Source organism: Flavobacterium sp. PLA-DH12 (assembly GCF_059511845.1).
Genome location: NZ_JCAMPD010000011.1, coordinates 115,343 through 172,241 on the forward strand (window position 1 = coordinate 115,343; position 56,899 = coordinate 172,241).

61 protein-coding genes and 2 tRNA genes (2 of these 63 cut by a window edge) are annotated in these 56,899 nt (G+C 33.4%); 32 read left to right on the forward strand and 31 right to left on the reverse strand.

Translation table 11 applies throughout. The features are described from left to right. The 3 genes from pyrH to AC5ZCW_RS19420 all read left to right on the forward strand — a co-directional run. On the forward strand, window positions 1–255 hold the 3' end of the coding sequence (gene pyrH, locus AC5ZCW_RS19410; protein WP_111425130.1) for a UMP kinase. 453 nt of this gene lie to the left of the window's left edge; only the last 255 of its 708 coding nucleotides appear in the window; its start codon lies off the left edge, out of view; the stop codon is at window positions 253–255. 75 nt (window positions 256–330) lie between these two features. Next, the gene (gene frr, locus AC5ZCW_RS19415) at window positions 331–894 is read left to right on the forward strand and encodes a ribosome recycling factor (RefSeq protein ID WP_111425131.1); all 564 of its coding nucleotides are present in this window, start codon (window positions 331–333) and stop codon (window positions 892–894) included. 119 nt (window positions 895–1,013) lie between these two features. Continuing rightward, window positions 1,014–3,509: a DUF5686 family protein gene (locus AC5ZCW_RS19420; RefSeq protein ID WP_343545020.1), complete on the forward strand. Its 2,496-nt coding sequence runs from the start codon at window positions 1,014–1,016 to the stop codon at window positions 3,507–3,509. A 228-nt stretch (window positions 3,510–3,737) separates the two neighbouring features. Here AC5ZCW_RS19420 and AC5ZCW_RS19425 read toward each other — a convergent pair whose 3' ends face one another. From AC5ZCW_RS19425 to AC5ZCW_RS19435, 3 genes are all read right to left on the reverse strand, one after another. Next, the gene (locus AC5ZCW_RS19425; protein WP_496121324.1) at window positions 3,738–6,008 is read right to left on the reverse strand and encodes a cation:proton antiporter; all 2,271 of its coding nucleotides are present in this window, start codon (window positions 6,006–6,008) and stop codon (window positions 3,738–3,740) included. Between the two features lie 113 nt (window positions 6,009–6,121). Continuing rightward, window positions 6,122–6,841 (reverse strand): LytR/AlgR family response regulator transcription factor, encoded by a 720-nt coding sequence (locus AC5ZCW_RS19430; RefSeq protein WP_177211867.1) that lies wholly within the window; start codon window positions 6,839–6,841, stop codon window positions 6,122–6,124. Further along, entirely contained in the window at window positions 6,804–7,565 is a 762-nt protein-coding gene (locus AC5ZCW_RS19435) for a sensor histidine kinase (RefSeq protein WP_177211866.1), read from the reverse strand. The genes AC5ZCW_RS19430 and AC5ZCW_RS19435 overlap by 38 nt, the downstream gene beginning before the upstream one ends. 288 nt (window positions 7,566–7,853) lie before the next feature. On the opposite strand from AC5ZCW_RS19435, the gene AC5ZCW_RS19440 reads away from it, so the two are divergent. From AC5ZCW_RS19440 to AC5ZCW_RS19460, 5 genes are all read left to right on the forward strand, one after another. Next, window positions 7,854–10,220, forward strand: a complete 2,367-nt coding sequence (locus tag AC5ZCW_RS19440) for an efflux RND transporter permease subunit (RefSeq protein WP_343545018.1) — start codon at window positions 7,854–7,856, stop codon at window positions 10,218–10,220. Window positions 10,221–10,457: 237 nt separating this feature from the next. Next, window positions 10,458–10,649: a hypothetical protein gene (locus AC5ZCW_RS19445; RefSeq protein ID WP_343545017.1), complete on the forward strand. Its 192-nt coding sequence runs from the start codon at window positions 10,458–10,460 to the stop codon at window positions 10,647–10,649. A 175-nt stretch (window positions 10,650–10,824) separates the two neighbouring features. Continuing rightward, window positions 10,825–12,270: an asparagine--tRNA ligase gene (asnS, locus tag AC5ZCW_RS19450; RefSeq protein WP_177211863.1), complete on the forward strand. Its 1,446-nt coding sequence runs from the start codon at window positions 10,825–10,827 to the stop codon at window positions 12,268–12,270. A gap of 135 nt (window positions 12,271–12,405) precedes the next feature. Then, a complete protein-coding gene (rpoN, locus tag AC5ZCW_RS19455; RefSeq protein WP_177211862.1) occupies window positions 12,406–13,866 on the forward strand; it encodes an RNA polymerase factor sigma-54 in 1,461 nt (486 codons plus the stop codon). A 240-nt stretch (window positions 13,867–14,106) separates the two neighbouring features. Next, entirely contained in the window at window positions 14,107–14,391 is a 285-nt protein-coding gene (locus AC5ZCW_RS19460) for a hypothetical protein (RefSeq protein ID WP_281634068.1), read from the forward strand. 90 nt (window positions 14,392–14,481) lie between these two features. On the opposite strand, the gene AC5ZCW_RS19465 is transcribed toward AC5ZCW_RS19460, so the two are convergent. After that, window positions 14,482–14,919, reverse strand: coding sequence for a DUF8479 domain-containing protein (locus AC5ZCW_RS19465; protein WP_343545015.1), 438 nt, complete (start codon window positions 14,917–14,919; stop codon window positions 14,482–14,484). Window positions 14,920–14,948: 29 nt separating this feature from the next. Then, a complete protein-coding gene (locus AC5ZCW_RS19470; RefSeq protein WP_177212547.1) occupies window positions 14,949–15,539 on the reverse strand; it encodes a thymidine kinase in 591 nt (196 codons plus the stop codon). Between the two features lie 235 nt (window positions 15,540–15,774). Here AC5ZCW_RS19470 and AC5ZCW_RS19475 point away from each other — a divergent pair, with 235 nt between their 5' ends. From AC5ZCW_RS19475 to AC5ZCW_RS19515, 9 genes are all read left to right on the forward strand, one after another. After that, a complete protein-coding gene (locus AC5ZCW_RS19475) occupies window positions 15,775–16,830 on the forward strand; it encodes a DUF8457 domain-containing protein (protein WP_496121326.1) in 1,056 nt (351 codons plus the stop codon). Window positions 16,831–16,875: 45 nt separating this feature from the next. Further along, window positions 16,876–17,592, forward strand: a complete 717-nt coding sequence (gene rsmI, locus AC5ZCW_RS19480; protein ID WP_496121328.1) for a 16S rRNA (cytidine(1402)-2'-O)-methyltransferase — start codon at window positions 16,876–16,878, stop codon at window positions 17,590–17,592. Between the two features lie 87 nt (window positions 17,593–17,679). Beyond that, the gene (locus AC5ZCW_RS19485; protein WP_496121330.1) at window positions 17,680–18,024 is read left to right on the forward strand and encodes a HopJ type III effector protein; all 345 of its coding nucleotides are present in this window, start codon (window positions 17,680–17,682) and stop codon (window positions 18,022–18,024) included. 250 nt (window positions 18,025–18,274) lie between these two features. Next, the gene (gene recJ, locus AC5ZCW_RS19490) at window positions 18,275–19,978 is read left to right on the forward strand and encodes a single-stranded-DNA-specific exonuclease RecJ (RefSeq protein WP_496121331.1); all 1,704 of its coding nucleotides are present in this window, start codon (window positions 18,275–18,277) and stop codon (window positions 19,976–19,978) included. After that, the gene (locus AC5ZCW_RS19495; protein ID WP_496121332.1) at window positions 19,965–21,248 is read left to right on the forward strand and encodes an MFS transporter; all 1,284 of its coding nucleotides are present in this window, start codon (window positions 19,965–19,967) and stop codon (window positions 21,246–21,248) included. Before recJ ends, AC5ZCW_RS19495 begins: the two co-directional genes overlap by 14 nt. Beyond that, entirely contained in the window at window positions 21,249–22,163 is a 915-nt protein-coding gene (locus tag AC5ZCW_RS19500) for an alpha/beta fold hydrolase (protein ID WP_343545009.1), read from the forward strand. Between the two features lie 160 nt (window positions 22,164–22,323). Beyond that, window positions 22,324–22,680: a hypothetical protein gene (locus AC5ZCW_RS19505; RefSeq protein WP_343545008.1), complete on the forward strand. Its 357-nt coding sequence runs from the start codon at window positions 22,324–22,326 to the stop codon at window positions 22,678–22,680. Window positions 22,681–22,776: 96 nt separating this feature from the next. After that, a complete protein-coding gene (locus AC5ZCW_RS19510; protein ID WP_111425144.1) occupies window positions 22,777–23,133 on the forward strand; it encodes a hypothetical protein in 357 nt (118 codons plus the stop codon). 83 nt (window positions 23,134–23,216) lie between these two features. Continuing rightward, window positions 23,217–24,428: a cytochrome c3 family protein gene (locus tag AC5ZCW_RS19515; RefSeq protein ID WP_496121334.1), complete on the forward strand. Its 1,212-nt coding sequence runs from the start codon at window positions 23,217–23,219 to the stop codon at window positions 24,426–24,428. A gap of 101 nt (window positions 24,429–24,529) precedes the next feature. On the opposite strand, the gene AC5ZCW_RS19520 is transcribed toward AC5ZCW_RS19515, so the two are convergent. The 4 genes from AC5ZCW_RS19520 to AC5ZCW_RS19535 form a co-directional block, all read right to left on the reverse strand. Then, window positions 24,530–25,273, reverse strand: coding sequence for a UDP-2,3-diacylglucosamine diphosphatase (locus tag AC5ZCW_RS19520; protein ID WP_095928326.1), 744 nt, complete (start codon window positions 25,271–25,273; stop codon window positions 24,530–24,532). A gap of 80 nt (window positions 25,274–25,353) precedes the next feature. After that, the gene (locus AC5ZCW_RS19525; protein WP_095953962.1) at window positions 25,354–25,806 is read right to left on the reverse strand and encodes a 6-pyruvoyl trahydropterin synthase family protein; all 453 of its coding nucleotides are present in this window, start codon (window positions 25,804–25,806) and stop codon (window positions 25,354–25,356) included. Window positions 25,807–25,839: 33 nt separating this feature from the next. Next, window positions 25,840–26,016, reverse strand: a complete 177-nt coding sequence (locus AC5ZCW_RS19530; protein ID WP_286970596.1) for a hypothetical protein — start codon at window positions 26,014–26,016, stop codon at window positions 25,840–25,842. A 182-nt stretch (window positions 26,017–26,198) separates the two neighbouring features. After that, window positions 26,199–26,963 carry an enoyl-CoA hydratase/isomerase family protein gene (locus AC5ZCW_RS19535; protein ID WP_496121337.1) on the reverse strand — a complete coding sequence of 255 codons (765 nt, stop codon included), beginning with the start codon at window positions 26,961–26,963 and terminating at the stop codon, window positions 26,199–26,201. A 342-nt stretch (window positions 26,964–27,305) separates the two neighbouring features. Between AC5ZCW_RS19535 and AC5ZCW_RS19540 the strand changes: the two genes are divergently transcribed. Beyond that, window positions 27,306–27,379: transfer RNA gene (locus tag AC5ZCW_RS19540), tRNA-Ala, on the forward strand. A 66-nt stretch (window positions 27,380–27,445) separates the two neighbouring features. Then, a complete protein-coding gene (locus tag AC5ZCW_RS19545) occupies window positions 27,446–27,694 on the forward strand; it encodes a GIY-YIG nuclease family protein (RefSeq protein ID WP_343541144.1) in 249 nt (82 codons plus the stop codon). 163 nt (window positions 27,695–27,857) lie between these two features. Here the strand turns inward: AC5ZCW_RS19545 and AC5ZCW_RS19550 are convergent, their stop codons facing one another. Beyond that, entirely contained in the window at window positions 27,858–28,079 is a 222-nt protein-coding gene (locus AC5ZCW_RS19550; protein WP_496121339.1) for a hypothetical protein, read from the reverse strand. A 156-nt stretch (window positions 28,080–28,235) separates the two neighbouring features. On the opposite strand from AC5ZCW_RS19550, the gene AC5ZCW_RS19555 reads away from it, so the two are divergent. From AC5ZCW_RS19555 to tnpA, 6 genes are all read left to right on the forward strand, one after another. After that, complete coding sequence (locus tag AC5ZCW_RS19555) at window positions 28,236–28,679, forward strand: hypothetical protein (protein ID WP_496121340.1); 444 nt, start codon at window positions 28,236–28,238, stop codon at window positions 28,677–28,679. Next, the gene (locus tag AC5ZCW_RS19560) at window positions 28,676–29,266 is read left to right on the forward strand and encodes a hypothetical protein (RefSeq protein WP_496121342.1); all 591 of its coding nucleotides are present in this window, start codon (window positions 28,676–28,678) and stop codon (window positions 29,264–29,266) included. The genes AC5ZCW_RS19555 and AC5ZCW_RS19560 overlap by 4 nt, the downstream gene beginning before the upstream one ends. A 27-nt stretch (window positions 29,267–29,293) precedes the next feature. Beyond that, window positions 29,294–29,560, forward strand: a complete 267-nt coding sequence (locus tag AC5ZCW_RS19565) for a Cif family virulence factor (RefSeq protein WP_496121344.1) — start codon at window positions 29,294–29,296, stop codon at window positions 29,558–29,560. Then, window positions 29,548–29,724: a hypothetical protein gene (locus AC5ZCW_RS19570; RefSeq protein WP_496121346.1), complete on the forward strand. Its 177-nt coding sequence runs from the start codon at window positions 29,548–29,550 to the stop codon at window positions 29,722–29,724. The genes AC5ZCW_RS19565 and AC5ZCW_RS19570 overlap by 13 nt, the downstream gene beginning before the upstream one ends. 115 nt (window positions 29,725–29,839) lie before the next feature. Beyond that, the gene (locus AC5ZCW_RS19575) at window positions 29,840–30,235 is read left to right on the forward strand and encodes a helix-turn-helix domain-containing protein (RefSeq protein WP_496121348.1); all 396 of its coding nucleotides are present in this window, start codon (window positions 29,840–29,842) and stop codon (window positions 30,233–30,235) included. Window positions 30,236–30,446: 211 nt separating this feature from the next. Next, a complete protein-coding gene (gene tnpA, locus AC5ZCW_RS19580) occupies window positions 30,447–30,899 on the forward strand; it encodes an IS200/IS605 family transposase (protein ID WP_496121350.1) in 453 nt (150 codons plus the stop codon). A gap of 211 nt (window positions 30,900–31,110) precedes the next feature. Here tnpA and AC5ZCW_RS19585 read toward each other — a convergent pair whose 3' ends face one another. From AC5ZCW_RS19585 to AC5ZCW_RS19595, 3 genes are read right to left on the reverse strand one after another with little or no spacing between them, the layout of a single operon-like run. Further along, window positions 31,111–32,082 carry a lipid A deacylase LpxR family protein gene (locus AC5ZCW_RS19585; protein WP_496121387.1) on the reverse strand — a complete coding sequence of 324 codons (972 nt, stop codon included), beginning with the start codon at window positions 32,080–32,082 and terminating at the stop codon, window positions 31,111–31,113. After that, on the reverse strand, window positions 32,057–32,848 hold the full coding sequence (mtgA, locus tag AC5ZCW_RS19590; RefSeq protein WP_343541137.1) for a monofunctional biosynthetic peptidoglycan transglycosylase: 792 nt from the start codon (window positions 32,846–32,848) through the stop codon (window positions 32,057–32,059). The genes AC5ZCW_RS19585 and mtgA overlap by 26 nt, the downstream gene beginning before the upstream one ends. Next, window positions 32,848–33,960, reverse strand: a complete 1,113-nt coding sequence (locus AC5ZCW_RS19595; RefSeq protein ID WP_343541136.1) for an NAD(P)/FAD-dependent oxidoreductase — start codon at window positions 33,958–33,960, stop codon at window positions 32,848–32,850. The genes mtgA and AC5ZCW_RS19595 overlap by 1 nt, the downstream gene beginning before the upstream one ends. A gap of 195 nt (window positions 33,961–34,155) precedes the next feature. Between AC5ZCW_RS19595 and AC5ZCW_RS19600 the strand changes: the two genes are divergently transcribed. After that, the gene (locus tag AC5ZCW_RS19600; protein WP_496121352.1) at window positions 34,156–36,057 is read left to right on the forward strand and encodes a S9 family peptidase; all 1,902 of its coding nucleotides are present in this window, start codon (window positions 34,156–34,158) and stop codon (window positions 36,055–36,057) included. 174 nt (window positions 36,058–36,231) lie between these two features. Continuing rightward, window positions 36,232–38,673, forward strand: coding sequence for a hybrid sensor histidine kinase/response regulator (locus AC5ZCW_RS19605; protein WP_496121354.1), 2,442 nt, complete (start codon window positions 36,232–36,234; stop codon window positions 38,671–38,673). A gap of 27 nt (window positions 38,674–38,700) precedes the next feature. Here AC5ZCW_RS19605 and AC5ZCW_RS19610 read toward each other — a convergent pair whose 3' ends face one another. The 12 genes from AC5ZCW_RS19610 to pdxA form a co-directional block, all read right to left on the reverse strand. Then, the gene (locus tag AC5ZCW_RS19610) at window positions 38,701–40,059 is read right to left on the reverse strand and encodes a sigma-54-dependent transcriptional regulator (protein ID WP_496121356.1); all 1,359 of its coding nucleotides are present in this window, start codon (window positions 40,057–40,059) and stop codon (window positions 38,701–38,703) included. A 138-nt stretch (window positions 40,060–40,197) separates the two neighbouring features. Then, window positions 40,198–40,494: a PepSY-like domain-containing protein gene (locus tag AC5ZCW_RS19615; protein ID WP_343541131.1), complete on the reverse strand. Its 297-nt coding sequence runs from the start codon at window positions 40,492–40,494 to the stop codon at window positions 40,198–40,200. Between the two features lie 14 nt (window positions 40,495–40,508). Then, window positions 40,509–40,802 carry a PepSY-like domain-containing protein gene (locus AC5ZCW_RS19620; RefSeq protein WP_343541130.1) on the reverse strand — a complete coding sequence of 98 codons (294 nt, stop codon included), beginning with the start codon at window positions 40,800–40,802 and terminating at the stop codon, window positions 40,509–40,511. A gap of 17 nt (window positions 40,803–40,819) precedes the next feature. After that, the gene (locus tag AC5ZCW_RS19625) at window positions 40,820–41,110 is read right to left on the reverse strand and encodes a hypothetical protein (RefSeq protein ID WP_129746601.1); all 291 of its coding nucleotides are present in this window, start codon (window positions 41,108–41,110) and stop codon (window positions 40,820–40,822) included. Window positions 41,111–41,136: 26 nt separating this feature from the next. Beyond that, a complete protein-coding gene (locus tag AC5ZCW_RS19630; RefSeq protein ID WP_111365738.1) occupies window positions 41,137–41,433 on the reverse strand; it encodes a hypothetical protein in 297 nt (98 codons plus the stop codon). A gap of 75 nt (window positions 41,434–41,508) precedes the next feature. Then, window positions 41,509–41,805, reverse strand: coding sequence for a hypothetical protein (locus AC5ZCW_RS19635; protein ID WP_281634093.1), 297 nt, complete (start codon window positions 41,803–41,805; stop codon window positions 41,509–41,511). A gap of 358 nt (window positions 41,806–42,163) precedes the next feature. Further along, window positions 42,164–43,510 (reverse strand): acetyl-CoA carboxylase biotin carboxylase subunit, encoded by a 1,347-nt coding sequence (accC, locus tag AC5ZCW_RS19640; protein WP_343541126.1) that lies wholly within the window; start codon window positions 43,508–43,510, stop codon window positions 42,164–42,166. 108 nt (window positions 43,511–43,618) lie between these two features. Continuing rightward, entirely contained in the window at window positions 43,619–44,104 is a 486-nt protein-coding gene (gene accB / locus AC5ZCW_RS19645; protein WP_095928350.1) for an acetyl-CoA carboxylase biotin carboxyl carrier protein, read from the reverse strand. Between the two features lie 23 nt (window positions 44,105–44,127). Beyond that, window positions 44,128–45,126, reverse strand: coding sequence for a beta-ketoacyl-ACP synthase III (locus AC5ZCW_RS19650; protein WP_177211833.1), 999 nt, complete (start codon window positions 45,124–45,126; stop codon window positions 44,128–44,130). 175 nt (window positions 45,127–45,301) lie between these two features. Continuing rightward, entirely contained in the window at window positions 45,302–45,496 is a 195-nt protein-coding gene (gene rpmF / locus AC5ZCW_RS19655) for a 50S ribosomal protein L32 (protein WP_008465217.1), read from the reverse strand. Between the two features lie 9 nt (window positions 45,497–45,505). Further along, complete coding sequence (locus tag AC5ZCW_RS19660) at window positions 45,506–46,048, reverse strand: YceD family protein (RefSeq protein ID WP_496121361.1); 543 nt, start codon at window positions 46,046–46,048, stop codon at window positions 45,506–45,508. Between the two features lie 105 nt (window positions 46,049–46,153). Continuing rightward, window positions 46,154–47,203: a 4-hydroxythreonine-4-phosphate dehydrogenase PdxA gene (gene pdxA, locus AC5ZCW_RS19665; RefSeq protein WP_496121363.1), complete on the reverse strand. Its 1,050-nt coding sequence runs from the start codon at window positions 47,201–47,203 to the stop codon at window positions 46,154–46,156. 57 nt (window positions 47,204–47,260) lie between these two features. Here pdxA and AC5ZCW_RS19670 point away from each other — a divergent pair, with 57 nt between their 5' ends. Further along, window positions 47,261–47,851, forward strand: a complete 591-nt coding sequence (locus AC5ZCW_RS19670) for a riboflavin synthase (RefSeq protein ID WP_281634096.1) — start codon at window positions 47,261–47,263, stop codon at window positions 47,849–47,851. A 33-nt stretch (window positions 47,852–47,884) separates the two neighbouring features. On the opposite strand, the gene AC5ZCW_RS19675 is transcribed toward AC5ZCW_RS19670, so the two are convergent. Further along, on the reverse strand, window positions 47,885–48,136 hold the full coding sequence (locus AC5ZCW_RS19675; RefSeq protein WP_343541118.1) for a hypothetical protein: 252 nt from the start codon (window positions 48,134–48,136) through the stop codon (window positions 47,885–47,887). A 469-nt stretch (window positions 48,137–48,605) separates the two neighbouring features. Here AC5ZCW_RS19675 and dcm point away from each other — a divergent pair, with 469 nt between their 5' ends. Beyond that, window positions 48,606–49,592, forward strand: coding sequence for a DNA (cytosine-5-)-methyltransferase (dcm, locus tag AC5ZCW_RS19680; RefSeq protein ID WP_281634098.1), 987 nt, complete (start codon window positions 48,606–48,608; stop codon window positions 49,590–49,592). On the opposite strand, the gene AC5ZCW_RS19685 is transcribed toward dcm, so the two are convergent. Beyond that, window positions 49,589–50,008 (reverse strand): very short patch repair endonuclease, encoded by a 420-nt coding sequence (locus AC5ZCW_RS19685; RefSeq protein ID WP_281634099.1) that lies wholly within the window; start codon window positions 50,006–50,008, stop codon window positions 49,589–49,591. The two genes, dcm and AC5ZCW_RS19685, sit on opposite strands and share 4 nt — an antisense overlap. Window positions 50,009–50,527: 519 nt before the next feature. Between AC5ZCW_RS19685 and AC5ZCW_RS19690 the strand changes: the two genes are divergently transcribed. From AC5ZCW_RS19690 to AC5ZCW_RS19700, 3 genes are all read left to right on the forward strand, one after another. Further along, on the forward strand, window positions 50,528–50,812 hold the full coding sequence (locus tag AC5ZCW_RS19690) for a hypothetical protein (RefSeq protein ID WP_496121366.1): 285 nt from the start codon (window positions 50,528–50,530) through the stop codon (window positions 50,810–50,812). Between the two features lie 149 nt (window positions 50,813–50,961). Further along, window positions 50,962–52,191, forward strand: a complete 1,230-nt coding sequence (locus AC5ZCW_RS19695; protein WP_496121368.1) for an AAA family ATPase — start codon at window positions 50,962–50,964, stop codon at window positions 52,189–52,191. A gap of 3 nt (window positions 52,192–52,194) precedes the next feature. Continuing rightward, the gene (locus AC5ZCW_RS19700; protein WP_496121370.1) at window positions 52,195–52,995 is read left to right on the forward strand and encodes a retron system putative HNH endonuclease; all 801 of its coding nucleotides are present in this window, start codon (window positions 52,195–52,197) and stop codon (window positions 52,993–52,995) included. 100 nt (window positions 52,996–53,095) lie between these two features. On the opposite strand, the gene AC5ZCW_RS19705 is transcribed toward AC5ZCW_RS19700, so the two are convergent. The 4 genes from AC5ZCW_RS19705 to AC5ZCW_RS19720 all read right to left on the reverse strand — a co-directional run. Next, a tRNA-Ile gene (locus AC5ZCW_RS19705) sits at window positions 53,096–53,169 on the reverse strand. A 146-nt stretch (window positions 53,170–53,315) separates the two neighbouring features. Next, on the reverse strand, window positions 53,316–53,720 hold the full coding sequence (mce, locus tag AC5ZCW_RS19710; protein WP_496121372.1) for a methylmalonyl-CoA epimerase: 405 nt from the start codon (window positions 53,718–53,720) through the stop codon (window positions 53,316–53,318). Between the two features lie 10 nt (window positions 53,721–53,730). Then, entirely contained in the window at window positions 53,731–56,091 is a 2,361-nt protein-coding gene (locus AC5ZCW_RS19715; protein ID WP_496121374.1) for a hypothetical protein, read from the reverse strand. Then, window positions 56,051–56,899, reverse strand: partial view of a hypothetical protein gene (locus tag AC5ZCW_RS19720; protein WP_496121376.1) — the 3' portion only. 117 nt of this gene lie beyond the right edge of the window; the window shows 849 of its 966 coding nt (coding positions 118–966); the start codon falls outside the window, past its right edge; the stop codon is at window positions 56,051–56,053. Before AC5ZCW_RS19720 ends, AC5ZCW_RS19715 begins: the two co-directional genes overlap by 41 nt.

Consider the following 56,899-nt stretch of genomic DNA (forward strand, 5'->3'; position numbering starts at 1 on the left):
GCTGATGTTATCTTAAAAGGAACTCGCGTTGATGGTGTTTATGACTCTGATCCAGAAAAAAATGCTTCTGCTGTAAAATTTGATTTTATCTCATTTGACGACGTACTTAAAAAAGGATTAAATGTAATGGACACTACTGCATTTACCTTAAGCCAAGAAAATAAATTGCCAATCGTTGTTTTTGATATGAATAAAATCGGAAACCTTTTGAAAATCTGCGAAGGCGAAAATATCGGAACTGTAGTAAATATATAGTCATCAGTAACAGTTTTACAGTCGCGCAAGACTTTAACTGAAAACTGAGAATGAAAACTGAAAACTAAAGAAAAAATGACTGAAGAAATAGACTTTATTTTAGAAAGTACTGAGGAATCAATGAATGGTACTATTGCACACTTAGAGAAAGAATTTCTTAATATTCGTGCAGGAAAAGCTTCTCCAGCTATGCTTGGAGGTGTTTTTGTAGATTATTACGGATCTGCAACTCCGCTTTCTCAAGTATCTAAAATTAGTGTTCCAGATGCTAGAACAATTACATTACAGCCATTTGAAAAAAATATGCTGCAAGCAATTGAAAAAGCAATCTTAATCGCTAACATTGGTTTCAACCCAATGAATAATGGAGATATGGTAATCATTAGCGTACCACCATTAACAGAAGAGCGTCGTCGTGATTTAGCTAAACAAGCAAAATCTGAAGCTGAAGATGCTAAAATTGGTATTCGTAATTCTCGTAAAGATGCTAATACTGATATCAAAAAATTAGAAAAAGAAGGAACTTCAGAAGACATCTGTAAATCAGCAGAAGAAGAAGTTCAGAACTTAACAAACGCTTACATTAAAAAAATTGATGAGTTATTGGCTGCAAAAGAAGCCGAAATCATGAAAGTATAAGTAAGATTTGGTTATAAAATAAAAATCCGTTTGGTTTATTGTACCAGACGGATTTTTTTATTGCTATTTTTGCATACGAAAATTCAATTCTTTTCGTTTTTGAAACTATATCATTCTGTATGAAGCTATTTTGTTTTTTGACTTTGTTTTTTACGCTTACCCTTCAGGCGCAAATTCAAATAAACGGAATCGTAACCGATTCAAACAACAAACCACTTCCGTTTGCCACCATTACCACTTCAGAAAACAATAACACAATTACAGATGTTGACGGTAAGTTTATTTTCAAAATTAGTAACTCAGCCACATCACTTACTGTTTCTTATATAGGTTTTAAGTCAAAAACCATTGCTTTAATCAACAGCAAAACTTTTTATTCAATCTCACTTTTACAACAAACCGATGATTTAAAAGAAGTTGTTGTTTCTAATGAAAACCCGGCTCTAACGATAATAAAAAAAGTTATTGCCAATAAAGCTACAAACGATCCTCAGAAAAAGCTCAATAATTTTGAATATAAAACCTATAACAAACTTATTGTAACGGCAAATCCCGATTCGATTGACGGCCGTATTGATACTTCGGCGGCGTACAAAGATTTAAATAAAAAAATCATCAATATCGATTCTTCCGATTATAAATTTAAAGAAATTGTAAGCAAGCAGCATTTGTTTCAGACGGAGAAAGTTTCGCAATATCAATTCGGAAATAACAAATTGAAAGAAACCGTTCTAGGAACAAAAATTGCTGGTTTCAAACAGCCTATTTATGAAGTTCTTGCTTTCAACCTTCAATCTATTTCAATTTATGATTCGAAATACGAATTATTTGAAACTAAATACGAAAATCCGATTTCGAAAAATGCTACTTCAAGTTACAACTACAAACTGCTAGACACTGTAAGTATTCGCGGCCGCGATACATACATGATTTATTTCAAAAACAAATCAAAACACAGAGCTTCAGGACTAGAAGGGGTTTTATATATTGATAAAGAAAATTACGCTGTCGCGAAAGCGGTAATGCGTGTTAAAGGCGTTTTAGACATTAGCGGCATTCATGAATTTGAATATATTCCGAAAGAGAAAATCTGGTTTCAGAGCAATACCACTTTTAAAATCGTAAAAGGAAAAAATGATGACGATATTCGAATTTTAGGCGGTACGATTCAATTTGACGGAGATGTTGAAGAAAATTTAGAACGCAGAAAAAAAGTGGCTTCCGATTTTACCTATCTGCTTTCAGAAAGTAATAGTTTTGATATTCGCGTGAATACCGACGCTCCAATAAAAAACCCTTCACTTTACATCGAAATAAAAGACGATGCGGCCAAAAAGCCAGAAAGCTTCTGGGAAGCATACCGAAAAGAGAATCTCGACTTAAAAAGCCAGAAAACCTACCTATTACTCGACAGCCTTTCTGTTCGAAATAGAATTGAAAAACGTTTAGGGATTGGACGAAAAATCATTAACGGTTTTTACCCAATTGGCCCAGTCGATTTAGATTTAAAAAAGATTATAAGCTACAACAATTATGAAGGTTTTCGTCTTGGTATAGGTGGGATTACAAATGACCGTTTGTCTAAATATTTCCGTGTTGAAGGCTATGGTGCTTACGGAACGAAAGATGGTGTTTTTAAATACAGCGTCGGTGGTGGCGTTTTGTTAGACAAACACACCAACACTTGGCTTAATGGTTATTATGCTGACGATGTTCGAGAGATAGCAAGTACCGTTTTTAGCGTTGATAAACGCGTTTTTAAAATTTACGATCCGCGTCCAATCAACATTAGTACTTTTTACGAATATGTGGGATGGCGCGCAAATGTTCAAACCAAATTTATTCCGAAAACAGAGGCTGTTTTAGAACTTTCGCGAAATTATATTGAACCAAAATTTGACTATCTGTATAACCTAAACGGAAAACTGTATTCTAATTATATTATGACCACAGCAATGCTTTCTATTGTCTGGGCACCTTTTAGTAATTATATGCAAACTCCGACGGGAAGAAACGAAAGCGATAAAAAATTTCCGAGGTTTACTTTTCAATATACTCAATCTTTGCCAAATGTTTTTGAAAATGATTTTACTTTTAGCAAAATAGATTTTAAAGCCGAATACGAAAAACAATACTTAAACCGCCAGAAAACAGGTTTGCTTTTACAAGCTGGTTTGGCAATGGGAGATGTTCCTATAACGCATTTGTACAACACTGCTCCGAATAACTTAACTAAAGAAACTGTTGTTCAGCGTATCACTTTTGCAGGACGAAATGCTTTTGAAACCATGTATTTTAATGAATTCTTTTCAAGCCAATATCTAATGTTTCAAATTAAACATGGTTTTGACCGACTTACAATTTTGAGAAAAGTAAGACCATCTCTAGTTTTAGTTACAAGAATGGCTTGGGGAAGTATGGAAAAACCTGAACAGCATGTTGGTCCAGCTTACAAAACTTTGGATAAAGGTTATTTTGAATCAGGAATCGAATTGAACAAAATCTTTAAAGGTTTCGGTCTTGGAGGATTCTATAGATATGGACCAAATCAGTTAATGAGATTTGAAGACAATATCGCGGTTAAGATTTCTTATGTTCTTGATTTGGGGCTTTAATTTTTAAATTCATTTTTTCGCCACGAATTCACAAATTTATGTACTTAAATTTTGCAAAAACTTTACGACTGAATTTCACGAATTTCAGCTAGTAATTGGTGCAATTTATCGACAAGTACAGCGTAAAGAAATTCATTAAAATTCGTGAATTCGTGGCTAAAAAAAATCCCAAACCCCAATAAGTAAAATTGGAATTTGGGATTTTAAAATTTTGGAATTTCAAAAAATTTACGGTTTCAGAATCAAAACTGATGGAGAATTATTTAGCCAAATACTTTGAGATTCTATTAGTTTTTTCCAGCTTTCCAGACTGATAATCATCAAATCTTGGCTTTCTAAAAACTCTTTTTTCAAGGTTCTGTCATTCATAATCATGATGTGATTTGGGGCAATCTGTTCAATGGAACGAATGGTTTCTTGAATTTCTCTAGTATTTTTCACTTCTCCACCAGCATCTAAAACTGTAATTTGAGAACCGTTATTATTGATTAATTTTTTAGCATATTCAATCAAAAAGGAATCTTCTTTACTAAAAACAGGCATCAGAACCTGATTCACTTCTTCTAGGTCTTTGTCAATAAAAATTCCGACCGGCATTTTAGACTTTGCAATAATATGACGCGTTCTTTCATCAAAAGGAGAATTCTCAAACAATCCTTCTTTTCCTGTAAACTTATCAATCAAACGATCTGGATTTACAATTCGAGTAGTAAAGCCAAGTATTTTTCCGAGTAAAGTTCCGTCAAAAATAGATTGCCCTAAACCAACCAACAATAAATCATATTCGCCTTGATTAGCCGTATCAATAATATCTGAATCAATATCATTAGAAACTTTAAACAAACTCACCACATTCTGATTCAGACGATTTGATTCTTCGATAATCGGAACCAGCATTTTGCGTTCGTGTTCTTTAACATCAAAAGAATGCACTTCGGTACTTAAAGACACATGCATCGCGGCTACAACAGAATTATCTCCTTGTTTTTTAACTAAACTATTAGCAATCTGAAGTAACTTTTTACCTCTTTCTGGAGTAGCAAATGAAAGCAGGATTTTATATTTACTCTTAGTTCCGATTTCTTCTGGAACAGCTGTAATTTTATCTTTAAAAATAAACTCGATAAGATCTAATGCTGGACCGGTCATAAAAGTAGTCAGCAACGCCATAATTACCATCATGGTAAAAATTTCTGCAGACAACACACCAAGGTCGTAACCGATATTTAAAACTACCAGTTCCATTAAACCTCTTGTATTCATCAAAGCACCTATTGCTAAACTGTCTTTCCAGTTTTGTCCCATAAATTTTGCCGCCAAAGCACTTCCGAAGAATTTACCAACTACAGCAACCAAAATAATCAAACCTGTAATTTTCCATAATTCAGGATCATTCAATAATCCGATTTGTGTACGCAAACCTGTAAACACAAAAAACAAAGGCAATAAAACAATGATCGAAACATCTTCGACTTTTTCAATAAATATATTTCTGAATTTATTGTTTTCTGGCATAATTGCTCCCGCCAAGAAAGCACCAAACAAAGCATGGATACCGATTAATTCTGAAGCATAAGCCGAAATTAAAAGTGTGATAAAGAAAATAGCAACAACTGGTTTATTTAAACTTTCACGCGTTGCATTTAAATCCCCTACTCTTTTTAAGAACGGACGAACAATTTTTAGCATGATGATCACATATAAAATTGCCATTCCGATTACATATAACGAACTTGAAAGCGAACCTGCTTTTACAATTGCAATAACAACTGCCAAAATACACCAAGCTGTAATATCGTCTGCAGCCGCACAAGTGATCGCAATGGTTCCTAATTTGGTTTTCTGCATGCCGCGTTCTTGAACTATTCTAGCCAAAACAGGAAAAGCCGTAATACTCATCGCGATACCCATAAACAATCCAAAAGATGAAAATTCAACTCCCTGAGGCGCAAAAGTTTCATATATAAAATAGGCCAATGACAATCCTAAAGCAAACGGAATAACAATACTAGCGTGACTGATAACAACAGCATCGTGCGCTTTATTTTTCAGTACTTTCAGATCCAATTCCATTCCGATAACAAACATGAAAAGAATTAAACCGATTTGGCTTAAAAACTGTAAATTTCCTAAAGACTCTTTTGGAAATAAAGCGGCCGAAAACTCCGGAAAATACATTCCGACCAAAGAGGGGCCTAAAACAATTCCAGCAATCATTTCGCCAATTACAGAAGGTTGTCCAATTTTTCTAAAAAACCAGCCAAATAAACGTGCCACTAAAATTATAGTAATGATTTGTGCCAATAAGATGGCCAAAGGATGCTGTAAATTATCGACCATCGAATGCAGAAAATCTTTCCAATGATTACTTTCGACACTTTTCTTTACAATATGACGCCCTGCTTCTAATGAGACGCCTTTTGAAATTACCCAATATATTAGGGCGGTAAAACCACCAATAATTGTTACGTAGAATAGAGAGTTCTTAATCTTATTCATAACTCGTTCTTTAAATTTATTGCAGCAAATATCAGAACTGAGTTTTAAGTGAAAAAGCAAATTTCCTGCTAATTTTCAATGTATGTAACAAGTCGGAAAAACTTTGTAATAAGTTATAACTTTACTTTTTTCAAAAAATCAGAACGATAGGTTTCACTTAAAATTAAGGCTGTATTTTTATTGTTTTCTTCCAAATGATGAAGCACAATTTCATTATGATTAAAGAATTTGATGGCTTTTACAGCTACAATTTCTTTTTTATTGATTCGGCAGAAATCGGCATCTGGCAATTCATTTAAAAGCGTATCGAATTTCACATTTTTCAAATTCAGAAAACTTCCATCAGCAAGCAGAACCGTTTTGTCTCGGCTATCGCTCAAAGCGGTTTTTATATATTGAATTTTATTAAAATACAGCAGCGTTTTTCCTTTGTCGGTATTAAGCTGAATAAACTTTTTTGAATTATCTGATTTATCGAAACGTTCCAGCGCTTTCGAAACTGCTTTTTGAAGCCGTTCTAATTTCACAGGTTTTGTGATATAATCTACAGCATCAATATTAAAAGCATCGGCTGCATATTCTTTATACGCGGTACAAAAAATGACCAATTTATGATCTAGCAGTTCAGCCAAATGAAGACCGTCCATTCCTGGCATTTCGATATCAGAAATCAAAAGATCAAAATCCAGTTCTGGAATATCAGATAATAGTTTTTGCGGATTATTAAATGTTTTTACAATTTCCAATTCTGGAATTTGCTCGCAAAGCATTTTCAAATAAGTCAATCCTGGAATCTCATCGTCCAGAAGCAAGCATTTCAGTTTTGTATTCAAGTAAATCTATTTTTAGATGAGCAATGTAGACATCATTTTCTACAAACTTATCGAGTTTGAAATTATTCTTATAAATAATGCGAAGGCGGTGTTCTAGAGTCGCATGGCCAAAACCGCTTCGTTCTTTTTTCAGTACTTTTTTATCGGAGATTTTATTGGAAACCGTCATAAAAAAAGCATTGTTTTTAAATTCAAAAACTACCGAAATAAAAGCATCTGCACTTTGAAGATCGGCGTGTTTAAATGCATTTTCAATTAAATCAATCGAAATTAAAGGCGCCAGTAAAGGCTGATCGTACAATTTATCTTCCTCATTAATGTTGGTTTTAACCTTAAGTTCAAAAAGCGGACTGATTTTAATTTTATTGATTTCGATTAAATTCAAAGCAAAATCAATTTCCTCTTTGGCCGTTACAAACTTCTTTTTGCTTTCGTACAAAATATAATCCAAAACATTGGCCAGTTTATCCAGAGCAAAATAAGTCTGATACGCATGCGATTGAATCGAATTCAGGATATTCTTAAACAAATGCGGATTCAGTTTCGATTCTAAATTTTCCAATTGTAAATCGTTCACCTTTACTTCCAATGCATAAAAACTTTTTTCGGCATCTTCTTTTGCTTTTTTGGCCTGCATCAATTGATAGACCATAAAACAAATAATGACGATCAAAAGCAATAGAATTGCCAGAAAAATAAAAGTTGTTGTATTGTTTTGCTGCATTTGCTTCTTTTTATATTTATGACAAATTCAAGAATAAAATTACTGAATCTGCTCCAATCTGTTAAGGCATTGTGAGACCTTTTTCATTAGGAAAACCATCCGATTCAAATCTTCTCGAAATAGAAATTATATGCAAATATGAGAAAACCTAATGGTTTAGAAGTAAAAACGGACAGATTATCACAATAATGACACTTTCAAATTTGTGTTAACGTTAAGTAAAATAGAACGGAATATTTATGATTTCGAGCACTTTTCACTACATTTGCATCCATTTTTAAAGATTTTATGAAAAACACTGTCCAAGTTGGATTTTGGGAAAAACTTGCCCGAATCATACTTAAAAACCGAATTACTATTCTGGTTATACTTTCTGCTTTAACTATTTTCTTTGGTTATCAGTGGAAGAATCTTTCTATGACTTACACCGAAGCAAACCTGCTTCCGAAAGATCATGTTGCAAATAAAGATTATCAAAAATTCTTAGACAAATTTGGCGAAGAAGGAAACTTAATTGTTATTGGTTTTAAAGATCCTAAATTCTTTACACCAAAAAATTATGCAGCTTGGACCGAATTGATGAACGGTTTGAAAAAAGCCAAAGAAGTTGATTTGGTAATTTCTTTGAATGATTTAAAGAAACTTGAAAAAGATACGGTAAACCAAAAGTTTGTTCTAGCACCGTTTATTGATGAAAGCAAAGTACTTGACGCCAATTATTTAAAAAGCGTCCAATACGATTTGTTTCACAATCTTCCTTTTTACGAAGGATTGCTGTTTAACAAAGAAAGCGGAAGCGTTCGATCTGCGATTTACATGAACAAAGCGTTGGTAAATACGGCAGAAAGAAAGACTTTTATCTTAAATGATTTAGTTCCTAAAATCGATAAATTTGAAAAAACAACTGGAATCGATCTTAAAGTTTCTGGAATGCCATACATCAGAACGATTAACGCGGACAACATGAAAGGCGAAATCGGATTATTTATTGGAGCGTCTTTATTGACCGTTTCTTTGATTTTCTTTTTCTTCTTCCGTTCGTTCAGAGCTACGTTTATTTCAATCTGTATTTTAATTGTCGGAGTAACTTGGTCGTTTGGAACGCTTGGATTATTTGGTTATAAAATCACGATTTTAACAGCAATTATTCCGCCGCTGATTATTGTAATCGGAATTACAAACTGTATTTTCCTGATCAACAAATATCAGCAGGAAATCAAAATACACAACAATCAGGCAAAAGCTTTACAGCGTGTTATTTCAAAAATTGGGCATTCGACTTTTATGACCAACTTAACGGCTGCAATTGGTTTTGCAACCTTAATGATTACAGGAAACGAACTGCTTTTTGAGTTTGGATTGGTAACTTCTATCAACGTGATTTCTGTTTATACTTTGACACTTTTTATCGTGCCAATTATTTACAGTTTTATGCCATTGCCAAAAGAAAAACATTTATATCACTTAGACAAAACTTACATTTCGACACTTTTAAATACAGTTACAACTATCGTTAAAGGCAAAAAGACAATTGTTTATTGCATTTACGCTGTTCTGTTTCTTGTGAGTTTGAATGGAGTTAGACAAATGAAAGTTTCAGGAAGTTTGATTGGCGAAATGCCGAAAAGCGCTTCTTTCTTTAAGGATATTTTATTTTACGAAAAAGAGTTCAACGGTGTAATGCCACTTGAAATTATGATTGACACCAAAAAGAAAAAAGGTGTTATGAAGCCATCGACAATTCGCAAAATGGACGAATTGCAAAATACCATTTCTGAAATTCCAGAATTGGCAAAACCAGTTTCTGTTGTAAACTTGGTTAAATATGCAAAACAGGCTTTCTACAACGGAAACCCTGAATATTACCAATTGCCAACTTCTCAGGAGCAGACTTTTATTTTGGGTTATGCTAAAAATGCAACCAAAAACAGTAAAGAAAACTTAATGAAAGCGTATGTTGATTCGACTGGACAATATGCCCGAATCACGACTTTTATGAAAGATATTGGTACGGATGAAATGGCAAAAGTAGAAGGAAAACTTCGCAAGAAAATTGACGAAATTTTCCCGAAAGACCGTTACGAAGTTACGATTACAGGAAAAGCATTGGTTTTCCAGAAAGGAACAACTTATTTGGCGCATAACTTAATTGAATCATTATTGTTTGCAATTTTAACTATTGCAATCTTAATGCTGTATTTATTCCGTTCGTTCAAAATGGTAGCAGCTTCTTTGATTACGAATATTTTACCGCTTTGCATCACTTCGGGATTAATGGGTTATTTCGGAATTCCGTTAAAACCTTCGACGATTTTGGTATTCAGTATCGCTTTCGGAATCTCGGTTGATAATGCCATTCAGTTCATGGCGAAATACAAAGATGAATTGACTCAAAACAAAGGAAAAGTAAAAAAATCTGTTTTCAGCGCTTTAAGAGAAACTGGAGTAAGTACATTCTACACTTCTATAGTTTTGATCTTAGGTTTTGCAACTTTTACTTTATCAAGCTTCAGCGGAACAATTGCTTTAGGAGGATTAATTTCTTGCACTTTGGTTTTTGCAATGTTTGCTAATTTGGTTGTTTTACCATCGCTAGTTTTGACTTTCGAGAAAAAGAAAACAAGGAAAGAGGAATTGGAGAATTTGGAGAAGTAAGAAATGGGCTTCGTTCTTAAAATTTTATATTTAACATATTTTATTTCATTAAATTATACTATTTATAAGTTTTTGAATGTAAGTTTTATGGGTAACAGAAAGCAAATATTATACTTTGCAGGAAGCTTTATTCCTTTAATTCTAATCCATAAATATCTTTACATTAAAGAAATGATGAATCTGTTTTGCTTTTTTTTATTAATCTTTTTTAGTTTATCTCCAATCATAATGCATTTTATGAACAAAGATATAATGAAATCGATTACTAAAATGGTTGAAAAAAATCCAGATTTAAAGGATTCTAAAATGCATTATGCCTTTAACAAATCTGTTGTATTTCAACAAAAGGTAGTCATGCCGATCATGCTGACCCTATTTCAAATTATGATGATTATGAGTCCGGCATTACAAAAAGCAATTGCAAAGTAATATCCTATCTGTCTTTCTAAAAAGTCTTCTTTACTGTTATCATAAAAACATAAAGATATACTGATAGATAAACAGCTTCAAAAATTAATTATTATCGTTTATATTTGCAATTCGATATAAAAAACACTGGTTTTATTTTGATGTAAAATCAGCAATCTATAAATCTAAAATTAAAATGAGACACACAAAGGTTAAAGACTTATTAAACAGTACGACGACGCTACAGGAAGTGAATGCAAAAGGATGGGTGAGAACTTTTAGAAATAATCAGTTCATCGCGCTAAATGACGGTTCTACAATTAATAATATTCAATGTGTTGTTGACTTTGAAAATACTCCAGAAGAGACTTTAAAAAGAATCACGACTGGAGCTGCGGTTTCTGTAATTGGAACTTTGGTTGAAAGTAAAGGTGCGGGTCAGAAATACGAAATTCAAGTAAACAAACTTGAAATCCTTGGAGATTCTGATGCAGAGAAATTTCCAATGCAGCCTAAAAAACACTCTTTAGAATTTTTACGTGAAAACGCTCACTTGCGTGTACGTACAAATGCTTTTGGTGCGATTATGCGTGTGCGTTCGGTTTTATCTTATGCGGTTCACAGCTATTTTCAGCAAAAAGGTTTCGTATATGTAAACACGCCAATTATTACTGGAGCTGACGCTGAAGGTGCTGGAGAAATGTTCCAAGTTACTTCTTTACCATTGGATAATCTTCCAAAAAATGAAGAAGGAAATATTGATTTCAAAAAAGATTTCTTTGGAAAGCATACCAACTTGACCGTTTCTGGACAATTAGAAGGTGAAACTTTCGCAATGGCTTTGGGGCAAATTTATACTTTTGGACCAACGTTTAGAGCTGAAAACTCAAACACTTCTCGTCACTTGGCAGAATTCTGGATGATCGAGCCTGAAGTTGCTTTCAACGATCTCGATGACAACATGGATTTGGCTGAAGATTTTATTCAGTACGTAATTAAATATGCTTTAGACAACTGTAAAGACGATTTAGCATTCTTAGAAGGAAGACTTCTTGAAGAAGAAAAATCAAAACCACAGGCTGAGAGAAGCGAAATGGCTTTGTTAGAGAAATTAAACTTCGTATTGGAAAACAACTTCAAACGTGTTTCTTATACAGAAGCAATTGATATTTTAAGAGATTCAACTCCAAATAAAAAGAAGAAATTCCAATATTTAATCAACGAATGGGGAGCTGATTTACAGTCAGAACACGAACGTTTCTTGGTTGAAAAACACTTTAAATGTCCAGTAATTTTATACGATTACCCAGCAAACATCAAAGCGTTTTACATGCGTTTGAACGACAACACAGAGCCAGGAAGAGAAACTGTTCGTGCAATGGATATCCTTTTCCCTGGAATTGGAGAAATCGTTGGTGGTTCTGAAAGAGAAGAGCGTTACGACGTTCTAGTTGAGAAAATGGAAAAACTAGGAATTGATAAAGAAGAATTATACTGGTACTTAGACACTAGAAGATTTGGATCGGCAACTCACGCAGGTTTCGGTTTAGGATTTGAGCGTTTAGTATTGTTTGTAACTGGAATGACAAACATTAGAGACGTAATTCCTTTCCCAAGAACTCCTGGAAGTGCTGAGTTTTAATCTAAGCTTCTAAGATGCTAAGACACTAAGATTCTAAGTTTTTTAAAATATAAATAAAATAATTTTACGCGAATTCAATTCGTCAACATAAGATACTTAGCCTCTCAGGAGCTTAGTATCTTAGCAACTTTTTTTATGCTAAAGCAATTTTTAAATTTAAAATTATCCCAAAAATTATCTCCACAGCAAATTCAGCTGATGAAGTTAATTCAATTGCCTACGCAAGCTTTTGAACAGCGTTTATTAGAAGAAATGAACGAAAATCCGGCTCTTGAAGCTGGAAAAGAAGATGATTACGAAGCTGATGAATACGCTAATGAAGACTACGACGATTATGATGATGCAGAATCTGACAGAATCGAAGCAGACGACATTAATATTGACGAATATCTAAGCGACGATGATACGCCTGATTACAAAACTCAGGTAAACAATTACAGCGACGACGAGGAACGTGAAACGCCATTTGCGGCTCCGATAAGTTTTCATCAGGACTTAATCAATCAGCTGAATACTTTTATTTTGAACGATGAAGAGCGCGAAATCGCTGAATTCCTTGTTGGAAGTATTGATGATATGGGTTATATCCGAAGAAGTATTCCGGACATTGTAGACGACATGGCTTTCACTCAGGGAATTTATACTGACGAAGCAATGGTTGAAAAAATGTTGACGGTAATTCATGAATTGGAACCTTCGGGAGTCGGCGCACGTGATTTACAAGAATGTTTACTGCTTCAACTAAAACATAAAACACCAACTGAATATGTTGATTTAGCCATTGACATTATCGAAAATCAGTTTGATGCTTTTACAAAGAAACATTACGATAAGCTTTTACAGAAATACAGCGTTTCTAACGAACAGCTTAAAAAAGCAATTCATGAAATTGAAAGATTAAATCCAAAACCGGGTGGTTCTTTTGCAGGAAACAATAAAGTTACAGAAAATATTGTTCCAGATTTTGCCATCAGAATTGTTGACGGTGAACTGGAACTAACTTTAAACGGAAGAAATGCTCCTTCCCTACACGTTTCTAAGGATTATCAGGAAATGATGCAGACGTACAAAGAATCTCGTGATAAATCGAGTGCGCAGAAAGATGCCGTTCAGTTCATCAAACAAAAACTAGATTCTGCTAAATGGTTTATTGATGCGATTAGACAACGTCAGGAAACACTTTTTGTAACGATGAATGCAATTATGCATTATCAGGAAGAATATTTCTTAGATGGTGATGAAACCAAACTAAAACCAATGATCTTAAAAGATATTGCTGATATGGTTGGTTTGGATATTTCGACGATTTCACGTGTGGCAAACAGCAAATATGTAGAAACACCATACGGAACTAAATTGATTAAAGAATTCTTCTCTGAAGCCATGAAAAATGATCAGGGAGAAGACGTTTCGACTTTAGAAATAAAAAAGATTCTTCAAAATACGATTGAAGAAGAAGATAAGAGAAAGCCGCTTCCAGACGATCAATTGGCTGAAATCTTAAAAGAGAAAGGATATCCTATCGCAAGAAGAACTATTGCAAAATATCGTGAACAATTAGATATTCCGGTTGCGAGAATGAGAAAGAAGATTTAAGATTTCTTTTAATTCTTATAAGAAAAAATATAAGTTCATTTAAATAGTAAACCCGACAGGTTTTAAAACCTGTCGGGTTTTGTTTTATAAAAATTTCAATAATTTCAGATACTAATCTTTTTTATGATTCAGCGAAATCATAATCTGATTAACATAAATAATTTTCAACTTTGATTATCCTCGTACTTACTTCAAAAACAACAAACTGATTTTTATTATATTGCAATTAAAAAACAGAAAATGAAAATTTCAAAAAAAGTCAATTCATATCTATTACATTTACTCTACTTGTTCATGTACTTTGCAGTTTGTTTATGCATTACTATTATTTTTGACCTATATTCATCAAATACAAAAAGAATTGAAATTACGCCCGGTTATTTATTAGGATGCACACCTCTTCCAATTATCTATTGGATTATTTATACAGCATCAGGAACATTATCCAAAAAATTCAATTTGATTTATGATAAAAATGAAGAAGAAAAATTACTAAAAAACAATTCAACAACAACTGTTGAATAAAATACTCAAACAACTCTTTCTTCAATTCTTATAAAAAAACAAACCCGACAGGCTCCAAAAACCTGTCGGGTTTACAACATATAAGTTTAATTATTTATACTGATCAGGCAGTATTTTTATCGTAAATAAATACACTTTCTTTTTATCACTATAACTATAATTCAGTGTATAATCGTTTTCTCTAAAAACCTGCAGTCCAGGATTTGCCTTTGCTGTGCTTAAAAGACTTTTTCTAATTTCTTCCTGAATTACACTAATCTCCGCAGTTTCTTTAGCCACTTTCATCAAGGTTAAATTATACTGAACAGTTCTTTCCTGTGGCAAAGTGACACTATCTAAACGAATTCCTTCCTGAATATTTAACGGACAGCTTTTATTATATTTTTCAACTAATTCTGTTATTTCGGTACTAACCTCATCCGCTTTTTCCGAAAGGAAAAACTGAAAATATGCCGCAACAGCCAAAGCAATTCCAATAATAACTAATAATAAAATGTTCTGTTTTTTTGTCTTTTGTTTTTCTTGCATCGCTTTTAATAATTGAAATAAAAATAAGATTATTTTTCCTCGTTTTTCTTCATTGCATTAAAATACGCTGCACGGCTAAGTGGTTCGTATTCTTCTGTTTCCCCAAGCATCACCAATTTATCGTTATCGGTTTTTCTAAAACTATAATTTGCTAAATTTCCAGTTCTGGTGCAAACTGCATGAACTTTAGTAACATATTCTGCTGTTGCCATCAAGCCTGGCATTGGCCCAAACGGATTTCCTTTAAAATCCATATCTAATCCTGCCACAATCACACGAATTCCCTGATTGGCCAAATCGTTGCAAACTGTGATAATTTCATCATCAAAAAACTGAGCTTCATCAATACCAATCACATCACAGCCTTGCGCCAAAATCAGAATATTGGCAGCGGCAGGCACTGGAGTTGAGCGTATTTCGTTGGCATCATGAGACACAACCATTTCGTCATGATAACGAGTATCAATAGCGGGTTTAAAGATTTCGACTCTTTGTTTGGCAAATTGGGCGCGTTTTAATCTTCGGATTAACTCTTCGGTTTTACCCGAAAACATTGATCCACAAATAACTTCAATCCAACCAAATTGTTCTTTGTGATTTACTGTATTTTCGAGAAACATTTTGTATTTTTCTACCTTTAAAAATGAATAGTTTTTATTACTTTGTACTGGCAATAAATTAATGTAAAAATGTACTGTTTTACATTTTTTCAAAAGTAGAAAATTTTTACCAAACCTTAGATTCGCGAAAGCGTATTAACAGAAATTAAAAATTATCTCTTGAATTTCCTTGAGAATAGAGACATTCAAACATTAAATACACAAAAATACCATATTCACTATAATTTCAACAGTTATGAAAAAAAAATTGGAAGCTGATTTAATCAGCATTGCGCATCGAATTTTAAAACTTAAAAACAAATCCGATATCAATCAATTGTATCTTGAAACTCAGAAATTATATGAGAAATTAGCGGTATTAAAATTTGTCGAAGAGAATTTCGACGCTGCAAAACCAACAATTGGACAAAATGATATTGTTTCTGAATTGGAAACGATTTTTGAAAAAGAAGATGCAATTCCAGCTATAATTGAACTTGAAGCTCCTGCTGAAGAAAAAGTTATTGCACTTGAAGAATCTTACGAGCCTGAAATTTCAGAAGAAAAACCAGCAGAAGTTGTTGAAACTGCTGAACCAATTACTGAAGTTGAAGAATCAGTAATCGAAGAAACTGTTGAGCCAATCGTTGCTGAAGTTGAAGAACCAATTATTGAAGAAACTGTAGAACCAGTTGCTGAGAAAATAATTGAATCTGAAAAGGAAATAAAAAACCCTGCTGAAGAACTTTCTTTTACAACTATAAATGAATCAAAACCAATTCCAGATTTCAAACCTGCTTTTGAATTAGAAACAGAACCAATAAAAGAAGAAATCAAGGAGGAAATTAAAGAAGAGCCAAAAGCTGCGAGTTCTACACAACCAACAATTTTATTTGAAGATTTTGGAATAAATTACGCCGATGCGCAATTTGTAAAAGTAGAAAGTTTTGAAGCTGTTCCGCCAGTAAAAGCTCCTTCTATTAGTGATTTTAAGGAAGAAAAAAAGGAAGAGAAAAAAGTGGAAACTGCTGTTCTTGATACTCCGGTTCAGCAAAAAGCAGTTAGCTTAAACGAAAAACTGGCAAGAGGTTTTCATATCGATTTAAACGACAGAATTGCCTTCACCAAAAATCTTTTTGGAAACAGCACAGAAGATTATAGCCGTGTTTTAAACCAATTAATGACTTTTGATTCTTATAGTGAAGCAAAAGATTTTATCGAAGACATGGTAAAACCAGACTATAATAATTGGGAAGGAAAAGACGATTACGCGGAACGCTTTATGGGAATTATCGAGAAAAAATTCTCATAAAGTCATTTTCACATCTCATATTTTACATTTCACGAATAAACAACTATGTCAAAATTATATATCGTTCCAACGCCAATTGGCAATCTTGAAGACATGACTTTTAGAGCCATTCGGGTTTTGAAAGAAGTCGATTTGATTTTGGCGGAAGATACGCGCACAAGCGGAAAACTGCTGAAGCATTTTGAGATTAGCACGCACATGCATAGCCATCATATGCATAACGAGCACAAAACTACCGAAAATTTAATTGCACGTTTGAAAGCTGGCGAAACTATCGCTTTGATTTCAGATGCTGGAACTCCCGCAATTTCAGATCCAGGGTTTTTATTAACTCGGGCTTGTGTAGAAAATAAAATCGAAGTAGAATGTCTTCCTGGTGCAACAGCTTTTGTTCCAGCATTGGTAAACAGCGGACTTCCAAATGATAAATTTGTTTTTGAAGGTTTCCTGCCTGATAAAAAAGGACGTCAGACCAGATTTTTGGTTTTAGCTGAAGAAACCCGAACAATGATTTTATACGTTTCTCCGCATAAACTCGTTAAAACTTTAGCAGAATTCGTGCAATATTTTGGAGAAGACAGACAAGTTTGCGTTTCGAGAGAATTATCAAAATTACATGAAGAAAATGTACGCGGAACTGCAAAAGAAGTTTTAGCACATTTCGAAAAAACAGCACCGCGAGGCGAAATCGTAGTTGTCGTTGCCGGAAAAACAATAACCAAAGAACCTAAGAAAAGTAAGTTTTCGAAGGACGAAGAATAAATATTCGCCACGAATTACACAAATTAGCACGAATTAAATTAGTGGAAATTCGTGAAATTCGTGGCAAAAAAAAATCAAATCATAATCATGAGCATTCAAGCCTTTTTAGAAAAAGTAAAACAAACTCCAACACAAATCACATTTCCCGAAACTATTGCAGTAATCGAGGAAAATTACAACTTTACACCAACCACTTTTCAAAACGGAACACAACATAATGCTGCAGGCGAAAACTCAGGTTCTTGCAAATTATTTTCTTTCGCAAAACTGCAAAACTTAAGCAAGGAAGAAACATTAGCGTGTTTTGGAGCTTTTTATTTTGAAGAAGTTTTAGGAGATCCAAACGGAACAAATCACCAAAACATTAGAAATTTCATCAACTTAGGTTGGGACGGAATTAAGTTCGAAGGAAATGCTTTAGAAGCGAAATAAAACAAAATATATTTCTGCCACAGATTAAATAGATTAACACAGATTAATATGAAAGTTGCCACGACCCGAGCGATAGCGAATAGGCGAAGCAATTACTCAAATTAGCACGAATTAAATTAGTGGAAATTCGAGTAATTCGTGGCAAAAAAATAATCTTTTAAATCCTTTTAATCTGTGGCAAAAAAAATACCAATCAGATTAAACGATTTCACAAATCTGAAGTCTAAAATCTAAAATCTAAAATCAACCCATGCGTTGGACCTTAAAACCAAAACCTTCTGAAGAAAAAGTCAAACATTTGGCGCAAGCCTTAAATGTAGAAGATTTTGTCGCAACGCTTTTGATTCAGCGTGGTATTGAAACTTTTGAAGAGGCAAAGAATTTCTTTCGTCCATCTTTAGAACATTTACACGATCCGTATTTGATGAAAGATATGGACAAAGCTGTTGCCAGAATCGAACAAGCCATTCAAAACGAAGAAAACATTCTAGTTTTTGGCGATTATGATGTTGACGGAACAACAGCCGTTTCTTTGGTTTCTGCTTATTTAAAATCACATTATCCTCATATTGCTACATATATTCCCGACCGTTACGACGAAGGTTACGGAATCTCGTACAAAGGAATCGATTATGCAGACGATAACGGAATTTCTTTAATTATAGCTCTCGACTGCGGTATCAAATCTATTGATCATATCGCTTACGCGAAAGCGAGAAACATCGACTTTATTGTTTGTGATCACCACCGTCCTGGAGAATTTCTTCCAGATGCGGTTGCTGTTTTAGATCCTAAAAGAGAAGACTGTTCTTATCCTTACGATGAACTGTGTGGCTGCGGAGTTGGTTTTAAATTGATACAAGCTTTAGGTCAGAATCGAAATGAAACGATTGAAGATTTAGTTCCGTATCTAGATTTGGTAGCTACTGCAATTGCTGCAGATATTGTTCCGATAACAGGTGAAAATCGTGTATTGGCTTACTTCGGTTTGAAAGTCATCAACAGCGAACCTAGACCCGGAATTAAAGCTCTAGTTCATCAAGTAAAAAAGAAAATTTTAGATATTACCGATGTCGTATTTATTATTTCTCCTCGAATTAATGCCGCTGGAAGAATCAAACACGGAAATCATGCCGTCGAATTATTGACTGAATTTAATTTTGAGCAAGCACAGCAATTCGCTTCAGAAATTGAACAATACAACGCCGACCGAAAAGATTTAGACAAAAAAATTACCAAAGAAGCTTTTCAGCAAATTTTACAAAACAACGAAGAAGATCGTTTTTCTACTGTTGTATTTCAGGAAGACTGGCACAAAGGCGTAATAGGAATTGTAGCTTCGAGATTAATAGAAACCTATTATCGTCCGACTTTGGTTTTTACAAAAAGTGGCGATAAATATGCCGCTTCTGCCCGATCTGTAAAAGGTTTTGATGTTTACAATGCACTCGATGCGTGTTCAGAACATTTGGAACAATTTGGAGGACACATGTATGCAGCAGGAATGACTTTAAAAGCTGAAAATTATCAGCTTTTTAAAGATGCTTTCGAAAAACAAGTCGAAACAACCATTCTTCCAGAAATGCGAACTCCAGAAATCGAAGTTGATGCCGAAATTAATTTCTCAGACATTACACCAAAACTAATTCGAATCTTAAAACAATTTGAACCTTTTGGCCCACAAAATATGACGCCTGTTTTTATGACCAGAGATTTAAAAGACACTGGTTATGCCAAAACTCTTGGTGCAGAAGAAGAACATTTAAGACTTTTCGTCAAACAATATAACTCCGACGGAATCGCCGCAATTGGCTTTGGACTCGGAAAAAAATTAAACATAGCAAAAAATCAAAATCCGTTTCAGCTGGCTTATACCATCACCGAAAATGAATGGAACGGTACAATTTCAACTCAGCTTATGCTGAAAGACATTAGAACAGATGGAAGAGATTAAATCAAAAAAGCCAGATCCGTATCAGGCGCTTCGTTATAGAGAATTCAACGTATTTTTATTATTGCGTTTTGCGATGGTTTTTGCCTGGTCAATGCAATTCATTGTAATCGAATGGGAAGTTTATAGTTTAACTAAAAATCCGCTTTCGTTAGGAATTATTGGTTTAATGGAAGTTATCCCAGCTGTCGGAATGGCCTTATTTGCAGGACATATTGTCGATCAAAGAGAAAAGAAAGGATTATTGGTAAAATGTATTTTAGGATTTTCAGTAATCAGTTTTGGGCTATTTTTGTTGACTTGGCCAAAAGTTGTTGGCGGTTGCTCTTCAAATGTAATCTTGTATTCAATTTATGCTTTAGTATTTTTTGGAGGATTGGTTCGTGCTTTTATGGGACCAACTATCTTCTCGCTTTTATCCTTAATTATTCCTAAAAAAGTATACCCAAATGCGGCAACTTGGAGCAGTTCGGTTTGGCAGATTGGAGCCGTTATGGGACCAGCATTAGCAGGATTTTCAATCAATTGGATTGGAGTTCATTGGTCAATGTGTTTGGTTTTCGGATTCTCAATTCTTTCTTTAATCGCCTTATCGCAAATCAGTGCAAAACCAATCATCAATCCGAAGATTGGAGAATCAATAAAAGATAGTCTTACAGAAGGTTTGACTTTTGTATTTAAAAACAAAATTGTTTTAGGCGCATTGTCTCTTGATATGATTGCTGTACTTTTTGGAGGCGCGGTAGCTTTATTACCCGTTTTTGCTCAAGACATTTTGAAAGTAGGGTCTGAAGGTTTCGGAATTTTAAGAGCTGCTCCTGCTGTGGGTGCTTTTATCACGATGATTGTTTCAGCTTATGTACCTTTATATAAAAATGCAGGTAAAAAACTTCTAATCGCCATATTTGTTTTCGGATTGTCGATTATCTTATTTGGGCTTTCCACTTATTTCTGGCTTTCCGTTTTCGCTTTATTCTTAAGCGGATTAGCTGATGGAATTTCAGTAGTTATCCGCCAGACGATTTTACAGCTTAAAACTCCTGATCATATGCGTGGACGTGTGGGAGCCGTAAATTCAATCTTTGTTGGATCATCTAACGAATTAGGTGCTTTTGAAAGTGGTGCTACTGCCAAATTGATGGGAGCAGTGACTTCTGTTGTTTTTGGAGGAAGTGTTACGCTCTTAACTGTAGTTTTCACTGCATTGAAATCGCCAACTTTTAGAAATTTAGATTTAAAAAAAGATATGGACGATCATCATAAATTAGAATAGATGAAGTCATTTTTTCTTTCTTTATTTCTAATATTTTCCTTTTTCGCAAAAGGGCAAAATCTCTATATCAAAACTTACGGAAATGAAAAGAACAAGCCCATAATTTTCATTCACGGGGGACCAAGTGGCAACGCAACCTTATTTGAAGGAACAACGGCTCAAAAACTAGCCGATCAAGGCTTTTATGTTATCGCTTACGACCGAAGAGGCGAAGGAAGATCTACAGATCCTAATGCAAAATTTACTTACGAAGAAGCTTTTCAAGATCTGAATTCAATTTATACAAAATATCATTTAAAGAAAGCTGTTATTTTAGGCCATAGTTTTGGAGGTTTGGTGGCGACACTTTATACCCATAAATATCCGCAAAATGTAAGCGCTTTGGTTTTGGCGGGCGCTTTGTTTTCTCAACAGGAAACTTACGATCACATTTTAAATACGCTGAAGAAAAAGTACAGCAACGATTCTGAGCAATTAAAAAAAATCAGCATTGTTGAAAATCTTAATAAAAACTCAGCCGAATACAGAAAAGGATGTTATGAACTTGCTGGCGAAAACGGCTTTTTTAAAATGCCAAATCCAACAGCAGCATCTAAAAAATTATATGCCGATTATGAAGCTGGTGAATTTTATAAAACTAATATTAGAAATAAAAATGCTCCACTTCTCTTCTATCAAAACGAAAAGCAAAACAACATTGATAGTAGGCCTTTTTTAAAGAAAATCAAAACCGCTGGCGTTCCTATTTATGGAATTTACGGAAAAGATGATGGTATCTTTTCATTAGCTCAAATCAATTCGCTGAAGACAATAACTGGAGAAAAACATTTCGCTTTTCTTGACAATTGCTCGCATTATTTATTTGTAGACCAACAAGCAACATTTCTTTCTAAGCTAAAAAATTGGCTCAAATAATTTTGTTACGAGATAGAATTTCGTAAAAAAACAAAAACACAAGCACTTTATAAATAGCTAAAAATCAAACAGTCATATTGGTTTTTAGCTTTTTTTTATGCTTTTCTTAGTCAAGTATTAATACAAAGAGTGCGTATCTTTGTGGCCTAAAAAAATTGCCATGAAAGACATCGAGCAAATATACCGAAACGATTTTGGAATTTCATTTTATTGGAAAGAAGGCAACGAAATTATATCAGATAAAATCCAGTTGCTTTTTAAACAAATGGGATTTTATTTTTCAGTTGAGGAATTAAATGAATTTCACGATTTAATTGAAGACTGCGTAACAGACCATAACAACTACGATACACGTGGCGTAAAACGCGCCTTCGATAAATTTTTATTGAAAACACCATACGTTGCTATAGATTTAGAAATATCACCAATGGAATTAAACTCTATAAAAGACTTGGTAGATGGTTCTTTATTTCGACTTAATCTTAATGAATATATCTACGGTTCGGGTATGAACTAAAGCGTGCTCAAAAATATTTTTTTCAAAGTTTTATGATTTTTTTATTTAGAATTAATATAAATAATATTTATATTTGTTGAAATAAAAGGATTTACGATGAGAGAAATTGAGCAGATATATCATAACAACTTTGGAATAGCTTTTTACTGGAAAGATCACAATACTACGATTTCCGACAAAGTGCAATTGGTTTTTAAAGAAACTGGCTTTTATTTTACGGTTCAGGAATTAAATCATTTTTGCGATTTAATTGAAGACAGCATGATAGAAAACGCTTGTTGCGAAGCTTGCGAAATGAAATACTCCTGCCATAAGTTTTTATTGAAAACACCTTGCAATTCTATAGATCTGGCTGTAAACATGACCGAATTAAAATCGATTAAAGATTTGGTTGAAGGTTCTTTATTTAAAATTGAACTGGATGAATATGTTTATGGAGTTGGCATGAATTAAGAAACATTCTAAATATTTTAACAGCATTTTTTCATTATTGAAATATATTTTGATTCAATTCAAAAAAAAGTATATTTACAGCAATGAAAAAAGCTGCATTTCTACTTACCATAACCGTTCTGGCACTTCTTTTTGCCAGCTGCAATAATAAATCAGAGGAATACATTGATCCGCGTGGAACTGATTATGCGGGTTCAGAAAGTTGTATACAATGCCATAAAGTACAATCTGATATGGCGTTCAAAAGTTCGCATTTTAAAGCGACCGCTCCAGCAATTTTAGGAAATGTTTCGGGTGATTTCGATTCTAAAAATCACACTTTCATTTATGATAAAGACACCAAATTGGTGATGGAAAAACATGGAGACAGCTTGTATCAAGTCGTTTACAAAAATGGCAAAGAAACAGCCAAATACAAATTTGAAATTGTTTTTGGAACCAAACACGCTCAAACTTCAGTTTACTGGAAAGACAATAATACATACGAATTGCCAGTTTCTTTTTATCACTCTATAAACAATTGGGCAACAAGTCCAGGTTTTCCTGCCGACAAGCCTTATTTTGACCGAATGGTGGTAAAAGATTGCTATTCGTGCCACGCCTCAAATGCCAGCAGCCGAAGCGTGAATCAAAATTCTGAACAAAGAAATATGATGTCTATGGACGTTGAAGATATCATCAGAAAAGAAACAATTGTTTACGGAATTGACTGTGAACGCTGTCACGGTCCTGCAAAAAAACATGTTGAGTTTCATTTAAAAAATCCAAACGTAAAAGTTGCTAATAGTATTACGAGTTTCAAAACCTTAAACAGACAGCAAAAGCTAGATGCTTGCGCTTTATGTCACGCAGGAAATGATGGAATGAAATTAAAATCGCGTTTTGAATTTAAACCTGGAGATAATTTATCAGAATTCTTTCGTGAGACTAAAAGTATTAATGATACCACAAATTTTGATGTTCATGGCAATCAATATCGATTAATGGCGCAAAGCAAATGTTTTATGAAAAGCGATAAAATGGATTGTATTACCTGTCATAATCCGCATGAAAATGCTTCCAAAAACATGGCTTCATATTCTAAAATCTGTATGAGTTGTCATCAAGGTTTAAAGCACAAAGAAACCACTTTAAAAACAATGCCAGAGAAGTTATTGGCGAGCAATTGTGTAGAATGCCACATGCCGAAAAAAGCATCTGGAGCAATTAAGTTTCAGCTTTCAAACAGTAAACAGCTTTCAGAATACATTTTGCGAACGCATAAAATCGGAATTTACCCAACGAGCGCAAAATAAAAATTTTGTTTTAATTTTTTTGACAAGGGACTTTGAATTAAGTTCAACAATAAGATTTGCCCTTTTGACTGTCGACTTTCGACTTTGGACTTTTGACTTGCTTATTTCTCGAATTTTTTAAGCTCGAATTTTTCGCCATCAAAAACACCGTAAGTAAAATAGCCGATCCAATCTCCAAGATTTACATACTCGGAGTTTTCTCCAACCGGAATAATCATTGGTAAATGGCGGTGTCCAAAAATGAAATAATTGTAATGTTTGGTTTCTAGTTTTCGTTTGGCATATAAAACAAGCCATTCATTTTCTTCACCTAAAAACTTCACATCTTCGTCACCAGAAATCAGTTTGTTTTTTACTGATAAATATTGAGCCAAACTTACGCCAACATCTGGATGAAGCCAACGGAAAAGCCATTTTGAAAACGGATTTGTAAATACCTTTTTCATTCTTTTGTAGCCTTTATCGCCAGGACCTTTTCCGTCTCCGTGACCAATCAAGAATGTCTTTCCGTTAAAAGTAAATTCTTTGTTATCATGATAAACCGGAATATTCAATTCGGTTTCAAAATAATCATTCATCCACAAATCATGATTTCCGACAAAAAAATAAATCGGAATTCCGCTGTCGCGAATTTCAGCCAGTTTGCCTAAAATTCGAACAAAACCTTTCGGAACCACCGTTTTATATTCAAACCAAAAATCAAATAAATCTCCCAATAAAAAAATTGCTTCTGCATCTTCCTTAACCTCATCAAGCCAAGCCACGAATTTCTTTTCACGCGGTAAACTCAATTCTGGAGTTGGCGCACCAAAATGCTGATCTGAAGCAAAATATATTTTTTTCATTTAATGTGAGATGTGAATTGTGAGATGTAAGATGCGAAATGAAAAAGCAATTTACTTTTCACATTTCACTTTTAACTTTTTTACAAATTATCAGATGCGTACCATTCCGCAAAAGATGATTCTGTTTCCTGAAGTTTTAATGAGAAAAGAGAAATCCCTTCTGGAAGCCTTGCAACGATTCTATCTGCAAAATCAACCACCATATTTTCGCTTGTTGGCTGATAATCTACTAAGATAACGTGATGTCCGCGGTTTTTCAATTCATTTGCCAATTCGATATGCGGAGTTGTCTGATTGAAAACAGTTGCATGATCAAACTGATCGACGATTTCTTCTTTTACAATTTTCTTTAGATCAGAAAAGTCAATCACCATTCCGAACTTTACATTCGATCGGTCTGTAATTGGCGAACCAATAACCGTTACCGATAATTTATAACTGTGTCCGTGAACGTTCTTGCATTTTCCGTCGTAACCGTACAAAGCGTGACCGGTTTCGAAACTAAATTGTTTTGTAATTCTGATATTACTCATCGATTTTTAATTTTAAGCTTGCAAATTTACGAATTAATTGCCGTTTTTAGCTCTTTTTTTAGCACGAGTATACATCCACAAAGCAATTCCGCCCAAAACTAGAAACGGAATGAAAGATCCAATGACAACGCCAATTTGATAACCGCTGTCTGGAGCATCTTTAATTTTCTCTGCAATGTCAACTTTTTGGAATAAAGAAATGAGTTTCATTTTAAATTATATTTATTGATATTTTCTTTAGCCACTCCCGATAGCTATCGGGATAAAACAATTAATTGGATTATTTTAAAATCATTTTAATCCGTATAATCTGTGGCTAAATAATTATTTATTTATTAATTGTTTTCAAAACTATGTTAGACTTTACCCAAAATCAATGACTTATATCATGTCTATTTTTTAAACTGCAGCAAAGCATTTTTAGTAAATTCAGATAAAACCAATTTACCCGTAATGGCAGCACGTTCAAATAAAAGTGATTCCCATTGTTCAGTTCCTTCCCAAATAATTTTTTTCATTTGCAATAATGCTTCTGGGTTATACGAACTTAATCTTTTTGCAAAATCATCAATTTTAAGATCCAGACTAAAAGATTCGCAAACCACAGAGAAAAGTCCTTTTTGACTTGCCCATTCTGCCGATTTCCATTCATTTGCTGCCAATGTCATTTCTGCCATCGCAGTTTTACCTACTTTTCTGGAAACAGCTGGTTCGATAACAAAAGGTCCTATTCCAATTGCTAATTCTGATAATTTCACATCACTTTCAGGCGTAGCAAAAACATAATCACAAGCCGCAATAATGCCAACGCCGCCGCCAACCGCTTTTCCTTGAACACGTCCAATAATTAATTTGTTACAATTACGCATCGCGTTAAGCAAATGAGCAAATCCCGAAAAGAACTCTGTACCCTGTTCTTCATTTTCAACTTGCAAAAGTTCATCAAAAGAAGCGCCAGAACAAAATGCTCTCACCCCTTCACTTTTCAGAATAATAACCGAAACATTTTCATCTCTGCTTAGCAAATTAATTTCTGCCGTGAGACGATCTAACAACTGACGCGGGAAAGAATTACTAGCTGGATGCCCAAACTCAATAGTTGCAATTGTATCCTGAAAAGAAGTTTCTAAACTGCCTTTTATACTTTCTGAACTCATAAAAATTACATTTAAAGGTAAAGTTACGCTTTTGAAAATAATTGATACGAAACTTCTGGAAATTTGTTTTTTGAGAATTAATTGTCTTTATTTGTTAACGCATTTGGGGGATTAGCTCATTTGGCTAGAGTATCCCGATGAAAAATCGGGAAGGTGATAGTTCGAATTCTATTTCTCAACAAACGGGGGATTAGCTCATTTGGCTAGAGCGTCCCGATGAAAAATCGGGAAGATGATAGTTCGAATTCTATTTCTCAACAAACGGGGGATTAGCTCATTTGGCTAGAGCGTCCCGATAAAAAATCGGGAAGATGATAGTTCGAATTCTATTTCTCAACAAACGGGGGATTAGCTCATTTGGCTAGAGCGCTACGCTGGCAGCGTAGAGGCGATCGGTTCGAATCCGATATTCTCCACTAATAATTTAAAAATACCCAAGCAGTTACTGATTCTGCTTGGGTATTTTTTTTAAAACACATTTTATGTTTTATATCTACATTATATATTCAAAAACCTTAGACAAATACTATGTTGGTTCTTGCCAAAATATTGAACAGCGTTTACAAGATCATTTAAATAGCAGAAGTAAATTCACAAAAGTTGCGAAAGATTGGGAATTAAAATACTCTGAGACATTCTTTACAAGAAGCGAAGCATATAAAAGAGAATTGCAAATAAAAAAAATGAAAAGTAGAAAATATATAGAAAGCCTAATAGAAACAAAAGGCTAGAGTATCCCGATGCATTGGGAAGGTGACCGGTTCGAATCCGGTATTCTCCACAGAAAAACAAAAACCCTTGTAAATCTAGTTTTACAAGGGCTTTGTTTTTTTATAATTTCATTAATCTTTGTCGAGTTACTAGTGTGATTTCTCGTTCGAAATGACAAAAAAACTATTTCTCATTAGCCGCATCATCTGCGTCAACATCTGCTTTCTCAGCTTTTTTAAAATCGTTATTTAACAATTTTTCCAATTTCTTTTTTTCTCGCTGATTTTTTCTGATTGTTAGTACAACAAGAATAACCACCAATATTGCTACAACCGCTATTATGTTCCAATTGATATCCATAATTAAAATTTTAATTAAAAGTAAGTATTTAAAAATATCTTTCATGTTATCAAACAGTTAAGTGTTTTGTTTTTTAATAAATCTTATTTTGACACAACTAAATCTTTTGAAAGATATTTCTTTAAAATTGTTTCTTATTTTTGTGAGTCACAAAACATTCAAAAAAAAGAATATTTATAATAATTATATAAGCCTTTCAAAATGAATCAAACCGTAAAACATAAAATATTTTCATTCGTAAAGAAACCCCTTATAATTGCAGTTATACTTTTCGTCTTTACTTTAATAGAAATCTATTGGGCAATGGGCAGTTTTTCTGACAAACCATCAAGTGGCTGTTTAGATTCTTCTTTTTTTGACGATGCTTATTTAATGACTTTGTTTTCTACTGTTTTCTTGTCGATAGTTTTTCTGCCTTTTTCTTTAATTAAAAACAGCTATCTAAAAGTTACACTTCAATTACTATTGTTAATCTTAATATGGTTTTTCTGGAATTATACCATTTTTGTAGATCGAGAATCTTCTTGGAGCACTTATCTTTTTAAAGAAGAAATAATGTATACTCTTAAATTTTCTTTCCTTCCTATTTCAATTTTATCTATTGCTACAGTATTTACATTAAACTATATTTTGAAAAAAGTATGAGCTTGGGTAAAAAAATACTTTTACGTGTCTATTTCATTATCTGTGCACTTTTTGTGCTGGACTGCCTTTTATATTACTTTAAAGAAATTAGTCTTCGTGGTTATTATAGCGATGTAGTTTTATCTTGGCTCTGGCTGATAAGCAATTTTGTAATAATTGTTGTTTTTTGGAAAAAACTCTTGGCAAAACTTCTTTTTGCAGCAATAACAATAACATTTGCAATTAGCATTATGGCCATGATGATGCCTTTTTTCGCCTTATTACTTTCAAGTACATCTTTAGGTTTGTACCTAAATAAAGATTTGAATAAAAATTACAGATCACAAATTGTGGGTTACAGTGCGATGGGGCATCCATGGCTGGAAATAATTGAAAAAAAAGGAATATTAGAAAAAAGAATTTTTAAATGTACCGACTATCAAATAATGGACGACAATCTGAATATCAAAATCAGCACAGCAAAAGATATATTTTTTAGAAATGAAACCGATAGTACACTGACTTTGACTCTCTTTTATGGTGGACCAAACAAAACTATTACTTTCGATAAAAAGACTGGAAATATCACTGGAATAAAAAACAACTAATTTTATACTCACTTAAAAACTACCTATATGCGTCACTTCAAATTTCTTCTTCTTGCATCCTTACTTATGCTTTCTTTTCAAGGCATTTGTCAAGACAAAATTTCTCAACAAGTACTCGAACGTTTAAAAGCTCAACAAACCTGCTGGAACAATGGCGATTTGGAAGGTTATCTTGACTTTTATGCTCCTGTAGATTCGGTTCGTATGATTTACAGTGCTGGTGTGGTATATGGAAAAAACAATATTGCAGATTTCTTCAAAAATATTGGCCAAAAGAAAGAATGGGAAAATTAACCATGACCGATTTTGTTGTTGAACCACTTTCTAAAAAAGATGCTTTTGTAAGTGCAAAATTTAGTGTAGATGCTCCGAATGGCAAAAACAGTTCCGGGAACTTTTCAGGAATAATGAGAAAGATAAATGGCGTTTGGTATTTGTATGTTGATCATTCGGGATAACTCCTAGACTATAAACTATTATTTAATCCTTTTAACCTTAACGTATTTTACAGAAACGAATCTGTTTTTTACTCAAAAACAATTTTGTAAATGATTTTTAAATACCTTTGATATTATGAGCACAGCAGCAAAATCAAATCATATAGGGCGAAAAATAAGCCGTATTCGTGAACTTCGCGATATGAAGCAAGAAGCTTTAGCACAAGCTTTAGGAACAAATCAACAAGCTATTTCTGCTATAGAAAATAGTGAAACGATTGATGACGCAAAACTTGCCGAAATAGCACAAGCGCTTGGTGTAACGCCTGAAGCTATAAAGAGTTTTTCGGAAGAAAATGTGTTTAATTATTTTAATACATTCACAGACAGTCATGGAAACTTTGGGAATTTTGCTAGTGGGGCAATTTGCAATTTCAATCCTCTTGATAAAGTAGTTGAACTTTATGAGCGTTTAGTTCAAGCCGAAAAAGATAAAGTTGAATATTTGGAGAAATTAATGAAAGAGAAATAAGTCTTTCAATTTATTATAACAAAAAAGCCATTTCTGGAAAGCAGAAGTGGCTTTTTTGTTTATTTATATTATGCCTTATTATGCCATAAATAAAACTTTTGGGGTGCGAATTCTGTATTTATGCATTCAATATTTGCATTTGAAATCATTATTATCTAGTATAACTCGTCGGTCTAAAAATTCATCAAACACAACTACAAAAGAGAAAAATATGCCTCAATCATTATACAAAGTATATGTGCATCTAGTGTTTAGCACAAAAAAACGTTATCCGTTTATTGACGACGATATAAAAGAAAAATTATGGGCTTACCTCGGAGGAATTTGCAAAGGGCTAGAATGCAATCCCATTCAAGTAGGAGGATATAATGACCATGTTCATATTCTATGCTTATTATCTAAAAAAATTACGCAAATGAAATTGGTTGAAGAAGTAAAAAAACAATCATCAAAATGGGTAAAAACAGTAGATTCGCGTTATGCAAATTTTTACTGGCAGGACGGGTATGGCATTTTTTCTGTTAATCCTTCTCAATTAGATATAGTGACAAAGTACATTAAAAACCAAGAAGAACATCATAGAAAAAAGACATTCAAAAAAGAACTTTTAGCTTTTCTAAACAAATATAATGTTGAATATGACGAACGTTATCTTTGGGATTAGGCTTTCGCCCTTTCAGGGCTGGATTAACTGCGTTCATTCACATTTATATTCATATTCATAGCATAGCGCGTTGCGCTATGCTAGTGGTTGCGCTCTTTCAGAGCTTTTTTTAGTATAGGCTGAAAGCCTATAAGCATCAAGATAGTGCAACGCACTATGCAGCACTATGCAGCACTAGAGAACTAGAAACACTAGAGAATATATAGCTAGCCTATCTTAGCAAAAAACCCATTCTTATCGATCCATAAAAATATCCTGAATTAGTATCAATTCCTGGATCATTCAATTCTCTTCCGCGGTAAAGGAAAGAATAAGATATGTTGAAGTTGTTATGTCGGTATTTTAAACCTGCTTCTGCGTTGAAACGAAGCGGTTCCAAATCGAAAGTAATCGGACTTGTATCGTTAAACATGCTTCCTTCAATTGTGGCATCGTAAAACTGATAGTTGACACTTGGAGCCGCGTAGAAATAAAATTCTCTAATGTCTGGTTGAGCTTGTACACTTACAGAAGCATTATACATATTAGAATCGTAAATTGGAAGGAGTTTTTTAAATCCAAATCTTGCCATAAATCCTGTTGAAACTCCAGAAAAAATAGTTCCAAGATTTCCTTCTGACTGCCAATAAAGATCTACAAAATCATTATGTTTTGAAGGAAACATTTTTTTAGAGTAAATAGCATGCGCCTGAACACCGAAAGCATTATGCAACTGGTTTTCCCAACCGTAAACTTTCTTATAGCCTATAATTTCATGAAAACCAACCTGAGTTTCTTCTCCCAAAGCATTTGGCCCCATAAAACCCAATTGAAAATCAGTTTTTAAAACCGATTCGCTTTGATAAAAAAAACTTTTTCCCGCTTCTGTAAAAAGATAAGCTGTAAAAGGACGGTCATTTACTGTAACTGCTTCTTTGTTTAAAAATCTAGGATTGTAAATATATTGCCCAATACGAAACTCTGTAATTTTTTTATTGATTTTTGGATTATCGTTTTTTGATAAAAACCTGTAAAAAAGTTCCAGACCATTGGTGTAATACATATCATATTTAGACGATGTGTACAAATCATTATCTGATATAAAACCAATTTCTGTTGTTTTTCCTTGTCCAAAAGTTAACGTTACAGTCAAAATCAGAAAAGCAAAAAGCAGTTTTTTACTTTTTCTTTTCTTCTTTTCCATCATAATTGATTTTCCCAACGTAACGCATCTCGCGTACAATTCGTTCTTTTCTTCTGTTAATATAACTTGAAGAGCCTGTCGCTTTAAATTTTCTCGGATTTGGTAATATTGCCGCAATTCCCGCCGCTTGCATTGGAGTTAAACTTGAAGCATCTCGACGATACCAATGTTCGGTTGCGGCATAAGCACCGTAAACTCCATCTCCCATTTCGATACTGTTCAAATACACTTCCATAATGCGTTCTTTGCCCCAGATAATTTCAATTAAAACGGTAAAATACGCTTCAAGCCCTTTACGGAAATAACTTTTTCCCTGCCATAAAAAGACATTTTTGGCTGTTTGCTGTGAGATTGTACTTCCGCCTCGAATTCTACGTCCGCGTTCGTTACTTTTATAAGCTTTTTGAAGTGCTTTAAAATCGAAACCATTATGCGTCAGGAAAGTTCCGTCTTCACTCGCAATAACGGCTTTTTGTAGATTCATTGAAATTTTATCAATCGGTTCCCAATCGTGGTCAAAATAAACTTCTTTTCCAGCCATTTTATTTTCGATGGCACGAATAAGCATTAATGGCGTAAACGGTACAGGAACATATTTAAAAAATATAACCGAACCAATAGAAATTCCAAAAAACCATAGAGCGGCTTTGATAAAAAACCATTTTATTTTTTCTCCAAAAGAACGATTCGATTTTTTTGAAGACGAAGTCTTCGGTTTTGGTTTGTTTGTAGTTGATTTTGGTGCCGGTTTTTTGGTTGTTGCCATTATATTAAATCTGCTAATTCTGTTCCTATTAAACTGCCTATCGCCACTCCCATTCCGCCTAAACGCACTCCGCAGAACACATTTTCAGAAAGTTGAGTTACGACAGGATTCTTACTATTTCCGATTCCCATAATGCCGCTCCATCGGTGCGCAATTTGAAAATCCTGATTTGGTAAAATTACATTTTTCAGTAAATCTTCCAATCTATTTTGAATAATTTTCGTCTGTCCAAATTCGGTTGTTGTTTCTCCTTCAAAATCAAGATTTCTTCCGCCACCTAATAAAATTCGATCGCCAATATTTCTGAAATAATAGTAACCGCGGTCTAAATGAAACGTTCCTTTAATATCTAAATTGTGAATTGGTTCTGTAATTAAAACCTGAGCTCTAGCAGGTTTCACTGCCCCATTTGTCAAAGAACCCGCAAAGCCATTGGTCGCGAAAAGGAGTTTTTGGGTTTTAAAACTAAAATCGCTTAAAACTACTTCAATATGATTTCCAGCATCTAGATATGACGTTACAGTTTGCTGATTTAAGATTAAAATATCTGCCGAAATTGCTTGTTTCAACAATTCCTGCATCATATTTCCAGTATCAATCTGTGCTTCAAACGGATTAAAAATTAAATAATCCTGAATATTTTGAAATCCAAATCGGTCTACTTCTTTAGAAAAAACATCAGCTTTAAAAAGCGGTTTCAAAACTTCATTGATAAACGGGAGTTTAGAAATACATTCGTTAAATCCAGATTCGTCTTGTTTAAGAAACAATTCATATCCGCCATGCGGTTTAAAATCAATTGCCGTATCTCCTAATCTTTTTCGAAGCAATTGCAATCCTTTCCAACGTTTTTCGATAAGTGACACAACATCTTCTTCTGAATGTGTTTTTAGGTCGTCCATAATTTCAGACAGACTCCCGAAACAGGCAAAACCAGCATTTTTTGTACTGGCTCCTTGCGGAAGCATTCCACGCTCGAGAACCAGAATTTTTGCATCAGGAAATCTTTCGCGTAAGCTTAATGCAGTATGCAGGCCAACAATTCCGCTGCCCACAATCGTATAATCTACATTCGTAAACCAGTTTTTAAGTTCCCAATAGCTTAGTTCCATCTTTTAGAGTTTTTATAAAAATAATGATTTTTTTGAACCCTATAAGTAATTAAAGTTCATTTAAAATCTTTGTCAGGTTGAGCTGAGTCGAAGCCTTTTTAACCTAAACTTTAACAAAATTTGGGATTTGGATTTTAACTAATTGGTGTTTAAATGTTGTATTTTTAGCCCCACAAAAAATAGAATAATTTGATTATGAAAAAACTAGTATTAACAACCTTAATAATGATGAGTTTAAATGCTATCGGACAGAATGTTATGTCTCCAGAATTGTTATGGAAATTAGGAAGAGTGACACCTCTTGGCATTTCTAAAGATGCGAAAAATGTCGTTTTTAAAGTTTCAACGCCTTCTGTAGCCGACAATAAGTCGACTTCTAAAATCTACACGATTCCTGTAACTGGAGGAACTGCAACCGAAATTAAAGATACAAAAGACATTTTGGCTGATAAAAACATTTCGCCTGACGGAAAATTTGTAGTTTATAATGACGAAGTAAAATTGGAAAGTGTTTTAGGAAAAGATTTTTACCCAAGTCTAACAAAATCTGATGCTCAAATTTATGATGGATTAGATTACCGTCATTGGGATACTTGGAACGAAGGAAAATTTAATCACGTTTTTTATAAAGAAAACAAAGACGGAGCAAAAGGAATTGACATTTTAAAAGGGGAAACTTTCGATTCTCCACAAAAACCTTTTGGAGGTGACGAAGATTATATCTGGTCGCCAGACAGCAAAAGCATTTTTTACGTTTGCAAGAAAAAAGCAGGAACTGCTTATGCTATTTCTACCAATACAGATATTTACGAGTACAATTTAGAAACTCAAAAAACCACTAATAAAACCGAAGGTAATTTAGGTTACGATACAGCGCCACAATTTTCTCCAACAGGAAATTTAACTTGGCTGCAAATGAAACGTGACGGTTACGAGTCGGACAAAAATGATATTATTGTTGAGTTTAAAGGAATGAAACAAAACTTAACAGCAAACTGGGACGGAACTGTAGATAATTTTATCTGGAGTAAAGACGGTAGAACTGTATTTTTTGTAGCTCCTATTGATGGAACAAAACAACTATTCTCAGTTAATTTTCCTGGTTTAACTAAAATCGCAATCAATGTTCGTCAATTGACAAATGGAGATTTTGATGTAAATGATTTAATTGGTTTCTCTGGAGATGATATTATCGTTACAAGAACAGATATGAATCATGCTGGTGAAATTTATTCTTTCAATTTGAAGAAAAATACTTGGAAACAATTATCAAATGTAAATACAGATACTTATAAAACTTTAGCTTTAAGCAAAACAGAAAAACGTTACGTTACAACAACTGACGGTAAAAAAATGTTGGTTTGGGTAATTCTTCCTCCAAATTTTGATGCTTCTAAAAAATATCCAACTTTATTATTCTGCCAAGGCGGACCTCAAAGTGCATTGACGCAATCATACTCTTTCCGTTGGAATTTCTCTTTAATGGCTGCAAAAGGTTATGTAGTTGTAGCTCCAAACCGTCGTGGAATGCCAGGACACGGAGTTGAGTGGAATGAACAAATCAGTAAAGATTGGGGCGGACAAGTTATGGACGATTACCTTTCTGCAATTGATGATGTTGCAAAAGAAAGCTATGTTGACAAAAGCCGTTTAGGTTGCGTTGGTGCTAGTTACGGAGGATATTCTGTATTTTACTTAGCTGGAATTCACAAAAACCGTTTCAAAACTTTTATCGCTCATGATGGTGTTTTCAATACCGTTTCTATGTTAGGAACTACTGAGGAGGTTTTCTTTAACAACTGGGATTTTGGCGGACCTTACTGGGAAAAAGATAATGCGGTAGCACAAAAAGCATATACCACTTTCAACCCTGCAACTTTGGTTCAGAACTGGAATAAACCAATTTTAATTTTCCAAGGAGGAAAAGATTTCCGTGTGCCAATCGGACAAGGACAAGAGGCTTTCCAAGCGGCTCAATTAAGAGGAATCAAAAGTAGATTTGTGTATTTCCCAGACGAAAATCACTGGGTTTTAAAACCACAAAATGCTCAGGTTTGGCAAGGTGAATTTTTCAAATGGTTAGACGAAACTTTGTAACCTATAAAAACAATATTTTACAGCCGTAGATTTATACAATCTACGGCTGTTTTTGTTTCCACACCTTACAATTATGTAACATATTGAGTAGATTTACTTTTCTTAAAACAGATTTTTTTAGATAAATTGCAATGTTTTAATAATTCCGAATTTCCCAAATCTTTCAGCAAATATATGGAGACCAAAAAAAGTTACACCGCAATCAAAGTTTTATTCAGCTATGTTGCATTATTGGCTTTGGTTGTAACGGTGGGATGGTTTCTCTATTCTGAAAATGTTGTTTACAACAAATTGGAAGATAAGATTGCTTTAGAAAAAACCAAAATTCTTAGAGTTAGTAAATTATATTCGAATGTATATAAAACTGAAAGTTTAGCAAGACAGACAATTCAGAATAATTCGGAGAAAGATTTCAAGAACTATTTAATCGAAACCGATTCACTTCGCAAACGAATTGATACTTTAAAACAAATTGTCACCACAGAGTATCAAAAAACACTTTTGGATAGTGTTACTTATTTCTTGGCCGAAAAGACCGAAAACATTAAGCAATTAAGAGAAATCAAGAACAAAGCAGACGACGAAACTTCTGTAAATAGTGCGATTGATGAAATCACAAAAATGGAGTTTAACCTAAGAAAATTGGAACTTCAGGATTTTACCAAGAACCCAAATCAATTAGGAAGTTATCAGCGAAGTGTTTTACAGCGTTATGTCGATTATTTAAATTCGAACATTCCAGATGACAGCACCAATACGCTGAGCAAAAAAGCTTCAGATTCTATTTTAGCCAATTCTAAAAAGCTTTTGAGTTCTGTAAAACTAAAAGCCGAAAAGAAAAAAGAATCTTTAAATTTTGAAGAAAACAAACTGCTTCAAAATGAAATCGCAATTTCGGATCAGCTTAGAAAAATACTTCGCATTATTGAGCGAGAGATCATTATCAATTCGATAAAAAACAATTCATTAAAAGAAAAATCCTTAAAAAGAGTCAACGAAATTGTAACGGCTTCGGCTGTTATCGGTTTATTATTGACCGTATTTTTCTCCATTCTAATTGTCAGCGATTATTCAAAATCTCAATTGTATAAGAAACAGCTGGAAATCGCGAACTTCAAAACCAAAAATCTGCTCAAAAGCCGTGAACAATTAATTTCAACAGTAAGTCACGATTTAAAAACACCTTTGAGTACTATTGTGGGTTATTCTGAACTTTTAGGCAATTCAGATGTTAATACCAAGCAATCTTATTTCGTTAAAAACATTAAAAATTCGTCTGAGTATATTACGCAACTTGTTCAAGATTTATTAGATTTCTCTCAGATCGAAGCGGGTAAAATCTCGATAGAAAAAGTTCCGTTTTCATTACCCGAAATTATTGAAGATGTTGCCCGAAACATTCAAACCGTTTACAAACAAAAAGACATTGATCTTATTATAAATGTAGACGATCAGTTTCAAAAACGAATTGTTGGAGATCCTTTTCGCTTAAAGCAAATCCTGACTAACATTATTGGAAACGCTTATAAATTTACCGAACAAGGTCATATTCGAATTGCCGCTTACGCGAATGACGACCAATTTTTTACAATTTCGATTCAAGATACCGGAATTGGGATTGAAAAAGCCAATCAAAAATTGGTTTTTGAAGAATTTGCACAGGCAAATGAAGGCATTGAGAAGAAATACGGCGGAACCGGCTTGGGATTATCAATCTGTCAAAAGATTATTTCTATTTTGGGCGGAAGTCTAAGTTTAGAAAGTATTTTTGGAAAAGGAAGCACCTTTATTATTCAGCTACCGTTATTATTTGATAGCAGTCAAGAAAATATTGCTTTAAATGAAATCAGAAATAAACCGTCAAAAAACACCAAAAAACAAACTTTTATTGTTGTTGATGACGACATCAATCTGTTGAATTTAACGAGCGGCGTTTTAAAACAAGAACAGCATCAGGTGTTTTCGTTTACTAATCCTGCGAAAGCTTTAGAAACCATAAAAAGTACACCTTTCGATTTTATTATTACCGATATTCAGATGCCGGAAATTGATGGGTTTCAATTTTTAGAGAAACTTCGTGAATTTCCAGAAACTGTCTTTAAAAATCAGCCTGTAATTGCACTTACTGGAAGAACAGACCTTGATCTTTCTGTATATAAAAATGCTGGTTTTACTACGGTTATAAAGAAACCTTATTCTCCTAAAATTTTACTGGAAACTATTCAGCATATTTTAGATCATGAAGAAGTTCCTGTGGCTGAAAATTCGGAAAACACAAATAAAAACACTTCTCAAATCTATTCTTTAGAAACTTTGAAAGACTTTTTGGGACAAGATGAGTCGGCCTTAAAAGAAGTTTTAAAATCTTTTATAGATACTACTATAGAAAATATCGAGCTTTTAAAAATTGCGGTTCAAGAGCAAAATCATGATGAAATAAAATCTATTGCGCATCGAATTGCTCCAATGTTCAAACAAATCCAATCGAACGAAATTGGCGAACTTTTAAAGGATCTGGAAAAAGAAGATTTAAACACAATTGATCTAAAAGCTACATTTTCGGATTTAGAAGAAAAAATAAAAATTCTTTTTACAGAATTGAAACAAGAAATTTAAAATGCTACTTTTTAGAAAAGTACTTTTTTATTCAATATTATATTGCTTCAATTTATTGTAAAGTGTTTTTCTGGTAATTTTAAGCAGTTTTGCCGCTTCAGATTTATTATTCTGTGTTTTTGATAACGCATGAATAATGGTTTCTTTTTCATTTTCAGACAATGAAAAAACTTCGTTTGAAGCATGCTGTTTTTGAATTTGGAAAAATTCTGCCGGCAGCACATCACTTTCTATAAAATCTCCACGAGTTAAAAGAGTAGCACGTTTTACACAATTTTGCAATTCACGTAAATTTCCAGGCCAGTTGTAATTTTGAAAAATAGAAACTACTTCTGGAGAAAATCCTATGACATCTTTATCTAATTGTTGATTGGCTTTTTCTAAGAAATAATCGGCAAAAACCATTAAATCTTCACCGCGATCTTTTAAAGAAGGAGACTGAATCGAAAACTCATTGATTCTATGGTATAAATCCTCTCTAAAATCGCCGTTTTTTACTGCCTCACGCAAATCTTCGTTGGTAGCTGTAATAATGCGTATATCGACGTTTATTTCTTTATTGCTTCCAACAGGTTTAATTTTTCTTTCTTGAAGCGCTCTTAACAATTGTATTTGATTTTCGTAAGAAAGATTTCCAATTTCGTCCAAAAATAAAGTTCCGCCATTAGCCGCTTCAAAATATCCTTTTTTATCGTTGATTGCTCCAGTAAAAGATCCTTTTAAGTGACCAAAAAATTCACTCGCCGCCAATTCTTTAGGAATTGCTCCGCAATCTACTGCAATAAAATTATTGTCTTTTCTTCTACTCTGCTGATGAATGCTTTTGGCTATAATTTCTTTTCCCGTACCACTTTCGCCAATAATTAAAACAGACATATCAGTTGGACTTACCAATTGAATATGATCTAAAAGTTTTTTTGAAGCAACAGAAATTCCTTTTACAAATTCGTTCTCAGCTGTTGCTGTCTTTTTAACTGTTTTTTTCTTTTTTTCTGGAGTTTCCGATTGTTCTTCGACTTCGGCTTTTGGAGCCTGCAGCGCATTGGTGATAACCAGAAGAACCTCGTCTGGATTAAAGGGTTTAGAGATATAATCTGCAGCTCCATTTTTAATGGCTTTAACAGCAGTATTTACATCAGAGTATCCAGTCATTAAAATAACCGGAATATGCGGATGCGAATTTTTAAATTCAGACATAAGTCCGATACCATCAGAATCAGGTAAACGAAGATCTGTCAAAATCAAATCAAAAGATTCGTTTTTAACCGCTTCACGTGCTTCTGCTGCAGAGAAAGCTATCGTTACATCGTACGCTTTTTTGATTAGAAATTTTTCTAATAATTTACAAAACGCAATATCATCTTCTATTACTAATATCTTCGGCATCTGCTTTTAGGGACTTTTTGCTAAAATAATATTATTAAACTTGTTATTTCATAAAATTATGTAAAATATGTAAAAAAAAAAGAGATTGCACGACGCAATCTCTTTTTCACCAAAAACATAAATCTAAATTCACCTAATTTATATCTTCAACCAGTTACCATTGACATCTGAGTATACAGTAGCCTTTTGGTCTCCAACTGATATTTCGAGTTTATACTCTTTTTTTTCGTTTACAAATGCTTTGTCCAGTTTTGCTCCCGGATAAGCAGTCTGCAAGGCTGTTTTTACAGCTGCAGGTACAGCATCTGCAGTAACTTCTGTGTATTCTGTTTGAATAGCTACAGTTGCATTAGTGTTTTGTGAAACAGGCAATACATTTGCATGAATTGACATGGCTCCTAAAGCAACTACTGCCGATAAGATTAACTTTTTCATAATGCTGATTTTAATTATTTCTTGATGATGTTACCAGAAGCATCTGTAAAAATAGTATACTTCTTGTCTCCACTTGAAATTTCAAGTTTATACTCGTTTTTATCGTTTTTATAAGCTTTTTCTAGCTTAGTGTTTGGAAACGATTTTTCAACTGTAGACTTCACAGCTGCCGGTATTTGGTCTGCTGCTACTTCAGTAAATGCATCTTGAAAAATTGCTGATTGAGTAATTGAGATTGCTGGAAGAACTGCAGCATTTACTGAAAGACTTCCCAAAACAATCGCTGCTGATAAAACTAACTTTTTCATAATATTGTGGTTTTAAATTATTTTTTAAGAATGTTACCAGAAGCATCTGTATAAACGATCGATTTTTCGCCTCGAACGGTTATCTCAATTTTGTACTCCTTTTTATCATTTACCCATGCTTTTTCAAGCACTACACCAGGATAAGCTTCATCTAAGCCTTTCTTCACAGCTGCGGGAACTCCGTCTACTTCTTTATATCCATCCTGATCATTAACTGTCTGTACCATTGGGTTAGTTACAGCAGTGGTTTCTGCATGCATCGACAAACTGCCTAAGACAATTGCTGCCGATAAGATTAACTTTTTCATAGTTATAGTTTAAGGGTTAGACTTAATTATTTTTTAATCCAAGTTCCGTCTGCGTTAGCAAAAAGATTACCTGTTTTATCTCCAACAGTTACTTCAAGCTTGTATTCAGATTTTGTGTTTTTAAATGCTTTAGAAAGCACAGCATCTGGATATGCTTTTTTCAAAGCATCTGTTACAGCTGTTGGAAGCTCTTCCAATTTAATTTCTGTATAATCATCTTGGATAGAGATTGTTTTTACGATTGTATTTGAAATTGGAGAAGTTGAAGCAAATGATGTTAAACCTCCCAAAACGATTGCGGCTGATAAAAATAAATTTTTCATGATAGCTCTTTTTTAATATAGTTAATTTGATCTTCGTATTCTTGATCCGAATTTTCACAAAATCTAAGATTTAGATTATTGTTTGATCCAAGTTCCGTCTGCATTTGCGAAAAGATTTCCAACTTTGTCGCCAACCGTTACATCAAGTTTATACTGAGCTTTTTCGTTTTTATATGCTTTAGTAATCACTGCTTCTGGATATGCTTTTTTCAAAGATTCTGTAATAGCAGCAGGTAATTCTTCTAATTTGATTTCAGTGTATTCGTCTTCGATAGAAATCGTTTTTACAATAGTATTTGTTACTTGTGTAGTTGAAGCGAATGAAGTTAAACTTCCTAAAACAATTGCGGCTGATAAAAATAAATTTTTCATAACGTATATATTTTAATTAATAGTTGTTTACGCTTTAAGTAATGAAATTATTATGCCGTAAAAGAAAAGAGCTATGCCAAAGACCATAAAATCCTGTTTTTAAAGACTTTACATCAAATATACCAAAAAAAGAAATACCGTGAAAGGTGTGTAAAAGAGAAAATAAGTGTGTAATAAGTAAACACTTAAAGTGTAACCTTTAAAAAAATTTCAATAAATCAAATTCCAAATCACAAAGCTTACAGTGAAGTTTTAAGCTCCTACTTTAAAGTTTAGATTTCCAATATTGGAATTTAAATATTGCAACTAATAAAGGTTTATAAAAGAAAAAGGCTTCCAAATTTGGAAGCCTTTATAATTATTCTGGACTATTCATTTTAAATGTATCCATAAATGCAGTTGTATAATCTCCTGCAATATATTTTGGATCATCCATTAATTGTCTGTGGAAAGGGATTGTAGTTTTCACACCTTCGATTACGAATTCATCCAAAGCTCTACGCATTTTGCTGATAGCTTCTTCACGAGATTGTGCAGTTGTAATTAACTTAGCAATCATAGAGTCGTAGTTTGGCGGAATACTATATCCAGAGTAAACGTGAGTATCTAAACGAACTCCGTGTCCTCCTGGCATATGAAGCGTAGTAATTTTTCCTGGTGAAGGGCGAAAATCGTTATAAGGATCTTCAGCATTAATACGAACTTCAATAGCGTGTAATTGTGGAAGATAGTTTTTTCCTGAAATTGGAATTCCAGCAGCAACCATAATCTGCTCACGGATCAAATCGTAATCGATAACTTGTTCTGTGATCGGGTGCTCTACCTGAATACGAGTATTCATTTCCATGAAGTAGAAGTTTCTGTGTTTATCAACCAAAAATTCTACAGTTCCAGCTCCTTCATATTTAATGAATTCAGCAGCCTTTACAGCAGCCTCTCCCATTTTTGCACGAAGTTCGTCTGTCATGAAAGGTGAAGGCGTTTCTTCCGTCAATTTTTGGTGACGACGTTGAACAGAACAATCTCTTTCAGAAAGGTGACATGCTTTTCCGTAAGAATCTCCAACAACTTGAATTTCGATATGACGTGGCTCTTCAATAAGTTTCTCCATGTACATTCCGTCATTTCCAAATGCTGCAGCAGCTTCTTGACGCGCACTTTCCCAAGCTTTTTGAAGCTCTTCTTCTTTCCAGATAGCACGCATACCTTTTCCACCACCACCAGCAGTAGCTTTCATCATAACTGGATAACCAATTTCTTTAGCTATTTTTTGTGCATGTTCGTAAGATTCTAATAATCCGTCTGAACCTGGCACACAAGGAACTCCTGCAGCTTTCATTGTAGCTTTAGCAGAAGCTTTATCTCCCATACGGTCGATCATTTCTGGAGCAGCACCGATAAACTTAATTCCGTGCTCTTGACAGATTTTAGAGAATTTAGCATTCTCAGAAAGAAATCCATAACCTGGATGTATTGCGTCTGCATTTGTAATTTCTGCAGCTGCAATAATATTTGACATTTTCAAATACGATAAGTTACTCGGAGGAGGACCTATACAAACCGCTTCGTCGGCAAATTTAACATGCAAACTTTCTGCATCGGCTGTAGAGTAAACTGCAACAGTTTTGATTCCCATTTCCTTACATGTACGAATTACACGTAGTGCAATTTCTCCTCTATTCGCAATTAATATTTTTTTAAACATCTTATTTTAATTAGATAATTAGACAATTTGATAATTAGATAATTTTAGATGATTAACAAAACTTTTTTCGAACCATTCTAAAATCTAAAATCTAAAATCTAAATTTATTTATGATGGATCTACTAAGAATAAAGGTTGATCAAATTCTACTGGAGACATATCGTCTACAAGAATTTTTACAATTTTACCAGAAACTTCAGATTCGATTTCGTTGAATAATTTCATTGCTTCAATTACGCAAAGAACATCACCTTTAGATACAGTGCTTCCAACTTCAGTGAAAACTGGTTTATCTGGAGATGGTTTTCTATAGAATGTTCCAATGATTGGAGATTTTATAGTAATATATTTAGAATCGTTAGCAGCTGGTGCTTCTGGAGTTACACTTACAACTGTTGGAGCTGTAACTTGTGGAACTGCCGCTTGAGGTAAAGCTGCCTGAGCAGGTAATTGCTGTACGTAAGTTGCTTCAGTTACATTTGTTTCTAAAGTTGTTCTGATCGTGATTTTTACATCATCCATTTCTAACTTCACTTCTGCAACGCCCGAATTTGCAACAAATTTGATTAGGTTTTGAATTTCTTTTAAATCCATAATGATTCGTTTTTAGTTTTAATTTATTTTTTATCGTAAGCCCATTTCAAATAGATAGATCCCCAAGTGAATCCACCACCAAAAGCGGCAAAGATAATATTATCTCCTTTTTTAAGCTTATCTTCAAAATCAGCTAATACTAATGGTAAAGTTCCAGAAGTAGTATTACCATATCTTTCGATATTTACCAGCACTTTAGACTCGTCTAATTCTAGTCTTCCTGCAGTAGCATCGATAATACGTTTGTTAGCTTGGTGTGGCACTAACCAGTCAACATCTTGATTTGTCAAATTATTTCTTTGTAAAATCAATTCGCTGGCATCTGCCATATTGGTTACAGCATATTTGAAAACAGTTTTACCGTCTTGCATAATATTGTGCTGTCTGTTTTTAATAGTTTCTTCTGAAGGCGGAATCAAAGAACCTCCTGCTGGAATTTTAAGAAAATCACGTCCTACACCATCACTTCTTAAATACTCATCCTGCAATCCTAAACCTTCATAATTTGGTTCGAAAAGAACTGCACCAGCTCCATCTCCAAAAATAATACAAGTTGCTCTATCAGTATAATCTACAATAGATGACATTTTATCGGCACCAATTAAAAGTACTTTTTTGTAACGTCCTGACTGAACATACGCTGCAGCCGTTGACATTCCGTATAAGAAACTTGAACACGCAGCCTGCAAATCGTATGAAAATGCATTTGTTGCTCCAATTTCTGTAGCAACATAAACTCCCGTAGAAGCCACCATCATATCTGGCGTTGCAGTTGCCATTATAATCATATCAATCTCAAGCGGATCAATATTTGCTTTTGCAATCAAATCCTTTGCTGCTTGTATCGCAAGGTACGATGTACCTTTATCAGCATCTTTAAGAATTCTTCTTTCTTTAATTCCTGTTCGAGCGGTAATCCACTCATCATTGGTATCAACCATTGTTTCTAATACTTGGTTCGAAAGAACGAAGTCAGGAACATAAGCTCCAACAGCGGTAATTGCGGCTGTGATTGTATTCATTATATTCTATTATTTTCCTTTCAAATTATTGATAATTTGAAAAATTTTTAAAAGACTTGAAAATTACAAAAAAAAACGTCACGAATTTGTCTATATTTTCCTAAAAATCGAAAATTATAACCAACAAAAAAAACTCTCACTATGTGAGAGTTCTAGTATAATTTACAAAAACGTATTAAGCAACCGCTTCAGATTTATCGATAACAACTTGCCCTCTGTAGTACATTTTACCTTCATGCCAGTAAGCTCTGTGGTATAAATGCGCCTCACCTGTAATAGGACATGTAGCGATTTGAGCTACAGTAGCTTTGTAATGTGTTCTTCTCTTATCTCTTCTTGTTTTCGAGGTCTTTCTCTTAGGATGTGCCATTTTACTATATTATTTATCCGTTAATAGTTTCTTTAATTTTTCCCAACGCGGGTCAATATCTTCTTCTTTGTTACTCTCTTCCTTTTGTTCTTTTACACTTAATTCATTCAGTTTTGTCAAAGCTTCTGTTTGTAGACTTCCATCTTTAACACCTGGATGAATTCTCTTCTGCGGAACAGAAAGCGCGATCATTTCATAAATATATTGTGCAATATCTACTTCATGTTCACCATGTGGTAAAATCAACAACTCTTCATTATCATCATTAAATTCTTCTCCAAAGCGAACAATTAATTTCATTTTTCCTTTTATAGGTAAATCAAAATCTTCGCCTGTCAGATCACAAGGCACGTTTACCGTTCCTTTGTGTTTGAATTCTAACTCTAACATATTACTTTTCTTATCGAAAAGTAAATTGACTTTAACATCTGAACTTTGAAACTCGTCGTACTCAAAGTTCTTAAAGAACGTGTTATTTATTTGATACTCAAAATGGTGTTTTCCTAGTTTTAATCCTACGAAAGGAATTAAAAATTCTTTTGTTTTGCTCATTTCAACATCAATTTGATCAATCCGATTCTAAAACTAGATATCCGAATTGGGGTGCAAAGATATAAAATTATTATAAAACTAATAATCTTATTCACCTTTTTTTGTTTATAACTGTTTTTCTTTTATTTTAAGAGGTTTTTGGCTAATCTCCTCATACTGATTACGCGAGCGAAAAATATCAATTGCAAGATAGACTGCTTCTTTAAATGAATTGTAATCTGCCATGTCTTTTCCTGCTATATCATAAGCTGTGCCATGGTCTGGAGAAGTTCTAACCTTATTTAAACCTGCTGTATAATTAACTCCTTTTCCAAAAGACAAGGTTTTAAACGGAATTAATCCCTGATCATGATACATAGCCACAACAGCATCATATTTTTCATAATGACCGCTACCAAAGAAGCCATCTGCTGGAAATGGACCAAAAGCCATTGTCCCAGAATCAAATATTTTCTTCAAAACTGGTTTTAAAACCAAATCATCTTCTTTTCCAATCACACCACCATCACCAGCATGCGGATTCAATCCTAAAACTGCAATTTTTGGCTTCACTATACTAAAATCCTGAACTAAAGACTTTCTAATAGTTTCGATTTTTTTAGTAATTAATTCTTCCGTTAAATGAGAAGCGACTTCGTTTAACGGCACATGATCTGTAATTAAACCTACTCGTAAATTATCTTGAACCATCATCATAAGCGCATCGCCTTCTAATTCCTGATTCAAATAATCGGTGTGGCCTGGAAATTTAAAATCTTCAGACTGTATATTATATTTATTAATAGGAGCTGTAACCAGAACATCTATTTCGCCATCTTTCAAAGCTTTTGTTGCCGCCACAAAAGATTTTATTGCATACTCGCCTATTTTAGGATCATTTACTCCAAAATTTATATCAACCCCTTCTCTCCAAAGATTCAGAACATTCACTTTACCCGGAATGATTTGATCTAATTTATCAACTCCATGAAATTGAATTGTCGATGTAAAACTTTTTCTAACAAAAGATAGAATTTTAGCATTTGCAAAAATAACCGGCGTACACAATTCCAACATACGAGAATCTTCGAATGTTTTCAGTATAACTTCGCTTCCAATACCGTTTAAATCTCCAACTGAAATTCCAACAATTATATTTTCTGCTTTTTTATTCATGAGCTCAGTTTATTTATTACTAATTTTGATGTGCAAATTTAGTAAAATAAAACCACAATGTTCACAGGAATTATAGAAACACTCGGCAAGGTTCACGAAATCAGAAAAGATCAAAACAATCTTCACATAACAGTTGACTCATCCATAACACACGAATTAAAAATAGACCAAAGTGTTTCGCACAACGGAATATGCCTTACAGTTGTAGCCATTAAAGACTCTCTTTATACCGTAACTGCAATTGACGAAACAATTTTAAAAACCAATATCGGCGATTGGAAAACTGGCGATATTGTAAATCTTGAAAGAGGAATGAAACTTGGCGACCGCTTAGACGGTCATATCGTACAAGGACATGTTGACCAAACTGGAACCTGCATAAAAATCGAAGAAGCAAACGGAAGTTGGAATTATACTTTTGAATACGATAAGAATCAAAACAACATCACAATCGAAAAAGGTTCAATAACAGTAAATGGAGTTAGTCTTACAGTTGTTAATTCTAAGACGAATGAATTTAGCGTTTCAATTATTCCGTATACTTACGAACACACTAATTTTAAAGATTTCAAAGTTGGAACAAAAATCAACCTTGAGTTTGATGTAGTAGGAAAATATATTTCCAGACTTTATTCGATAAACAAATAACATTCTAGATTTTCCATAAAAAAAGCTTCAATGTTAAATTGAAGCTTTTTTTGTTTGATTTTTATATATTGCTATTGCTCCTAAAGCTACACCGCTGGCAAGGAGAAAACTGATATTTTGATTTATTGGGAAATCCGGCGGCTGTGCTCCACAAGGAGGTTCATCACAACCAGGATCCTCTTCCATTTCACCTGAACCCGGATCAGGCAAATCCTGTGCCGTAGCTACCGAAACATTTAACAACAACAAGGCAATTACTAAAAATGGGGCTTTTAGATTTTTCATAAATTCAAGCTATTGCAAAGAGCAAGTCTAGATAATTATTGACAAATATTCTTCAATAGAAATTTCTTACGAATGCTTTTCTATCTCCAAAATCTGAGACAAAAGTATAAGTTTTTTGCAGAAAAGCAACTTTTAAAACAAAAAAGGGAAAAACAAATTTTAACATTTTTTCCTCAAAACTCTCCCAACCCTTTTCTGGAAACATTCTAGAAAAGAAAATCCTCTTTCTGCCACTATTTACAAGACAAACAAGCTTATAAGAATTTCCTGATTTAGAAAAAAAATCATTTTCATCTTATCTGCAAAAAAAATCTATACTGAAAATTTACATCAAAAAAAGAGCTTGAATTCAATTCTAATTATATTTAAGAGAATGTTCATGAATTAATATATTTGTAAAATTTAATTCCATTAATTAAGAAAATTCAAAACCACAAATCCAGATCCATTTCAACCTCAAAAGAATCAAATGAAAAACAAATATACAGTCGGAAGTTTATATGCAGGTGTAGGCGGAATTTGTTTAGGATTTGAAAATGCCGGATTTAAACTAGAATGGGCTAATGAATTTGACAAAAAAGCTTGCATCACTTATAGGAACAATTTTGAACACACTCTTATTGAAGGCGATGTAATGCAACTCGATGTAAAAGAGCTCAACAAAATTGACATTCTGACCGCAGGATTTCCGTGCCAACCTTTTTCTCTTGCAGGTCATCGAAAAGGCTTTAATGATAGTAGAGGAAATCATTTCTTTAAAATATTAGATTTTATTGATGAAATGAGACCAAAAGTGGTATTTCTTGAAAATGTCAAAAACCTAAAAGGACATGATAAAGGAAATACCATGAAAGTGATTCAGCGCGAAATCAAAAAACGCAATTATACTTTTGACAGCGCAATCCTGAACACCAAAAATTTTGGAAACATTCCGCACAATCGGGAACGTATTTTTATGGTTGCGTTTGACAAAGATTTCGTGAAAAAAGGTTTTAAATTCAATTTTCCAGAAAAAGAAGAATTAACCCAAAAAGTAACCGATTTAATCATAAAAGAAAAAGTCGATAAGAAATTCTACTACACTGAAGATAAATATATGTACAACATGCTAAAAGAAGCTGTTGTAAGAGAAGATAGAATTTATCAGTTCAGGAGACAATATGTGCGCGAAAACAAAAAAGAAGTGTGTCCTACCTTAACTGCCAATATGGGCACTGGCGGGCATAATGTTCCGATCATTACAACAGAATTCGGTTTTAGAAAATTAACTCCAAGAGAATGTTTCCGTTTTCAAGGTTTTCCAGACAGTTATAAATTGCCAAAAATCTCCAATTCTAGCCTCTACAAGCAGGCAGGAAATTCGGTAAGCATGCCTGTTATTGAAAGACTTGCTTCAGAAATATTCAAATGCATTGAAAAAATAGAAGCCAAACAACTAAAAGCAGCAAGAGTTTAAATACTCAAAAGCATTATTGTCCCTTCAATTCTCGCGAGACAAACTTCTAGGTTTTTCTCAATATCCTTACTCCAAAACCTAAGAACGGTCCAATTTCTATCAATTAAAAAAGAGTTGACTTCTTTGTCCCGCTGTATATTTCTTTCAATTTTCGGAATCCAGTATTCTCGATTCGATTTAATTCTCAATTGCTGCGTTTCCCAATCTTTACCATGAAAAAATTCGCTGTCAACAAAAATGGCAATTTTATATTTGGCAAAAGTAAGATCGGGTCTTCCAAATATCTTTTTGTTGTTTTTTCGATACCTGTAGCCCAATTTCCATAAAGCTTTAGCAAGCCTTACTTCACCTTTTGTTGCAGTGCTTTTTATTGCCTGCATAGTTTTACTCCGCTGTTCGGGAGTTAATCTATCCATCTGAAGATTAAATTTGTTTTGGATGGATAAAGTTAAGAGATTTTAGGAAAAGTAAAGTTTAATTTTTGATACGGAAAATTTCAATTTTCACATTAAAAAAACAAAAAATGCAAGAAAAACTGGCTTGATTTGCAAAAGAAAAACGGAATAATTCCGAGAGACGAGAATTACAAACCATTTTTCCGCTTTTGATGTTCGGGAATTAAATTCAAATAACATCAGGTCAATTGCTTCTTACGTCACAAAATACGTTACCAAGAACAATGATAAATTCAAATGCCAAGTTTGGAATTGTTCAAGACAAGTTTCTGAACTCTACACTGATTTTTATACAGATTCAAGCTATGTAGATGAATTTAAAAAATTAGATGCTGTATTGAAAGAATTTGAAGTAAAAGACCACAGCAATAGAATGATTATAAATGTAAAAATGATAAACCTAAATAGACAAACATTGCCACTTTACAAAAGATTGGATGACAAAAACAAAGCAATAAATAACTAAAAAAATTACAAAACATGAAAACCAACAATCCACAATTCAAAGAACTACCTAAAAACACAAAGTTCGCAACACAGAACTCCAACAATATAGACTTCATTATACTAGAATATTATGTAGCAATTTTAATATACAATGGAAGTTCATTCGAACAGCTTTTAGAACCAGCTAACGATATTGAAGACAAAAACAACAAAGAACAAATGATAACCGAAACAACTAACATTGTCTTAGATTTCATCAAACTCAATCCCGAATTTGCTGAAATTTTAGAGCAAAATAATAAAGTTCATAAATATTAATTGAGAACATTTTATTTAAATTGACAATATTTATATCTTGACATAATTGTTTTTCAATATATTTGGAATAGTAAATATTTGTTTTCCGATTAGACAGCTTATCTTATGCAACCGAGATCTAATTTAAAAACAAAACACACCAAAACTACATGAACAACATCAGTGATTACATCCACAAATTACACGTTTCAAATATTGGCATATTTGACAACCTTGACATTGAATTCTCTCCAGATGTTAACATAATTATTGGAGCTAATGGAACAGGTAAAACTTCCATTTTAAAATGTCTAACCTACTGCCTTAGCTCAAATAATTTACAATTTACAAGATTTAGAAAAAATGCTGAATTTTGGCTTGATTACAAATTAGATGACAAGAGTACTAGAATTGGAGCAACAAATATAGTAAGTTCTGATCAGGAATACCGCCACTTTAGTCCCAGCAATTGGGGAGCTGTTCCTCATGAAGGAGTAGACACCACAATTAATTTCCACAACATTCCACCATACAACATGTTTGCTATAGGTGCGCATAGATATTTTGATTATCAAAAAATATCAGGAATGCAAAGTGAATCAAAAGGAGAATCACGAAGAGATCATTATAGACACTCAAACTCTTCTTTCTTGCAAAACCCCACATTACCTGCAATAAAGCAATGGATGATTAATCGCTATTTTATAATTGAAAAAGATTGGGCAAGAATTGAAAACGCTAATTGGAAAAGAATGATCACAATCCTACCTCAAATTGCTCCGCTTAACCAAAAATTCCAATTTGTACGAATAGAACGCGATTTAGAACCTGTATTTTCAATCAACAATAAGGAGTGCTATTTAGAAGAATTATCCGGTGGATTTAAATCCATTTTATCAATAGTTTTTTCAATAATTGATTGGTGCGAAGGAGTAAATGAAGGCGAATTTGGACTAATCGAATTTTCAAAAGGAACTGTTCTTATAGATGAAATTGACGCACATCTACACCCAGAATGGCAACAAACAATCGTAAGAAGCTTAAAAAGTATATTCCCAAAAATTCAATTTATCCTAACCACGCATTCTCCATACGTCATATCCTCTGCGTCAGAAAATGAAATAATAAAAATTCCAATTCATGAAGGCAATCTGGTTTTAAAACCATTAGAAAAATCATTTAAAGGCTGGCAAATCAATGATATCCTTACAGATTTAATGGATGTAACTTCAAATGACGAATTAGGTACCGAAATCATTTTATCAGAAATAGAAAAAGCCCTAGAAAACAAAAACCATGAAAATTTTGAAATAGAATTCAAAAAACTACAACAAATACTACATTCTAATGATCCAATATTAAAAGTTTATGAGATCAAAAGAAGCAAACTATTTTTATAGATTATGATAAAAGTATTAAAACAAGAAATCCCTCCTATTTTACTTACTAATCAACTTCAATGGACAAGTAATTTAATAAATTTAATTAAAGAATATAAAGGATACAAAAATATACCTGAAAAGTTAAAAAATGAAGCCGTAAACAATTATCGTCAAGAAGAGATTAAAGACGCGATTATTCTCTCAACAAAGGGTAAATGCGTATACTGCGAATCATATATAGAAGCCGCAAGCTATACTAACATCGAACATTTCCACCCTAAATCGCTCTATCCAAAATATACATTTTTATGGAGTAATTTATTTCCCGCATGCGAAAAATGCAACACCCCAAAGAACAATTGGGATACTAAATTAAATGAAATTATCCATCCTGTCTACGATAATGGAGAAGATTATTTTAGTTATTCAGAATTAAGAATTCTAATTAATCCAACCGCACCTGACAGAAAAAAAGCTAAAAACACAATTGAAGCATGTAATCTTGATCGAATAACACTTTGTCGTCAACATGGAGAGATATTACTTTCGCTATACGAGGTTGAGGAATCCATTAAGGACACTATAACCCATTATAATACTCTCGTACAACCCGCTAGCAGGGAAAGAATTTATCTAAAATTATTAGAAGCTATTGACAATCTAAAAGCTCAGACAAAATACGACTCTGCGTATGCAGGTTATTTTAGATTTCTAATACGAAAAAGTAAAGATATTAATGATGCACTTGTTATAATCAATAATCACAGAACAAGGATAGGACTCGATGGAAATTACAATTTTCAGTGGGATATATTAAGTTAATCAATTAACTCTAATCAAACTCAATAAATAAAACTTCGTCCCCTAGAAATAAAAAAGCCTTACAAACGCAATGTTTATAAGGCTTTTTAAGTGTTAACTGTGGTCCCACCTGGGCTCGAACCAGGGACCACCTGATTATGAGTCAGGTGCTCTAACCAGCTGAGCTATAGGACCGGTTTAGAGGATGCAATATTACTACTATTTTTCATTCACTCCAAATATTTTAAGACATCATTTTAATTTAATTTTAAAACTTTCGTTGAATTTTAAAAACGAAATTGATTTTCAACGTCTTATTCAAAAATTAAAATGACATTTTTTTATTTAATTTCTTGGCAAAGCTCCACCAAAACCCCATTTGTGTTCTTTGGATGCAGAAAAACGACCAATTTATTGTCAGCTCCTTTCTTCGGAACTTCGTTAATCAGAACAAAACCTTCATTTTTTAAACGCGCTATTTCGGCTTCGATATCATCAACATCAAAAGCAATGTGATGAATACCTTCTCCTTTTTTTTCTAAAAACTTTGCAATCGGACTTTCTGGATTTGTTGCCACCAAAAGTTCAATTTTATTATTTCCGGTCTGAAAGAAAGAAGTTAATACCCCTTCGCTTTCTACAGCTTCCATTTTATAAGACGGAACACCAAGCATTTTTTCGAACAAAATATTGGCATCATCTATATTTTTTACTGCAATTCCGATATGTTCTATTTTGTTTACCATTGTTTCAAATTTATTGGTTCGTGTATGTTCTAAAATAACCACATTCTGCAATAACATCCTGATAATATTTTGTGTCAGAATAGTCTTTTCTTAAAGCTTTGAATGAATTCCAAGCAATAAAATTAACTTTATCATCTTGAATTTCCCAATAGCTGTTTATGTTATTGTATTTTTTATTGTAATAGTCATTTCTTTCACATTTCGAAATCAAATACAAACATTTTGCTTTTTGTTCTTTGTTTGATGCAGCTTCAAAAGCTTTTTGGTAATACATTTTAGAAACTGAATTGTTTGTAATCATTTCTTTCATCGAATCTCTAAATGAATATGGACTCGATCCGTAACCCACAATACTCATTTCGTAAAAAGTTCTTCCGTTTCCAAAATGAGAAATATTATAAAAAGCATTTCCCAGCAAAAGACTGTTCGTGTAAACATCTTCTTTTTGAGCCAATTTATCCTGCATTTCTTTTATAGTAGTTAAGAAATCCATGAAAGTATATTTTCTCTTTTGATACGCTGCATGTTCGCAATCGTGACAATCTTTAATATTTCCGTTAAACGGATTTCCCAAGAATTTATAATATTGAACTGAATCTGTTTGTTTCATGAATTCAATCGCTTCTGGAATTTTGTTTTTGAAAGTTGCCTGAACCGCCTGAAAGTTATTAATGTCTTTCAATTTTAAACTATAAATTCCTGCACCAATTTTCTCAATTTCAGATTTATTAGACTTTTCTAAAAAGCCTTTTATTGCAAGCAGATTTTTTTCATTGTCATAATAAGCATTTCCGTCGTTCCAATAACTATAGCGTGATTCTCCATAAATCTCTGCCATAACCTGATCTCCTTTTTCTTTATACAAATGTGACAAATAACTTCTGCTCCATGAAGAAGCATTTTGATAACGAAATGTGTCTCCTTTATAATTTTTAGGAAGTTCAGCGTACAACCAATTCAAATCGGCTAGAATGGTTTTCTCATTTTTATCTGTCAGCTTATCGATCTTGCTTAAATTATTTACAAAGCGCAATAAGCGAAGTTGCATTCCTGCCAATTCTGTTTTCGGAAGTGTTTTTTCAGCTTTGCTGTAATTTTTATCTGCATTTGCATAATCTCCTTTTAACGTTTGAAGATATCCAATGGCAATATCCCATAAATATGGTTTTTCTGTATTTCCTGCAGCAGAAATTTTCGCTATCAAATCAACAGCGCTATTGTCTACTTTTGCTTTATTTTCAGCTTTATTTTCGGCAACAGTCTGCGGTTTTGGCTTCTGATTTTCTCCTTGCCCGTCTACTTGAAACGAATTATTTATTTTTTGTTCTAGGGAGTTAACCAATCTTGTCCCTAAATAATTTAGGTGTTCGCTTTTTGGATCTAATTCGTAGATTTTTTCAATCGCCTGCTTTTCGTCTTTGTAATATCCATGTATCGCCCAAAGCGCCGCTTTTTCTTTGTTATTTTTTGCCATTGCCAAAGCTTTAGTCCAATCTGACTCATTTTTTGGCTTAAAGCTATAAGCTGTAACCACTCTTAATTCTGGACATTTATCAAAAACTTGCGCATACAAATAGTTAGAAGTCGCATATTTTTTCTGTTTATAATTAATTCCAGCAACATACGCCAAAGCACGATAATACAGAGTGTTCTTTGCAACAGAACTTTCGGTTTTATTAAAAAAGTCAATTGCTTTTTGCTTGTCATTGCTATAAAAACGTGCTTTCATCGTCAGGAACCAATATCTGTTTTTCAAAAACGGATCAGACAAAGTATTGTACACATTTTCTATGGACTGAATCATTTTGGCATCATTGAAAGTTTTTGCCACGACAGGATCATAACTCCAATAATCATCACCAATTGAAACCGTTTCTATTTTTTGAGCCAAATACAGAAATTCTACAAAGTTTTTTACTTTCTCATCTTTCAGATTCAGCTTTTTCCCCCATTTTTGAGTGCTTTTATTTTCTTTTTTCGTTTTATAATAAACATGCAAACCTTCAATTTCTTCTTTATTTTTGATGATATTTTTGTCATCAGAATAATATCTAGGTTTTTCATCACCAATCAAAAAATAATTGACTGTTGTTGTATCGACTTTTCCTTTTAAATAATCTGCCCAATCTGATTTTATATTTTTATTAAAACGAGAATTGTGTTGGGTATCAAAACCAATTCCGTAAAATATTCCTCCCGATAGAAACAAAGGCGAATACGATTTGTCAGCAAAAGTTTCTGGAGTGAAATTTGAATTATAAGAACCATAAGAATCCCAATCTCCATCTGCGCAAGCGTATGCAATTCCGAATGCAGAAAGCAAAACGGCACTAGAAACAAGAAATAACTTGCTTAAAAATATTCTTTTCATAATTGTTTAAATTGAATTCGTCTAAATCGTAAAATATAATTTCGTTTGGCTTTTCGACAAGATGATCTTGCAAATCTTCTGCCATTTCTTTTAAATCCTCTGGTTTTATTTCTTCTATTTTCAAAAGATCATTTTCTTCATAAAAAACACCATTTTTATAATTGGAATGTTTTACCCTAAAAAAAATCGGACTTGTTTTTTCAAAGTTGGAATCTTTTTCTAATGATGCACTGCTCATTTTAGAACTCAGTCCAATCACTTTATTATTTCTAATATGAATTCCCCAAGAATAAATTGGAAAAGCAAAATCGAGATGCAGCGGATATCTTTTTAAACTTTTAAGATATCGCTCTGCCACTTTCTGATCGTAAATAGAATTTAGAGAATCGGGTGCAATCGATCCCATATTATAATACATCAAAACTCCAGAATCGACATTTGGGATTTTTGTCTTTTTAAAGTATTTCACCTGATGCAATCGAATAGTAGCTGAAAGTTTCTTTTTCGAAAGTTTTTTAAAAACCTCAATAAATTTTAAATAATTGTCTTTGCTTTTTAAAGTCCAATCGCAGTCAATTTGAATTTCCTGACACGTAATTTCGTTTTTAGAATTAATCTGTTCTATAAAATCAAAAGTTTTCAGAGCTAGATTCTCCACATCAAGATTGGGCTGTAGCATCACTTTGTTTTGAATGAAAACTACTGGAACAATTGTATAGTTTTTTGGGTTTTCTTCAAATCGAATAGGACTTATGGGAATGGGTAAATTTGATTCAGGATGAAGTCCAATGTCAAAATACCTTACATA

Excerpts from the sequence above, each read along its gene's own strand:
- frr (WP_111425131.1), top strand. The coding sequence starts at position 331 with ATGACTGAAGAAATAGACTTTATTTTAGAAAGTACTGAGGAATCAATG.
- AC5ZCW_RS19420 (WP_343545020.1), top strand. The coding sequence starts at position 1,014 with ATGAAGCTATTTTGTTTTTTGACTTTGTTTTTTACGCTTACCCTTCAG.
- AC5ZCW_RS19425 (WP_496121324.1), bottom strand. The coding sequence starts at position 6,008 with ATGAATAAGATTAAGAACTCTCTATTCTACGTAACAATTATTGGTGGT.
- AC5ZCW_RS19435 (WP_177211866.1), bottom strand. The coding sequence starts at position 7,565 with ATGCAGCAAAACAATACAACAACTTTTATTTTTCTGGCAATTCTATTG.
- AC5ZCW_RS19440 (WP_343545018.1), top strand. The coding sequence starts at position 7,854 with ATGAAAAACACTGTCCAAGTTGGATTTTGGGAAAAACTTGCCCGAATC.
- AC5ZCW_RS19445 (WP_343545017.1), top strand. The coding sequence starts at position 10,458 with ATGAACAAAGATATAATGAAATCGATTACTAAAATGGTTGAAAAAAAT.
- asnS (WP_177211863.1), top strand. The coding sequence starts at position 10,825 with ATGAGACACACAAAGGTTAAAGACTTATTAAACAGTACGACGACGCTA.
- rpoN (WP_177211862.1), top strand. The coding sequence starts at position 12,406 with ATGCTAAAGCAATTTTTAAATTTAAAATTATCCCAAAAATTATCTCCA.
- AC5ZCW_RS19460 (WP_281634068.1), top strand. The coding sequence starts at position 14,107 with ATGAAAATTTCAAAAAAAGTCAATTCATATCTATTACATTTACTCTAC.
- AC5ZCW_RS19465 (WP_343545015.1), bottom strand. The coding sequence starts at position 14,919 with ATGCAAGAAAAACAAAAGACAAAAAAACAGAACATTTTATTATTAGTT.
- AC5ZCW_RS19470 (WP_177212547.1), bottom strand. The coding sequence starts at position 15,539 with ATGTTTCTCGAAAATACAGTAAATCACAAAGAACAATTTGGTTGGATT.
- AC5ZCW_RS19475 (WP_496121326.1), top strand. The coding sequence starts at position 15,775 with ATGAAAAAAAAATTGGAAGCTGATTTAATCAGCATTGCGCATCGAATT.
- rsmI (WP_496121328.1), top strand. The coding sequence starts at position 16,876 with ATGTCAAAATTATATATCGTTCCAACGCCAATTGGCAATCTTGAAGAC.
- AC5ZCW_RS19485 (WP_496121330.1), top strand. The coding sequence starts at position 17,680 with ATGAGCATTCAAGCCTTTTTAGAAAAAGTAAAACAAACTCCAACACAA.
- recJ (WP_496121331.1), top strand. The coding sequence starts at position 18,275 with ATGCGTTGGACCTTAAAACCAAAACCTTCTGAAGAAAAAGTCAAACAT.
- AC5ZCW_RS19495 (WP_496121332.1), top strand. The coding sequence starts at position 19,965 with ATGGAAGAGATTAAATCAAAAAAGCCAGATCCGTATCAGGCGCTTCGT.
- AC5ZCW_RS19500 (WP_343545009.1), top strand. The coding sequence starts at position 21,249 with ATGAAGTCATTTTTTCTTTCTTTATTTCTAATATTTTCCTTTTTCGCA.
- AC5ZCW_RS19505 (WP_343545008.1), top strand. The coding sequence starts at position 22,324 with ATGAAAGACATCGAGCAAATATACCGAAACGATTTTGGAATTTCATTT.
- AC5ZCW_RS19510 (WP_111425144.1), top strand. The coding sequence starts at position 22,777 with ATGAGAGAAATTGAGCAGATATATCATAACAACTTTGGAATAGCTTTT.
- AC5ZCW_RS19515 (WP_496121334.1), top strand. The coding sequence starts at position 23,217 with ATGAAAAAAGCTGCATTTCTACTTACCATAACCGTTCTGGCACTTCTT.
- AC5ZCW_RS19520 (WP_095928326.1), bottom strand. The coding sequence starts at position 25,273 with ATGAAAAAAATATATTTTGCTTCAGATCAGCATTTTGGTGCGCCAACT.
- AC5ZCW_RS19525 (WP_095953962.1), bottom strand. The coding sequence starts at position 25,806 with ATGAGTAATATCAGAATTACAAAACAATTTAGTTTCGAAACCGGTCAC.
- AC5ZCW_RS19530 (WP_286970596.1), bottom strand. The coding sequence starts at position 26,016 with ATGAAACTCATTTCTTTATTCCAAAAAGTTGACATTGCAGAGAAAATT.
- AC5ZCW_RS19535 (WP_496121337.1), bottom strand. The coding sequence starts at position 26,963 with ATGAGTTCAGAAAGTATAAAAGGCAGTTTAGAAACTTCTTTTCAGGAT.
- AC5ZCW_RS19545 (WP_343541144.1), top strand. The coding sequence starts at position 27,446 with ATGTTTTATATCTACATTATATATTCAAAAACCTTAGACAAATACTAT.
- AC5ZCW_RS19550 (WP_496121339.1), bottom strand. The coding sequence starts at position 28,079 with ATGAAAGATATTTTTAAATACTTACTTTTAATTAAAATTTTAATTATG.
- AC5ZCW_RS19555 (WP_496121340.1), top strand. The coding sequence starts at position 28,236 with ATGAATCAAACCGTAAAACATAAAATATTTTCATTCGTAAAGAAACCC.
- AC5ZCW_RS19560 (WP_496121342.1), top strand. The coding sequence starts at position 28,676 with ATGAGCTTGGGTAAAAAAATACTTTTACGTGTCTATTTCATTATCTGT.
- AC5ZCW_RS19565 (WP_496121344.1), top strand. The coding sequence starts at position 29,294 with ATGCGTCACTTCAAATTTCTTCTTCTTGCATCCTTACTTATGCTTTCT.
- AC5ZCW_RS19570 (WP_496121346.1), top strand. The coding sequence starts at position 29,548 with ATGGGAAAATTAACCATGACCGATTTTGTTGTTGAACCACTTTCTAAA.
- AC5ZCW_RS19575 (WP_496121348.1), top strand. The coding sequence starts at position 29,840 with ATGAGCACAGCAGCAAAATCAAATCATATAGGGCGAAAAATAAGCCGT.
- tnpA (WP_496121350.1), top strand. The coding sequence starts at position 30,447 with ATGCCTCAATCATTATACAAAGTATATGTGCATCTAGTGTTTAGCACA.
- AC5ZCW_RS19585 (WP_496121387.1), bottom strand. The coding sequence starts at position 32,082 with ATGGAAAAGAAGAAAAGAAAAAGTAAAAAACTGCTTTTTGCTTTTCTG.
- mtgA (WP_343541137.1), bottom strand. The coding sequence starts at position 32,848 with ATGGCAACAACCAAAAAACCGGCACCAAAATCAACTACAAACAAACCA.
- AC5ZCW_RS19595 (WP_343541136.1), bottom strand. The coding sequence starts at position 33,960 with ATGGAACTAAGCTATTGGGAACTTAAAAACTGGTTTACGAATGTAGAT.
- AC5ZCW_RS19600 (WP_496121352.1), top strand. The coding sequence starts at position 34,156 with ATGAAAAAACTAGTATTAACAACCTTAATAATGATGAGTTTAAATGCT.
- AC5ZCW_RS19605 (WP_496121354.1), top strand. The coding sequence starts at position 36,232 with ATGGAGACCAAAAAAAGTTACACCGCAATCAAAGTTTTATTCAGCTAT.
- AC5ZCW_RS19610 (WP_496121356.1), bottom strand. The coding sequence starts at position 40,059 with ATGCCGAAGATATTAGTAATAGAAGATGATATTGCGTTTTGTAAATTA.
- AC5ZCW_RS19615 (WP_343541131.1), bottom strand. The coding sequence starts at position 40,494 with ATGAAAAAGTTAATCTTATCGGCAGTAGTTGCTTTAGGAGCCATGTCA.
- AC5ZCW_RS19620 (WP_343541130.1), bottom strand. The coding sequence starts at position 40,802 with ATGAAAAAGTTAGTTTTATCAGCAGCGATTGTTTTGGGAAGTCTTTCA.
- AC5ZCW_RS19625 (WP_129746601.1), bottom strand. The coding sequence starts at position 41,110 with ATGAAAAAGTTAATCTTATCGGCAGCAATTGTCTTAGGCAGTTTGTCG.
- AC5ZCW_RS19630 (WP_111365738.1), bottom strand. The coding sequence starts at position 41,433 with ATGAAAAATTTATTTTTATCAGCCGCAATCGTTTTGGGAGGTTTAACA.
- AC5ZCW_RS19635 (WP_281634093.1), bottom strand. The coding sequence starts at position 41,805 with ATGAAAAATTTATTTTTATCAGCCGCAATTGTTTTAGGAAGTTTAACT.
- accC (WP_343541126.1), bottom strand. The coding sequence starts at position 43,510 with ATGTTTAAAAAAATATTAATTGCGAATAGAGGAGAAATTGCACTACGT.
- accB (WP_095928350.1), bottom strand. The coding sequence starts at position 44,104 with ATGGATTTAAAAGAAATTCAAAACCTAATCAAATTTGTTGCAAATTCG.
- AC5ZCW_RS19650 (WP_177211833.1), bottom strand. The coding sequence starts at position 45,126 with ATGAATACAATCACAGCCGCAATTACCGCTGTTGGAGCTTATGTTCCT.
- rpmF (WP_008465217.1), bottom strand. The coding sequence starts at position 45,496 with ATGGCACATCCTAAGAGAAAGACCTCGAAAACAAGAAGAGATAAGAGA.
- AC5ZCW_RS19660 (WP_496121361.1), bottom strand. The coding sequence starts at position 46,048 with ATGAGCAAAACAAAAGAATTTTTAATTCCTTTCGTAGGATTAAAACTA.
- pdxA (WP_496121363.1), bottom strand. The coding sequence starts at position 47,203 with ATGAATAAAAAAGCAGAAAATATAATTGTTGGAATTTCAGTTGGAGAT.
- AC5ZCW_RS19670 (WP_281634096.1), top strand. The coding sequence starts at position 47,261 with ATGTTCACAGGAATTATAGAAACACTCGGCAAGGTTCACGAAATCAGA.
- AC5ZCW_RS19675 (WP_343541118.1), bottom strand. The coding sequence starts at position 48,136 with ATGAAAAATCTAAAAGCCCCATTTTTAGTAATTGCCTTGTTGTTGTTA.
- dcm (WP_281634098.1), top strand. The coding sequence starts at position 48,606 with ATGAAAAACAAATATACAGTCGGAAGTTTATATGCAGGTGTAGGCGGA.
- AC5ZCW_RS19685 (WP_281634099.1), bottom strand. The coding sequence starts at position 50,008 with ATGGATAGATTAACTCCCGAACAGCGGAGTAAAACTATGCAGGCAATA.
- AC5ZCW_RS19690 (WP_496121366.1), top strand. The coding sequence starts at position 50,528 with ATGAAAACCAACAATCCACAATTCAAAGAACTACCTAAAAACACAAAG.
- AC5ZCW_RS19695 (WP_496121368.1), top strand. The coding sequence starts at position 50,962 with ATGAACAACATCAGTGATTACATCCACAAATTACACGTTTCAAATATT.
- AC5ZCW_RS19700 (WP_496121370.1), top strand. The coding sequence starts at position 52,195 with ATGATAAAAGTATTAAAACAAGAAATCCCTCCTATTTTACTTACTAAT.
- mce (WP_496121372.1), bottom strand. The coding sequence starts at position 53,720 with ATGGTAAACAAAATAGAACATATCGGAATTGCAGTAAAAAATATAGAT.
- AC5ZCW_RS19715 (WP_496121374.1), bottom strand. The coding sequence starts at position 56,091 with ATGAAAAGAATATTTTTAAGCAAGTTATTTCTTGTTTCTAGTGCCGTT.